This is a genomic window from Rhodanobacter sp. DHG33 (assembly GCF_014843005.1).
Classification (GTDB): domain Bacteria; phylum Pseudomonadota; class Gammaproteobacteria; order Xanthomonadales; family Rhodanobacteraceae; genus Rhodanobacter_A.
This window is the reverse complement of sequence record NZ_JACYXM010000006.1, coordinates 57,672-113,772: the sequence shown is the minus strand read 5'-3', so window position 1 is coordinate 113,772 and position 56,101 is coordinate 57,672. Positions and strand designations below refer to the sequence as shown.

Here is a 56,101-nt window from a genome sequence, read left to right as displayed (position 1 = left end):
ATCGCGCCGAGTCGGCGGATGTAGGCGAGGATGCCGTCCACGCTGCGGTGGTTGCTGATCCACACCTCGACGCCGGCCTTCACCAGCTCGCGGGCGATGTCGGCCTGGATATCGGAGAAGCCGATCGCCAGGTCCGGCTCCAGCTTGAGGATCTCGCCGATCTTCGCGCTGGTGAACGCGGAGACCTTGGGCTTCTCCTTGCGCGCCCGCGGCGGCCGCACGGTGAAACCGGAGATGCCAACGATGCGCTGCTCTTCGCCGAGCGCGTAGAGGACTTCGGTCGGCTCCTCGGTGAGGCAGACGATGCGCTGGGGAAACGGATCGCTCATGCCGGCTCTCAGGGATACAGCAGGCGGTTCGTCCAGGTCTGGCCGTGCCGGCTCCAGCGCACGCGGTCGTGCAGGCGGAACTCGGCGCCGTACCAGAACTCGACCATGTCGGGCTCGACCAGGAAGCCGCCCCAGTGCGGCGGGCGCGGTACGTCACGGCCTTCGAACTCGTGTTCGTAGCGCGCCACGCGCTCGTCGAAACTGTGCCGGTCGGGCAGGGTCTGCGATTGCAGCGACGCCCATGCGCCGATCTGGCTGCCGCGCGGACGCGTCGCGAAGTAGGCATCGGATTCGTCCGCCTGCAGCTTGCGCGCCACGCCTTCCACGCGCACCTGCACGCCGTGGCGCAACTGCTTCCAGTGGAAGCACAGCGCCACCTGCGGGTGCACCGTCAGCTGGCTGCCCTTGTCGCTGTCGTAGTTGGTGTGGAAGCGGAAGCCGCGCTCGTCGGTGCCCTTGAGCAGCACGATGCGCGAAGCCACCCGGCCGTCGGCGTCCACGGTGGACAGGTTCATCGCGGTGGGCTCGGGGTCGCCGGAGGCCTTGGCCTCGTCCAGCAACTGCCGGAAAGTTTGCAGAATCTCGGGATTCAACATGGCTTTGAAACTTTTCCTTGAATCGTGGCGCGACCGCGCCATCATGACGCGGATGAAGCCGGCCCATCTTACCCCAGCCCCACACCCTGCCCCTGTCCGCGGCAGGCTGCGCCCGCCCGAAGCGGAAGCCTGCCGATGACCGCAGCCAAGCCGCACCCGCCCGCGCCGAATGCCTCGCTCGCGGGCCACCTGCTGGACCAGTACGCCGGCCGCATCGCCCGCGCGCGCCGCCCCTACATCATCGGCCTGTCCGGGCTGCAGGGCAGCGGCAAGAGCACGCTGGCGCGCGAGATGAAGGTACAGGCCGAAGCGCGCGGCTGGGCCACCGAGGTCCTGTCGCTGGATGATTTCTACTACTCGCGCGCCGACCGCGAGCTGATGGCCCACCATATCCACCCGCTGCTGCGCACCCGCGGCGTGCCGGGCACGCACGAGATCGAACTGCTGCTCTCGGTACTGGCGGCGTTGCCGCATGCCTCGGAGAAATTGCCGGTGGACTGGCCCCACTTCGACAAGGGCCGCGACACGCGCATGCAGCCTTCGCGCTGGCCACGCGTCACGCGCCCGCCGAAGCTGGTGATCGTGGAAGGCTGGGCGCTGGGCATCCGGCCGCAGCTGCAGTCCGCGCTGGAAGAACCCGTGAACGAACTGGAGCGCGAGGAAGACCCCGACGGCAGCTGGCGCCACTGGGTCAACAAGCAGCTGCGCGGCTACCAGCCGCTGTGGCGCAAGTTCGATGCCTTGATCGTGCTGCAGGCGCCCAGCTGGGACGTGGTGCGCCGCTGGCGCGGCGAGACCGAGGAAGAATTGCTGGCGCGGCATGCACCGCTGGCGATGGATACAGCCGCCATGACGCGCTTTCTGCAGCACTTCGAACGGCTCAGCCGCCACGCGCTGGCCACCCTACCCGCGCTCGCCGACAGTTGCGTGGAATACGACGAAGACCGCCACATGACCGGTCTCACGCACGCCTGATCCACTCTGCAGGAGCGCGGAGTGCGCTCCTGCATGCAGGCCGTGAGCTATGCCGGCTCCACCTGCACCGCCGTGCCGTAGGACAGCACCTCGGTGACACCTTCGGCCACGTCGTTGGCGTCGTAGCGCATGGCGACCACAGCGTTCGCGCCCATGGCCCCGGCGTGCTGCAGCATCAGCTCGAAGGCCTCCTCGCGCGCCTTTTCGCACAGCTCCGTGTAGATCGTGATGTTGCCGCCCACCAGGGTCTGCAATGCTGCGCCCAGGTTGCCCACCACGCTGCGCGAACGCACCGTGATGCCGCGCACGATGCCCAGCGTGCGCGTGACGCGATAGCCGTGCAGGTCGTTGCCGGTGGTGACCATGCCGTGCGGGATGGGAAAACTGGCCATGAGCGGACTCCTGGGATGGGAAGGATCAAGTATCCAGCAACGCCGCGTAGCCGTCGCGTGCATCCGGCCATTGCGGCGCCCAGCCGCTCGCGCGCAGGCGGCCGTTGCGCAGGCGCTTGCTGCCCACGCCGGCGGGCGCCGGTCCCTCGCGTGGCGGCGGCGCATCGACCAGGTGGGCGATGAAATCGCACAGCTCGTCCAGCGGCAGCGGTGTGTCGTCCACGCCCAGATACAGCGGCAACGGCGCGGGCAGGCGCAGCAGATGCACGATGGCCGCCGCCGCATCGTCGACGTGGATGCGGTTGGCCCAATGCGGCGCCTCGCGCGGCACGCGCTGTGCCCCGGAGCGAATGCGCTCGACCAGTTGCGTGCGCCCTGACCCATACAGTCCGGCGAGGCGCAGCACAGTGGACGGCACGGGCTGCTCAGCCAGCCACTGCTCGGCTTCCCGCAGGAGCGCGCCGTTGAAACCCAGCGGCGCGGTGGGAGTGTCCTCATCCACCCAGTCGCCGTCGTGCTCGCCGTACACCGCGCTGGAGGACACCAGCAGCACCTGCCGCAACGTGCGCATGTCCAGGGCTTCCAGCAGGTGGCGCACGCCATCCACGAACAGCGTGCGGTACGCCGCCTTGTCGCGCACATCGGGCGCAGGCAGGTACACCACGCGGGTGATGCCCGCAGGCAGCCCGGCCAGGGAGTGCGGCGCCGCCAGATCGGCACCCAGCCAATGCAGGCCGGGCGCGCCATCGGGCGGCGGCCGCCGGCGCAGCGCCCATGCTTCGTCGCCTGCCGCCAGCAGGCGCGTGGCCACCCGAAGTCCCAGGTCGCCGCACCCCGCGAGCAAAATCCGTTCGGCCATCCAAACACCTGCTGTTAAAGTTGCCGTATGAATCCGTCGCGCAACCTGTTCCTGATTGGCCCGACCGGCGCCGGCAAGACTTCCCTTGCCAGGCACCTCGCTGCGCATTATGGCCTGCGTTTCGTCGATCTCGACCGCGAGATCGAGCGACGCACCGGCACGGACGTGAGCACGGTGTTCGAGATCGAAGGCGAGGTCGGCTTCCGTCAGCGGGAAAGCGCCCTGCTGGACGAATTCAGCGCGGGCGACGGAGTGGCGCTCGCCACCGGTGCCGGCGCGGTGCTCGCCGCGCACAATCGCGCCATGCTGGCCGGACGCGGTTACGTGCTGTGGCTGCAGGCCGATATCGAACAGCAGCTGGAGCGGTTGGCGCACGACACCAAGCGTCCGTTGCTGGCCGGCGCGGACCGCCGCGCACGGCTGGAAGCGATGGCTGCGGTCCGCGAACCGCTGTACCGCGAAACCGCCGACCTCGCGCTCCCCGCCATCCACGGCGTTGCCGCCATCGGCGCGCAAGCCATCGCCCTGATCGACCAACATTGGCAACGCCAAACACTCACCGCATGAACCCGAGCAATCCCACCACCCTCGACGTCACCCTTGGCGAACGCAGCTACCCGGTCTGGATCGGCCGCGGCCTGCTGGCCGACAGCGCGCGATGGCGCGAACGCCTGCGCGGCCGCCACGTGCTGGTGATCAGCAACACCACGGTGGCGCCGCTCTACCTGGAGCGCGTGGCGCGCGGCCTCGACGGCCTGCAATGGTCCAGCTTCCTGATCGAGGACGGCGAGGCGCACAAGAGCTTCGCCAACGTGGAACGCGCGCTGGACGCGCTGGCCGCACTCGGCGCCACCCGCGACGCCTGCGTGATCGCGCTAGGCGGCGGCGTGGTGGGCGACCTCGCCGGCTTCAGCGCGGCGTGCTGGATGCGCGGCATCGACTTCATCCAGATGCCCACCACCCTGCTGGCGATGGTGGATTCCTCGGTGGGCGGCAAGACCGGCGTGAACCTGCCGGCCGGCAAGAACCTTGTCGGCGCCTTCCACCAGCCGCGCGCCGTGGTGGCCGACATCGATACGCTGGCCACCCTGCCCGACCGCGAATACCGCGCCGGGCTGGCCGAAGTCATCAAGGGCGCAGCCATCGGCGACGAGCCGTTCTTCGCCTGGCTGGAAGCGCACGCCGATGCATTGGCCGCGCGCGGCGACGAGGCCGTGATCGAAGCCATCGCGCGCAAGCTGCGCTACAAGGCCGGCGTGGTGGCACGCGACGAAACCGAGCAGGGCGAACGCGCCCTGCTCAACCTCGGCCATACCTTCGGCCACGCGCTGGAAACCGCCGGCCACTACACCACGCTGCTGCACGGCGAAGGCGTCGCCGTCGGCATGCTGCTCGCTGCGCGCCTGTCCGAGCGGCTGGGCATGAGCGCCACCGCCGACACCGCACGCCTGCAGCGACTGCTGGAAACCCTAGGCCTGCCCGTGGCCATCCCGCCCGGCATGGACGCGCAGCAGCTGCTGGCGCTGATGCGGCTGGACAAGAAGAACACCGCGGGCACGCTGCGGTTGATCCTGTGGCGGGGCATCGGCCGTGCCGAAATCGTCTCGGGCGTCGGCGAAGCCGACGTACTTGCCGTGCTGCGTGCGGCCATCGGGGCCTGATCCGCGCCCTCGATGCGGCTGACAACTGTCAGCGCATCTCCGTGATGAGCCCTAGCGGCGCGCGCGGCTTGCACCGCGTACGCTTGCGTCAGACAGCCGCCAGGAGTCCGACCATGCATACGGGAACACCTGCACCGTTGACCGCCACCGCCCTGCGCAGCCGCGCCATGGGCATTCTCGCGGCGGCCAGCTTCGGCGCGCTCTGGGCCGCGGCGGGACTGTCCGCATACCGGGGAAGCTTCACCACCTTCGGTTTCCTTGCCGCCTTCCTGATCCTGGGGGCGCTGTTCGCTGCGGCCGTCCAGCTGATGCGCATGGCGCGGCAACCCGGACTGCCCGTCACGCCCTCGATTGACCGGCGGCGCATGCGTCGCCGCTTCGTCGTCGTCTTCATCGCGGAGATAGTCGCGATCAACATCGCCGCCTGGTGGCTGTCGCCGCAGCACACCGCCTACCTGATGCCGGTGGTCGCCATCATCGTGGGGCTGCATTTCTGTCCGCTCGCGCCGCTGTTCCGGGCGCCGCACTATTACGCCGTCGCCGCCGTGATGAGCCTGGCCGGCGTCATCGGCATCGCGGCCATCGCCCTGGGATCGAACGGCACTGCCTGCAATGCGCTGGTCGACGCCATCTGCGCGCTTGCCCTGTGGGGCGGCTGTTTCGTCTCCTGGCGTTCCGCCCATCGTGCGCTGTCGTCGGCGACGACCTTCGCCTGAAGCGTGCAACCCGGAGGAGCCGGGCTCGCCAGCATGATGCCGTCCCTTCTAGAATGGACGGACGCGGCAATCTGACCGCCCATCGCCGACACCATGCGCCTCTACCTGCAAAACCTGCCCGGCAGCGCCGAGCCGCCACGCTATGTCCAGATCGTGCTGGAGCAGGACCTGCTCGGTGGCTGGACGCTGTACCGCGAAACGGGCCAGCAGGGCGGCAAGGCCACGCTCAAGCGCGAGCAGTACCTGGAGCGCGACGAGGCCATCGCCGCCTTCGAGAAGGCGCGCGACGCCCAGCTCAAGCGCGGCTATCGCCTGATGTTCAGCCAGGGCCTCGACGGCCCCTATGGCCGTTGACCCGATGAATACACCGCTGAAGAACGACCGTTTCCTGCGCGCACTTCGGCGCGAACCCGTCGACACCACGCCGATCTGGGTGATGCGCCAGGCCGGCCGCTACCTGCCCGAGTACCGTGCGACGCGCGAACGCGCCGGCAGCTTCATGGGCCTGGCGCAGAATCCCGAATTCGCCTGCGAGGTGACGCTGCAGCCGCTGGCGCGCTTCGACCTCGACGCCGCGATCCTGTTTTCCGACATCCTCACCATCCCCGACGCGATGGGCCTCGGCCTCAGTTTCGCGCAGGGCGAAGGTCCGCAGTTCGCGCGCACCGTGCGCACCGCCGCCGACGTCGCGCGGCTGGGCGTGCCCGATATGGACGGCGAGCTGCGCTACGTGACGGACGCGGTGCGCCTGATCCGCAGGGAGCTGGCCGGCCGCGTGCCGCTGATCGGCTTCTCCGGCAGCCCGTGGACGCTGGCCTGCTACATGGTGGAAGGCAGCGGCTCGCGCGATTTCGCCACGCTCAAGGCGATGTGCTGGAGCGAGCCCGCGCTCGCCCACCGCCTGCTCGACGTGCTGGCGCGCAGCGTGGCCGCCTATCTCTCGGCACAGGCAGCGGCCGGCGCGCAGGCGCTGATGATCTTCGACACCTGGGGCGGCCTGCTCGGACCTGCGCCGTTCCGCGAGTTCTCGTTGCGCTACATGGCGCAGATCGTCAGCGAACTGAAGGCCGACGCGCACGCACGCGACTTGCCAGTGATCCTGTTCTCCAAGGGCGCCGGCGCGCATCTCGCCGCGATGGCCGACACCGGCTGCGCCGCGTTGGGCGTGGACTGGACGATAGCCCTCGCCGGCGCGCGACGCGCGGTGGGTGGCAAGGTGGCGCTGCAGGGCAACCTCGACCCGGCGATCCTGCGCGCCGGCCCCGAGGTGATCCGCCGCGAAGCGCGCGCCGTGCTCGACAGCTACGGCCCGAATCCCGGCCACGTGTTCAACCTGGGCCACGGCATCACGCCGGAGGTCGATCCCGAACACGTGCACGTCCTGGTCGATGAGGTGCACACTTACGGCCGGGTGCTGCGCGGCGCGCCAGCCTGATCGTCAAGCCGACCGCCGGCGGGGCACCATCGGAGCCTTCATGAAGACGATGGATCTCGTGTTGTCCGGCTGCTGCGCGTTGGTGTGTTCCGCCGCCCTGGCGCAAACCGATCTCCCGGGCGTCAAGGTCACCGCGCCGCCGTTTTCGTCGGAGCACGGCGGCTACCTGGTCTCCGGGGACTTCAAGGTCGATCCGCGCATGCCGGCGGTGGTGTTTCCCGCGCAGGCGCTGACGAAGGGCGACATCCTCAACATCGAGCCGATGTCGCTGCAGGACGACGAATACCTGGTGCTGCAGGAATGCGCCTCGGCCGATTGCCACGAGGCCAGCGTCGTGCGCTTCTGGACCGCGGACAACATCGGCGGCGAGGACACGCGCTACAACCGTGTGCGGATCACGCACGAGAACAAATACTTCATCTGGCTGAAGCGCCTTCCGGAAGTATCCGGGCAGAGCTGCGGCCAGGGCTGGCTCAAGTTCAGCAACGACACCACCCAGTGCGGCAGCCACTTCACCAGCTTCCAGCAGATCAGCCCGCCGCTGATGCTGATTCCCACTGGCGATCTGGTGGCGTTCCATCAGGATGCGGTGCAGAAGGCCATCCGGAGCGCGCCCGTCCAGGTCAGCCAGCAGGCGCACGAGGGGTCCACCTATGTGGTGACGTACCAGGGCGGCAGCGTCGTGCGCGTCCAGCGCATGCGTGCCTCACGCGCGGATCAGCCAATCCAGCGTTGATGGTTCAACGCCGTTCGGGCAGCAGAAGCGACGGCATGTCCAGTGCCGCGCGCGACAGGCGCGCGCAACCCCGCGCGTGGCGGCATGGGCAGCCATCATCGTTATCGTTGCAGCGCCGGTCTTCTCAAGCCGCGTGAAACCTCAGGCCGTGCAGCGGCGGTCGCGAAGGACTCGTCGATCGCAGGTCCCATCGCATGAAGCGGGCATGCACCTCAACGCATATGCACCCAGTGCACATGGAGGCCTTGGGCGCGATCCTCGGCACGGAAACCTTCGCGACCGTCCATGACGATGCCCCAGATCGAACGCATCGCACCACCCTGGGTACGATCCACGCGCACATGTTCGCCCTTGGGGATGGCGAAGTTCGCCTCGACCACCATGACCCCTTCGCGCTCGTAGATCAGGGTGGCGTGCCGGCCCACGCCGGCGCCCCAGCCAACGTGCAGCTCGCAGGGCGCGCACGGGTACACGCCGCGGTTGTCCAGGTTCCAGCCCTCGGTCTTGCTGAGCAGCAACTGGATGTCCGGATGGTTCCAGTCGACGCTGTTGCCCGATGGCGGTTTGTCGTAACGGCTCATTGCATGGGGGACTCTTGATGGGAGATCGGCTCACCCGGCATTCCCTGCACGCGGGGAGACACATCCGCCTTCACTGGCGCCTGCGACAGTACCCCGCTCGGAGACGGAATTCACGCGATATCGTCACAGGTATCGCCAATGGCGGTGCGTTCCTTAAGCCGCGCGACCTCGCGTCGTTCTGTTGCGCTTCGGATTCGCCGCGGAAGCAACGCGCGTGGCACCGTCTAACCGGGCTGCGCCGATGTGCGACCGAGCGATGCGACGCCTTTCAACCGCCCGCGCAGCCACCGTTCGCACGGCACGGACAGCAGGCGCTCCACGGCGTTACCGAGCAGCCAGCACAGCACCAACGCGGGCAGATACCACAGCCAGCCGTGCGCCGGATTGCCGTCCCAGGCGCGGTACGCGCGTATCACGGCGAACACCACGAACATGTGGGTGAGGTAGATCTCGTAGCTCATCCGGCCCCACGAACGCAGCCATGCGAAACCGCGCAGCCGCGGCACTGCGCCTTCGTCGGCGCGCCAGCGGAAACACAGCAGCAGGCACAAGGCGGAACCCGTGAGCACCAGCATGTAGCCGTCGCGCAGCCAGTGCCACAGCGCGCCACCGTCCAGCAGCACCGCGCCCAGGCCCAGCGCGCCCAGCCAGCCCAGCATGACGACCGTGCGCCGCGGCGGCCGGCAGGCGTCGGCCAGCAGCGCGCCGAGCACGCCGGTGGCGATCGCCGCCATGCCAGGCAGGTAGGCCTTCTCCAGCCAGATCTCGTTGCCGTGCAGCGCCGCACGCGCCCATGGCAGCGACAGCGCGAGCAGCACCAAAGGCGGCACCAGCAACACGCGGCGCCGCAGCAGCAGGCAGGCCAGCGGGAAGCCGAGGTAGAAGGCCTCTTCGATGGACAGCGACCACAGCACGTCCCAGTTGCCCGGCAGGTAGCCGGTACGCCCTTCGTACCAGTTGAGATGCAGGCCCAGCGCGGACAGTAGCGCGCCCGGCAGCGACTGGCCGGCGCGATGGATCATGTAATCCTGCACGCCCAGCAGATGCAGCGCGCTCAGCACCGCGAGCAAGGCAAGCAGGCAGGGCACGATGCGCGCGAACCGCCGCGCGTAGAACGCACGCGCGTCGATGGCCGCGAGGCTGCCCCAGCGGCGCAGCACGTTCCCTGCGATCAGGAAACCGGAGATCACGAAGAACACGTACACGGCTTCGTAGCCGTTCCAGTTCAACCGGTTCAGCAGCCAGGTCGGCAGCACGTCGGCCAGCGCGCTCTTCTCCAGCGGAATGCGTATGCCGAGATGGTTGAACACCACCAGCACGATGGCCAGTCCGCGCAGCAGGTCGATACCGGGATTGCGGGACACCGCATCCATCGTTGTCGTGGAACGAACCGTATCGCGCATGCACCCTGCCCCGTCGTGTCGAACCGCGATGGTGGCGGCACAGGGGATGCCGGGCAAGCCACTCGACGCATCAGCCCGGCGGCTCGGCCGTCCAGCGCGCCGCGGCGAAATCGATGAAGGCGCGCGTGCGCGCAGGCAATTGCCTGCCGGGCGGCCAGACGATGTGCAGCGGCAAGCCCGGAGCCTGCCAGTCGTCCAGCACGGTCTCCAGCCGCCCCTGGTCGAGCAGCGGGCGCACCTGCCACAACGCCGCCACCGCAATGCCGAGACCGGCCACTGCCGCGGCATTGCAGGCCGCGGCGTTGTTCGCGCTGAAACGGCCATGTACTTCCACCGATTCGTGGCGGTTGCCGCGTCGAAATTCCCAGCGCTGCCTCGTGCCGTTGCCCTGGCGCGCGATGCAGTCGTGCCGGCCCAGTTCGGATGGCTTGCGCGGGCGGCCGTGCTGCGCGAAGTAGCCGGGAGCGCCCACGGTGAGCATGCGCAGCATGCCGAGCTGTCGCGCGTGCAGCCGGCTGGGCGCCAGCTCGCCCAGGCGCACGGTGGCATCCAGCTTTTCGCGCTGCAGGTCGACGTGCTGGTCGGCCACCACCAGCTCCACGGTCACGTCGGGGTAGCGCTCCATGAAGGCCGCCACCAGCGGCACGAGATACGGTGCGCTGAACTGGGTGGAACCGCCGATGCGCAGGGTGCCGTCGATGCGCGCGCCATGCTCGGCCAGTGCCGAGCGAGCCAGGTCGATATCGGCCAGCGCCGTCCTGATCCGCGCGTGGAAGGCCTGCCCGGCCGCGGTGGGCTGCGCGCGACGCGTGGTGCGCTGGATCAGCTCCACCCCGAGCTCGCGCTCCAGCATCTGCAGCGAGCGGCTCACCGCCTGCAGCGAGCGGCGCAGGTGTCGTGCCGCCGCGGTGAGGTTGCCCTGTTCCACGATGGCGACGAAGACGCGGTAGTCGTCCAGGCTGGCCACGGTATTCTCCTGTTTCCTTGGATAGTCCATCCATCCTACTGCCGATTCTCTCAAATCGTTTTTGGCCGAAGAATGTCGCCGACGCCCCTCCCCGCCTTGGAGACATCCCATGTCCACCCAGCTTCCCGCCGCCATCGACGGCAGCGAAACCGGCTTCGATCCCGCTTCGCCGTTGGCCGCCCTCAACGCCTTCTACCGTGCGTTCAACAGCCGCGACATCGAGGCGATGGCGCGCAACTGGCATGACGACGCCGATGCGGCGATGAGCAACCCGCTGGGCGGCATCGCACGCGGCTGGCCGGCGATCCGCACGGTGTACCAGCGCATCTTCGAGGGCCGGGCGCGCGTGCAGGTGGCCTTCCACGATTACACACTGCACGTCGCCGGCGACATGTTCTATGCCGTAGGCCGCGAGCGCGGTCTGCTGGAACGCGATGGCCTCCGCCTGAAACCGGCGATCCGCACCAGCCGGCTGTTCCGTCGCGTCGATGGCACCTGGCGGCAGGTGCATCACCACGGTTCCTTCGACAACGCCACCTTGCTCGCCGCCTACCAGGAGGCCGTGCGATGAACACGGCAAGTGCCGTCTCTACGCCGGTTGCACAGGCTCCGGTACTGCTGTTCGCGCTGGCCACCGGCGTGATCGTGCAGAGTCTCTACGTGGCGCAACCGCTGGTGGGCGTGATCGCCCAGTCGCTCGGCCTGCCGGCCGCGGTGGTAAGCCTGGTCGCCACGCTGGCCCTGCTCGGCTATGCGCTGGGCCTGTTCCTGCTGGTGCCGCTGTGCGACCTGGTCGAAAACCGCCGGCTGGTGCTGGCGACGCTGGCGGTCAACGCGCTCACCCTGCTGGTCGCCGCGCTGCCGGTATCGGCGCCGGCATTCCTCGCCGCCAGCCTGCTGACGGGCTTCAGCGCCACCGTGATCCAGATGCTGATACCGCTGGCCGCCGCGATGACGGCGGAAGCGGAGCGCGGCCGCGTGATCGGCAACATCACCAGCGGCATGATGCTGGGCATTATGCTGTCGCGCCCGCTGAGCAGCGTGGTCGCCGGCTATCTGGGCTGGCATGCGAGCTACGCCGTGCTGGCGGGCTCCATCGTCGTGCTGCTGATCGCGCTGGCGCGCTCGATGCCCAGCCTGCCGCCGCGGCAACGCATGGCCTATCCGGCGCTGCTGTCTTCGCTGGCCGCGCTGTGGCGCGCGGAGCCGCTGCTGCGCGAGCGAGCGCTGTCGGTGGCGCTGTGCTTCGGCGCGTTCAGCGCTTTCTGGGGGATGGTGGCGCTGCGCCTGGCGGCCGCGCCGTTCGGGCTGCACGCGAACGGCATCGCATTGTTCGCGCTGGCCGGAGTGAGCGGCGCGATCAGCGCGCCCTTGGCCGGACGCCTGGGCGACGCCGGCAAGGCACGCACGGCCACGCTCGCGGCGCACGCCTGCGTGGTGCTGGCAACCTTGCTGGCCTGGCTGGGCGGCAACGCGAAACTGTTTGTATCGCCGACGCTGGCGCTGGCGACGCTGGTGGTCGCGGCGATCCTGCTCGACGCGGGCACCATCGGCGACCTGACCCTGGGCCGGCGCGAAATCAATCTGCTGCGCCCGGAAGCGCGCGGACGCATCAACGGTCTCTATACCGGCGTGTTCTTCGTCGGCGGCGCGGTCGGCTCGGCACTGGCCGGATTCGCCTGGGCCCGGGCCGGCTGGGACGGCACCTGCGTAGCGGCCCTGGGTTTCGGGCTGGCCGCCCTGGTCAGCGGCCTGCGCCGCCGCGTGCCTTCGCCGCGGATTGCCGTCTGCGCGCCGTGATCCCGGCTATTCGTCCGCCACGTCCATGCCGGGAAACAGCACCTCGGTGTAGCCGAACTTGCTGAAGTCGGTGATGCGCGAGGGGTACAGGCGGCCGATCAGGTGGTCGCACTCGTGCTGCACCACGCGGGCATGGAAGCCCTCGGCGTTGCGGTCGATGGGCGCGCCATGCGGATCGATGCCCTGATAGCGGATCAGGCTGTAGCGGTTCACCGCGCCGCGCAGACCGGGCACGGAGAGGCAACCCTCCCAGCCCTCCTCCATGTCCTGCGACAGCGGCGTGATGACGGGATTGAGCAGAATGGTCTGCGGCACGGCGGGCGCATCGGGATAGCGCTCGGAATGTTCGAAGCCGAAGATCACCAGCTGCAGGTCCACGCCGATCTGCGGCGCGGCCAGACCCACGCCGCCGGCGTCGTGCATGGTGTCGAACATGTCGGCGATCAGGGCCTGCAACTCGGCGCTGCCGATCATTTCATCGGGCACCAGCGGCGCCACGCGCAGCAGGCGCGGATCGCCCATCTTCAGGATTTCACGAATCATGCAGGCCTCGTCGAAATGGGCGCCGGCCCGAAACGGCAGGTCAGCGAACGGCCCGACTTATACCAGCTACATCGATACACGCCGGTGAAAGCGGCGTCCGCGGGGTTGCGTCGAGCCCTCCGCCCCGCGATCCTCTCAGCCAGGGAGAATCCAGCGACTGCACCAGGACACCGTTCTGGGGAAAACTCGTGCCTTCTTCCACGCAGCCATCCGTTGTTCCGCGCGCCGATCGATCGATCGCGCAGGCATGGAGCCATTCCATCGGCGAGGATCGCCCGTGTTCGCCGGATTGATATTCCAGCTCGCGTTGGCGACATCCGCGCCAGCCACGCCGACACCGCCGCTGGCGGAACCGAACTTCCGCAATTACGGCATCGCCGAGGGTCTGCCCAGCAGTGTCATCGACGCGATAGCGATGGATCGCGACGACTATCTGTGGATATCCACGGAGTCCGGCCTGGTGCGTTACGGCGGCGGCGGATTCCGGGTGTGGCGGCACGATCCCCGCGATCCGAACTCGATTTCGGCGGCCACGCTGGCCACGCTGTTCGTCGACCGCAACGGCACGCTCTGGGGCGGCAGTCAGGATGGCCTGGTGAGCTATGATCCGGCGCACGAGAATTTCCGCCACTGGCTGCACGATCCGGGCGATCCCGCATCCCCGGTCAGCAACGACGTCACCGCCCTGGCGCAAAGCCCGGGAGGACCGTTGTGGGTGGGCCACTTCAGCGACGGTCTCGACCGCATGCGCAAGGACGGCCGCGGTTTCGATCACGTGCGGCACGACCCGGCCAACCCGGCGAGCCTTGCGTCCAACATCGTCTACTCGCTGCTGGCCGATCCGGATGGCAGCGTGTGGGCGGGCATACACGGCGGCGTCGACCACGTCCTGCCGGACGGACGCATCGTCCATGTAACGTTCGAGCGCCCCGACGATGCCTCGCGCGACAAGCCGCTGCTCGTGTACCACCTGACGCGTTCGGGCGACACCCTGCTGATCGCCACCAACTACGGCCTCTATGGGCTTGGCGCCAGCGGCGCCGCCACCCTGATGGCGCCGGGCGAGATGTCGAACCAGGCCGTGTTCAGCACGGTCACCGACCACAAGGGACGGTTGTGGGTGGGCACCGGCGACGGCCTGTACCTGCGCTACGCCGACGGCCATTTCCAACACGTGTCGCCCCATCCCCTGCTGCGCCATGGCTTGCCCGATGCCAACGCCTACGGACTGGTGCTCGACCGCGAAGGCGGTCTATGGATCGGCACGGGAAATGGCCTGAGCTATCTGCCGCCGGACTGGGACGACATCCGGTTCTTCACGCACACGCCCGATACGGCCGACAGCCTGGTCCCCGGCACGTACACCGCGGTGGCCACCAACGGCAACGACCATGTGTGGGTGGGCGGCAAGAACGGCGCGCTCGACCGACTCGACCTCGCCACCGGCAACGCTGAACACCTTGCGTGGCAGATGCCGCAAGGGCGCGAGATCTACAGCATGGCCGAGGATGCCCGCGGGCGGCTATGGTTCAGTTCGCCCAGCGGCAGTTACGTGCTCGACCACGGCCAGGTCACCGAGCTGAAGACGAAACGGCCCGAGCACATCGAGTTCGGCGACGACGGCACCGCTTATCTCCAGCGACCCGAAGGCGTACTGGTGGCCGACCCGGACAGCCTGGCGATCCGGCCGCTGCAGTTGGCCCCCAAGGCCGTGCATGTCCCCGTCAACGACATGCGCTGGTATGCGCATGCCCTGTGGATCGCCTCCGATGCCGGCCTGCTGCGCTGGGCGCCGGGCGACGCCCAGGCGCAGTTCGTGGCCGGCATGCATCCTGGCGGGATCGGCCAGGTCGACCTGCGCGACCGGCAGCTGTGGGAACTGGACGGGACCAACCTCAGCCATTACCGCCTCGACGACGCAGGGGTAACGTGGCTGGCCACCTATCCGCTGTACCTGCAGCACCCGGTTTCCGACGTCCTCAGCATCCGCGCCGACCGCGCCGACCGGCTCTGGTTCTTTTCGCGCAGCGGCCTGTGGCGCTTCGACAGCCGCAGCGGCAAGGTGCGCGAATTCGGCCTCGATCAGGGCCTGCCGGACGGGCAGTTCACCAACACCGGCCTCGCCGAAACGCCCGACGGCCATGTCTATGCGTCCGCCAAGGACGGCGTCGTCGGCTTTGCCCCCGACGACATCCACGAGCCGACACGCATACCCGACGTCAGGCTGGAATCCGTCACCATAAGGCGCGGCGACCAGACGCAACGGCTCGACGGCACGAACGACCACTGGAACGTCGCCTGGAACGACCGCGACCTTACGGTCACCGTCCGCGCCGTTTCCTACATCGCCCCCGAGCGCAACACTTACCGCTTCCGCCTCTCCGGCATGGACAGCGGTTGGGTCGATACGGGCCACCGTGCCGACCGCGGCTTCTCCCAGCTACCCGGCGGCAACTACAAACTGTACGTGCAAGCCGCGGGTCCGGATGGCGCGTGGGGCAATCTGGGCCAACCATTGCGGCTGCATGTGGACAGCGCGCCATGGCTGCGCTGGTGGTCGTGGCTGATGTACACGCTGCTGCTCGGCGCGATCTTCAGCGCCGTGTTGCTGGCTTCGCGCCGCAGGCAGCACCAGCGCATGCAGCTGGAGCTGGTCACCCAGCAGCACCGCCTCGCGCAGACCGCCAGCGAGGCCAAGACGCAATTCCTGGCCGAGCTCGGCCATGAAATCCGCACGCCGATGACGGGCGTGCTCGGCATGGCCGAGCTGCTGCTGAACCGCCCGCTGGGTTCGACCGAACGCGACTACGTGCGGACCATCCAGCGTTCCGGCGAAGTGCTGCTGACCCTGGTCAACGACGCGCTCGACCTCGCGCGCATCGAGGCCGGACGCCTGCAGCTCACGCCGGCGCCGTTCGATCCGCGCGCCTTGCTGCTCGACGTGGCACAGCTGCAGCTCGGTCGTGCGGCCAGCAAAGGGTTGGCCCTGCACACGCAGATCGCCGACGACACGCCCGCGCAGGTACAGGGCGATGCCGTGCGCATCAAGCAGATCCTGCTCAACCTCAGCGGCAACGCGTTGAAGTTCACCGAGCACGGCGAAGTGCGACTGTCGCTGGCTCCCACCGCGGACGGCCTGTGCTTCATCGTGAGCGATACCGGCCCGGGCATTTCATCGGCCGATCAGGCGCGCCTGTTCCAGCGCTTCGAACAGCTGGACGGCCCGCAGCGCGGTTCCGGCAGCGGCCTCGGCCTGGCCATCTGCCGCGAGCTGACCGCCATGATGGGCGGACGCATCGAATTGGAATCCGCTCCGGGCAAGGGCAGCACGTTCCGGGTGGAACTCCCGTTGCCGACCGTGGAAGAAGCGGCGGATGCGCCGAGCGAAACCGTCCGCACCGACGGCCCCGGCCTGAATCTGCTGTTGCTGGAAGACGACATCACCGTGGCCGCCGTCATCTCCGGGCTGCTGGAAGCCCAGGGCCACCGGGTCGACCACGAGCCGAACGGCCTGCGCGCCATGCAGTCCCTGGAAGACCAGCGCTACGACGCGGCGCTGGTCGATCTCGACCTTCCGGGTGTCGATGGTTTCCAGTGGGCACGCATGGTGCGCCTGCGCAAACCGCACGAACGGCTGCCGATGATCGCCATCACCGCGCGCTCCGGCGGCAACGAAGAAGCGCTGGCGCGCGAGGCCGGCATGGACGGCTTCCTGCGCAAGCCGCTGCATGGCGAACAGCTGGCCAAGGCGCTGGCGGCCGCGGTGCGCGCATCCCGTCCCGGCGGAGCCTCGCATTCGACCAATGGCTAGATCCCGCGGCATTGACCCCCGCCCCGCCCGGCGGGAACCTTGCAGGCAGTTTCCGGGAGAAAACCCATGCACAGCGCAACCGTCAAACCCAGCCCGGCGGCGAAGATCCTCTGGGCCGCCATCGCCATCGTGGGCGCCTGGTGCCTCGGCGTGGTGGCCTTGCGGCGCGGCGAATCGATCAACGCGATCTGGCTCGTCGCGGCATCGCTGTGCGTGTTCCTGATCGGCTACCGCTTCTACGGCAAGTTCATCGAGCACAGCGTGCTACGCATGGACCCCACGCGGGCGCCGCCCTCGGTGCTGCGCAACGACGGCCTCGATTACGTGCCCACCGACAAGTGGGTGGTGTTCGGCCACCACTTCGCCGCCATCGCGGGCGCCGGCCCGCTGGTGGGCCCGGTGCTAGCGGCGCAGATGGGCTACCTGCCAGGCACGATGTGGATACTGTTCGGCGTGGTGTTCGCCGGCGCGGTGCAGGACTTCATGATCCTCGGCCTGTCGCTGCGTCGCGACGGCCGCTCGCTGGGCCACATGCTGCGCGAAGAACTGGGGCCCGTGCCCGGCCTCGTGGCGATGATCGGCGTGCTGGTGCTGATGATGATCGTGCTGGCGGTGCTGGCGCTGGTGGTGGTGAAGGCGCTCACGCACAGCCCATGGGGCACGTTCACCGTGGCGGCGACGATCCCGATCGCGCTGCTGATGGGCGCCTACCTGCGCTGGCTGCGGCCGGGGCGCATCCTCGAAGTGTCGATCATCGGCCTGGTGCTGTTGCTGCTGTCGATCTGGGCCGGCCGCTTCGTGGCCGGTTCGGACACACTGGGACCGATCTTCGACCTCGATGCCAAAGCGCTGGCGTGGTGGCTGATCGGCTACGGCTTCTGTGCCTCGGTGCTGCCGGTGTGGCTGCTGCTGGCGCCGCGCGATTACCTTTCCACCTTCCTCAAGATCGGCACCATCGCACTGCTGGCGCTGGCGATCTTCCTCGCCGCGCCGATGCTGCAGATGCCCGCGGTGACCAAGTTCATCGACGGCACCGGCCCGGTGTTCCAGGGCAACTTGTTCCCGTTCCTGTTCATCACCATCGCCTGCGGCGCGGTGTCGGGCTGGCATTCGATCATCGCCTCGGGCACCACGCCCAAGCTGCTGGCGAACGAGGGCCAGGCGCGCCTGGTCGGCTACGGCGGCATGCTGTGCGAGGCCTTCGTGGCGATCATGGCGATGGTGGCGGCGGTGTCGCTGCACCCGGGCGTGTACTTCGCGATGAACGCGCCGGGCGCGCTCATCGGCACCACTGCGGAACACGCGGCGCAGGTGATCAGCCAGTGGGGCTTCGTGGTGACGCCGGACGCACTGATCCAGACCGCGAAAGACGTGGGCGAACAAAGCATCCTCAGCCGCGCCGGCGGCGCGCCCACGCTGGCGGTGGGCATGGCCCAGCTGCTGCACAACATCCTGCCGGGCGAAGGCATGATGGCGTTCTGGTACCACTACGCCATCCTGTTCGAAGCGCTGTTCATCCTGACCACGGTGGATGCCGGCACGCGCGTGGGCCGCTTCATGATCCAGGAGATCGCCGGCCTGATCCACAAGCCGCTGCAGGCATCCGAATCGTGGGCCGGCAACCTGCTCGCCACGGCGGTCTGCGTGGGCCTGTGGGGCTACTTCCTCTACCAGGGCGCGGTCGATCCGCTGGGCGGCATCAACACGCTGTGGCCGCTGTTCGGCATCGCCAACCAGATGCTCGCCGCCATCGCGCTGATGCTGGCCACCGTGGTGGTGGTGAAGCTGAAGCGCGAACGCTACGTGTGGGTGCCGGGCATCCCGGCGATCTGGCTGATCACCTGCACGCTGGCGGCGGGCTACGAGAAGCTGGCCGGGCCGATCAGCTTCACCGCGGCCGCCGACAAATACGCCACCGCGCTGGCGGGCGGCCAGATGCTGGCGCCGGCCAAGACCGCGGCGGCGATGCAGCAGATCGTCACCAACAACCGCGTGGACATGGCGATGACCGCCATCTTCATGGCCCTGGTGGTGGCGATGACGCTGTTCTGCCTGCGCGCGCTGATGCAGGCATGGAAAGCCAACCATCCCACCGCCCACGAGGAACCCTACGTAGCGCTGGCGGGCGCGACGGCGACCCCGCACTGACGCCATGGACATCGGCGCGCGACTGCGGTCCGTACGCAAGTGGGCGGTGCAAACCGCCCGCCTCTGCTGCGGCGTGCCCGACTACGAGGTCTACGTGAAGCATCTGCGCGAGCATCACCCGGAACGCGCCGTGCCCAGCTATGCCGAGTTCTTCCGCGAGCGCCAGGAGGCGCGCTACAAGGGCGGCGGCGGCCGCTGCTGCTGATCGGCGGCAGGGTGGCAAGCCTGGGTGAATCGTCTACCCTGTCGCCCATGCCCGACATCAAACCCGCCCCGCCGCCGCATCGCACCGGCCTCCGCGTCATTGCGGTCTACGAAGTCATCAAGACCGTCTGCCTGGTACTGGTGGCCATCGCGGCCTTCCATCTCGATCATCAGCAGAACTTCGAGCGGCTGGTGCACTGGCTTGGGCACCTGACGCTCACCGACAACAACGGGCTGCGCTGGCGGTTGGTGGATGCATTGCAGGATTTCGGCCCCAGCCGCTTCGTGGCGGTGGGCGCGGTGGCATTGTTCTACGCCGTGCTGTTCGGCATCGAGGGCGTGGGCCTGCTGATGGGCAAGTACTGGGCGGAGTGGTTCACCGTGATCGCCACCGCCTCGCTGATTCCGCTGGAGCTCTACGAAACCCTGCACCATTTCGGCTGGCTCAAATTCGCCGCCCTGGTCGGCAACGTGGCGATCGTGGTGTATCTGGTGCGCGTGGCGTTACATACGCGCGAGATGCGGAAGGCGGCGAGTGAGCAAGCGCACTAAGAGTCTGCTCCTCATCATTTGATCGCGAGGAACAGAACGGTTTCGGTCGCCTGCCGGCGCCCGAGTTACTTCTCTTTGCTGGCCCACGCCGCCGTAGGAGCGGCGGCGAACAGCGAAGTTGGCCCGAAGGGCGGAGGGCAGGATGCCCGGAGTCAAGAGAAGTAACCCAGACAAACGGCCTGATTCAATCCGCCGAAACTACAAGCGGGCGGTGCCGAGGACATTGGAACCACGCACGGCGACACGTCCTGCATAGCGGCCACGCCGCGCCGTATCTGGAAACTGAGGAAGCTCACGTTTGCCATCTCTGTGCGGCGCTTTGCGATAGCCAAGGGCTGACTAGCTGGGTAAGCGTGTTGCGCGCAAAAACCCCGCACGGCATGTCCCTGCGGGATTCTGATGCTCAGAAGTGGATGATCGCGTCGAGCAGCGCCACGGCTTGATAGTCCTTGCGCCCACTGTCGTAGGCATTGGCGTCATACGAGTGCTCGTAGCGCAGCTCGGGCTGGATCTCCAGGTCCTGCGACACCCAATGCGTGATGCCGATGGTGTGGCTGCTGTAGCGCGTGGCGTAGCCGGTACGCTGGCCCCGCTCGTCATCGTAGAACTCGTTGCGGATGGACAGCATGTTCTTCGCGTCCATCTCGATGTTGAGGTAATTGACCACGCCGAATGCGCCGGCCTCGCCAGGCAGAGGCGATGTGCCCGGCTCGCCAGGGATGCCGCCCGGACCGAAACCGGGCACGTTGCGGCCGAACATGCGATAGGCCTCGGTGAGGATATGCACGCGCTCGCTGAAGCGGTGACCCCAGGTCATCACGTACATCTGCACGTTGTTGTAGTTGTAGTCGGAATGGTTGAGGCTGTTGATGCACGGATACAGCATGTCGTTGTTGTCGGCTGACACCCAGCGTACGCAGGCCTGCAAGGTGGGCCGCGCAGAGTGATTCCAAGGCGCGGTGTCGTTGCTGGCGTTCACGCCGAGCTGCAATGTCCACTGCTGGCTCAAACGCGTGGTCGTCATGATGCCCATCTGCGTGTACGGATCTTCGGTGTACAGGATCGAGTGGGTCATCAGGTAGTTCTGCGGCGAGAACTGCGCTTCGATGTCAGGCAGCGAAAGGTAGCGGCCAACACGCACGACCATGCCTTCGGCCACCCATGGAATGTAGAGGTCGGCGTAGAACAGCATCGGGTCGTCGCCGTAGACCTTGCCGTTCTGCGGTTCGTTGCTCGAAGGATTGTTCAGCAGCTGATTGCTGAATACGCCCTTCATGACCGTGTAGTGGTAGTCGTAGCCATACAGGTTGGAAATGTCGAAACCCCAATCCATGTGGTCGGTCTGCACCGTGTCTTCCACGCGGGTGATGTTGAACACGAACTGGTCGAACTCCAGGCGGTTGGCGCGCGTGTTGTACGACAGCGGCGCGTTGCTCTTGCTGGAGGTGCTGATGTTCCCGGACGGCGTGACCCAGCCGAACATCTCGATGCGATTGCGCTGCATCCACTGGCCCAGCGCGGTGCAGCCCAGCGCCTTTTCCAGCGGATAGGTGGAGTTGGTATCCGGCACGCCGATGGGCGCCGGCACGCCGCCGAGCTGCCATTCCGACGACGGGAACGGCGGCGAGTCCAGCGGCGCATCCATCGCGCGGCGCTTGGCCGCCGGCGCGTTCGGATCGGCCGGCTGCGCATCCTCGCGGTATGCCGCGGCGAAGCGCGAGAGGAAGCCGTGGGAACAGTCGGAGCTTTGCACCTCCATCGCCGGCGCCGGCGTCGAGGCGACGCTCTGCGGATCGGCGAGCGGCGCGGGCGCGGCGGTATCGGCCAACGCGCGGCCAGCCGGCAACATCGCCAGCATCAGGGCCAGCGGAAGTAGTTTCTTGTGTGTCATGTCTGTCCTTGTTTCACGGCCCGCAACGGCCGCTTTCGTGAAGCAATGAATCGATCGGTTTTTTCCTGCCACCCCGGCCTGCGCCGGGATGGCGAGCAAGAACGGAAGCCTCGTCAGATGCCGGCGTAGCCGCCAAGCACGTAGTCGTCCTGTTCGCGCTCGGCTTCGGTGGCCACGTGCGCCGGCGCGCTCTGCCGCACGGGCAAGGCGATCACCACGTCGCAGCTTTCGCCGGTGGAGACGCGCAGCTCGATCTGCTCGTGCTGGTCGTCGGGAAGGTTCACGGAGAGTTTCAGTTGTGCATGCATGGATCAGTCCTCACACGAGTCCACAGGCAACCAGCAGCATGTCGATCAGCTTGATGCCAACGAAGGGCACGATCAGTCCGCCCAGGCCATAAACCAGCAGGTTGCGGTTGAGCAGCGCAGCGGCACCGATGGCGCGGTAGCGCACGCCTTTCAGCGCCAACGGGATCAGCACGATGATGATGAGTGCGTTGAAGATCACCGCCGACAGGATCGCCGAGCCCGGGCTGTGCAGGCGCATCACGTTGAGCGCATTGAGCTGCGGATAAGTGGCGACGAAGATCGCGGGAAGAATCGCGAAGTACTTCGCCACGTCGTTGGCGATGGAGAAGGTGGTGAGCGAACCGCGCGTCATCAGCAGCTGCTTGCCGGTCTCCACGATCTCCAGCAGCTTGGTGGGATTGGAATCCAGGTCCACCATGTTGCCGGCCTCGCGCGCGGCCTGCGTGCCGGAGTTCATCGCCACCGCCACGTCGGCCTGCGCCAGCGCGGGAGCGTCGTTGGTGCCGTCGCCGGTCATCGCCACCAGGCGACCCTGCGACTGGTAGTCGCGGATCAGCTTGAGCTTGGCCTCGGGCGTGGCCTCGGCGAGGAAGTCGTCCACGCCAGCCTCGGCGGCGATGGCCGCCGCGGTGAGCGGATTGTCGCCGGTGACCATCACGGTACGGATGCCCATGCGGCGCAGCTCGGCGAAGCGCTCCTTGATGCCGGGCTTCACCACGTCCTTCAGCTCGATCACGCCCATCGCACGGTTGGCGTCCACCACCAGCAGCGGCGTGGCGCCGCGGCGTGCGATCTCTTCCGCGGTGCGCAGCAGGAGTTCGGGCAGATGGCTGCGGTTTTCGTCGAGGTAGCGGCGCACGGCATCCAGCGCACCCTTGCGGATGGCGCGTGCGCCGAGATCGACTCCGCTCATGCGGGTCTGCGCGCTGAACGCCACGAACTCCGCGTTGCCGGTGTCGTACGACTCGGCCTGCAGGCCGAAGCGCGACTGCGCCAGCGTCACCACGCTGCGGCCTTCCGGCGTTTCGTCGGCCAGTGAAGCCAGCAGCGCGGCTTCGGCGAGATCGCGCTCCGCCACGCCCGGCGCGGCGTGGAAACTCGTCGCCTGGCGGTTGCCGAAAGTGATCGTGCCGGTCTTGTCCAGCAGCAGCACGTCCACGTCGCCGGCTGCTTCCACCGCGCGGCCGGAAGTGGCGACCACGTTGGCCTGCATCATGCGGCTCATGCCCGCCACGCCGATGGCCGAAAGCAGGCCGCCGATGGTGGTAGGCGCCAGGCACACCAGCAACGCCACCAGCGCGGTGAGCGTCACCACCTTGCCCGCGCCGCCCATGGCGACCGCGAAGATCGAGAACGGCAGCAGGGTGACCACCACCAGCAGGAACACGATGGTGAGGCCCACCAGCAGGATGGTGAGCGCCACTTCGTTCGGCGTCTTCTGCCGCTTGGCGCCCTCCACCATCGCGATCATGCGGTCGAGGAAGGATTCGCCGGGATTCACGCCGATGCGCACCACCAGCCAGTCGGACAGCACGCGCGTGCCGCCGGTGACGGAGGAAAAATCGCCGCCGGCCTCGCGGATCACCGGCGCGGATTCGCCGGTGATCGCGCTCTCGTCCACCGAGGCCACGCCTTCGATCACCTCGCCGTCCAATGGCACCCAGTCGCCGGCTTCCACCAGCACCACGGTGCCCTTGCGCAGCTCGCCCGCATCCACCGGAACCCAGCGGCTGGCGTAGTTCGGCTCCACCAGCTTCTTGGCCACGATCTTGCGCTGCATGCCGCGCAGGCTGGCCGCCTGCGCCTTGCTGCGGCCCTCGGCCAGCGCTTCGGCGAAGTTTGCGAACAGCACGGTGAACCACAGCCACAGCGCCACCGCGAGGATGAAGCCGGTGGGAGCCTCGCCATGACCTGCCAGCGCCTGCAGCCACAGCAGGGTGACCAGCAAGCTGCCTAACCACACCACGAACATCACCGGATTGCGCCATTGCGAGCGCGGCGACAGCTTGCGCAGCGCATCGAGGCAGGCCGGCCCCAGCAGGGCCGGGTCGAACAAGGGAAGCTGCTTGCCACTCATGACTTGATTCCGTTGTTGCCCGTGCGCGCAAGCGCATCGAGGGCGAGGTTCAGTTCCAGCACGTTCACCCGCGGCACGCCGAACAGGCCGAACACGCGCGGCGCGATGTGCTCGTCCAACAGGCGCTCCGCATCGGCCCGCGGCAACCCGCGCTGCGCCGCCACCCGCGGCAGCTGCAGCTCGGCGTTGGCCAGCGAGATCTCGGGATCCAGTCCCGACGCGGAAGCCGTGACCGCATCCACCGGGACCAAGGCATTCGCCGCCAGGCCGTTCTCGCTGCGATAGGCACGGGCGCGCTCGGCCACCGCGTCGATCAGCTTGCGGTTGGTCGGACCGTAGTTGCTCGCTGCGCTCAGCTCCGCGTTGTACGGCGCGGCCACGGTCTTGGTCGCATCGGCCGGATCCGCCGCCTGCGTGGCGCTGGGGCGCGGATGGAAATAACGCGGCGAAGTGAAGTTCTGGCCCAGCAGGTCGGAACCGATCACCTGGCCGTCGCGCTGCACGAGGCTGCCCTGCGCATGCCACGGCATCAGCAGGTTCGCGACCGCCGTGGTGGCCAGCGGATAAGCCAGTCCGGTGAGCAGCATGAACAGCACGGCGGACGTGATCGCCGGTCGCAGCAGACTGCGGATGGAAGTATTCGTATCGTTCATGGTCGTCTCTCAGAACAGTTGGCCGTGCAGCATGGCGATGTGCTCGACCAGCGGCCCCAGTGCCAGCGCCGGCAGGAAGGTGAGGCCACCCACCACCACGGTCACCAGCACGGTCAGGCCCATGAACAGCGGCGTGGCCGTGGGGAAAGTGCCCGAGGTTTCCTGCAGCGTCTTCTTGCTCGCCAGCAGGCCCGCCACCGCCAGCATCGGCAGCAAGGTGCCGTAGCGGCCGATCAGCATCGCGAGGCCGATCGTGGTGTTGTAGAAGGGCGTGTTCACGCTCAAGCCGCCGAACGCCGAACCGTTGTTGGCGGTGGCCGAGGTGTAGGCGTAGAGGATCTCGCTGAAACCGTGCGGCCCAGTGTTGCCGAGGCTGTCGGCAATGTGCGGCCACAGCACCGCGAGCGCGGTGAACCCCAGGATGCAGATCGGGTGCGCCAGCACGGCCAGCATCACCAGCTTGATCTCGCGCGCCTCGATCTTCTTGCCGAGGAACTCCGGCGTGCGCCCGATCATCATGCCGATCAGGAACACCGCGAGGATCGCGTACTGCAGAAGGTTGATCAGGCCCACGCCCTTGCCGCCGTACACGCAGTTCAACATCATCTCGCCCAGCGGCACCAGGCCGCCCAGCGGCGTCAGCGAATCGTGCATCGCGTTCACCGAGCCGGTGGTGGCGGCGGTGGTCGTGGTGACGAACAGGCTGGTGCCGGCGATGCCGAAGCGCATCTCCTTGCCTTCCATGTTGCCGCCCGGCTGGGTGGCCGAGATGTGCTGGTCCACACCTAGCGCTGTGAACTGCGGATTGCCCGCCTGCTCCGCCGGATACACGATGGCAAGGAAGCCCACGAACATCACGAAGAACGCGCCGAACAGCACCCAGCCCTGGCGGTCGCGCGCCAGCATGCGGCCGAACGCCACGGTCAGCGCCGCAGGAATCAGCAGCATCGACAGGATGTGCAGCGTGTTGATCAACGGCGTCGGATCCTCGTACGGATGCGCCGCGTTCGCGCCGAAGAAGCCGCCGCCGTTGGTGCCGATGTGCTTGATCGTCTCCAGGCTCGCCACGGCACCGAGGATGATGTGCTGCTTGGCGCCCTCCAGCGTGGTCGCCACGGCATCCGAGGCCAGCGTCTGCGGCACGCCCTGCCACACGCAGACCAGCGCCAGCACGAAGCAGATCGGCAACAGAATGCGCCAGACGATGCGGGTGAAATCCGCCCAGAAATTGCCGAGCTCCGGCTTCTCCGCGTGCCCCAACCCGCGCACGAAAGCCGCGCCTGCAGCCAGGCCCGTGGTGGCGCTCACCGTCATCAGGAAAGTCAGCGCGGCCATCTGGCTGAAGTTGGACAAGGTGTTCTCGCCCGAATACGCCTGCCAGTTGGTGTTGGTGACGAAGGACACCGCGGTGTTGAACGCCAGGTCCGGCGACATCCCCGGAAGGTGCAGCGGGTTCAGCGGCATCCAGGCCTGCACGCGCAGCAGTAGGTAACCCAGCAGCAGCATCGCGGCATTCGCCAGCACCAGCGCCATGCCGTACTGCGACCAGTGCATGCCGCGATCCGGATCGACGCCCAGCAGGCGGTAGGTGAGCCGCTCCGGCAACGTATGCTTCTCGTCGGTGAACACCTTGGCCAGGTAGTGGCCCATGGGTATCGCCAACGCCGTCACGCATGCCAGCGTGATCACGAAGTAAAGGATATTGATCGTCATCGCACGCTCCTCAGATCTTCTTCAGCGCGGCGATGTACAGCGCTATGGCGATGAAGAACGCCACTGCCAGTCCCACGAAAATGAAATCGCTCATGGCGCCCACCTCAGAACCGTTCCGGACGGAACAGCGCGTAGAACAGGTAGACGAACAAACCCGCGGCCATCACGCCGCCCAACACCATTGCCCAGCCCATCGCATGTCTCCGTGGAGCCGCGCCGAAAGGCGGCGCGGCAGGCTGCGCAATCTAGGACTGCGGGCATAACGAGCGGATAGCGGAAAACCGCCGTCGCATATATTTCTCGTAAAGATTCGCGGCCGGTGGCGCTGCGAAGCCGGAGTCGACACCCGGGAGCCTGTTCATGGGCTCAATCCGATCTCGTTGGCTTGCAGAAGGGGTTTTGCGCCATCTCCATGAACAGAGCGGCTTCGGTCACCTGCCTGCACGCGAGCCCCTTCCCCTTACCGGCCCACGGCTACCGAGAACGGTGGCGAACAACCAACGAAGCTGGCCCGAAGGGCAAACGGCGGGATACCCGGAGTCGAGAGTAGGTACCTGGAGATGGCCTGATGCGACACGCCGGAACTACCGGTGATCCGTATCGAGGGTTTTGGAGCCGCCCCCACCTATGCGAATGGGCGGCACAGCCACGCCACGCCGTGCCTTGGCGCTGAGGCAAATACCGTCATCATCCCGGCGCGAGGCGGAATTTAATCGCGCGGGGCTGAAGCCCCTCCCCCTTCATGCGGGAGAGGGGCAACGCATCAGTGCTGCTTGGGTTCCGGCCCCTGCACCACCTGCGCCTGGTTGCCGGGCTGCACGTACTTCTTGAACGCGCCCTGCACCTGCTCGGCAGTGAGCTCGAGGTAGTGGCGCGCAGCCACCATCGGCTCGTCCAGCGGCTGGCCGTCGATGCTCCAGGAGAGCAGCGAACGGGCGATGCCGTCGACACTCGATACTTCCAGCGGGATCGAGCGGATGCGCGCCTGCTTGGCGTTCAACAGTTCCTCCGGCTTCACCGGCGTGTCGCACATCGCGTCGAGGTTCTGCCGCACCAGCTGGTCGACCGGCTTCACCTTGTCCGCGTCGCTGCCGTACTGCACGAAGAACAGCGAGCGCGAGCGACCGAACCGCAGGCCCGAACCCGCCCCGTAGGCATAGCCGTGCTTGACGCGGATATCCACCATCAGGCGCGAGGCGAAGCCGTTGCCGCCCAGCACTTCGTTGCCGAGCTGCAGCGCGTAGTGATCGGGATTGTGGACGTCCAGGGCAAGCGACTGCCCCATGAACACCTGATCCTGCGAGGCATAAGCGTTCGACACCACGGTATAACTGGGCGGATTGACCGGCACCGGCTTCGGCACCACGCCGGGCTTCGGCCCGCTGGCCTGCCAGGCGCCGAAGTATTTTTCCACCACCGACCTGGCCTGCTCCGGCGTCACGTCGCCGACCACCACGATGGTGGTCATGTCGGGGCGGTAGGCCTTGGCGAAATAGTCCCTCGCATCCGCCAGCTTCAAGCTGCCCACGGTTTGCGGCGTGGCCTCGCGCAGGACCGGGTCGCCCGCCGGGTACACGCCCTTGTAAAACGCGCGGATCATCTTGTAGTTCGGCGACTGCAGCTGGCCGGCCAGCGTGCGCGCGAGCGTCTGCTGCTGGACCCCGAACGCTTCCTGCGGCAGCGCCGGATGCAGTTCGTTGTCGGCCAGCAGCTGCACGCCCCGGTCGAAGTTCGCGCTGGGCACGGCGAGGCTGAAGCCGCTGCCGGCCGTCTCGGTGGCGGCGATGCCGTCCAGGGCCTTGTGGAACGCGGCGCGATCCAGCGTGGTGGTGCCGTAGTCGAACAGCGAGCCCAGCAAGCGGCCCACGCCTTCCTGGCCCTGCGGCGCCTGCAGATTCTCGTCGCTGTCGACGCGGCCCTGCACGGTCACGGTCTTGCTGACATGGGTGGGCTGCACGATCAGGGTGATGCCGTTGGCGAGCTTCATCGTCGCCGGCGCCAGCGTCCAGTGCGGCATCTGCAATTGCGCGAGCGGTTCGGCGGCCCATGCGGGCAGCGGCGTATCCAGCTTGTCGTCGCTGGCAAACTTCTCGGTGCCGCCGAAGCCCTGGCTGTCCGGCGGCCGCTTGCCGTTCGGGTCGGGCGTCAGCACCACGGTGAGCCGCTGCTCGGGCTGCAGGTAGGCGCGGGCGACGCGATCGACGTCGGCCGGCGTGACCGCAAGGATCTGGTCCAGCGCCTGCTGCGGCGAGTCCAATCCCTGCCACGCCAGCGCCTGCGACCATGCCGAGGCGAGGTTCATCGGGCTGTTACGGTTGAACTCGAACTGCGCCTGCTCCTGCTTCTTGGCGGCCTCGACCAGGTCGGCCGGCACGCCGTTCTTCAGCAGGTCGCCGATGACGCCGTCGAGATGGGCCTGCGCCTGCTTGCCGTCGCCGCCCTTGGGAAAGCCGACCTCGACGATGCCGATGCCGCCATGCGCGAACGGCTGCACGCCGGCATCCGCGGACAACACCTTGCCCTGCGCGGCGAGGCCGGCCAGCGCGCTGCGCGAGTTGTTCAACACGTCCATCAGCACCTGCATCGCCGCATAGTCCTGCGACTGCTGGCCCGGTGTGCGGAACGCGTATTGCACGGCGCCGGTGGCGTCGGGCGTGGTCTTGGCGATGGTCTGCGGCTTGAACGGCTCCAGCTTGAGCGGCGTGCGCGCAGGCACGTCGCCCTTCGCGATGGAGCCGAACAGCGCCTTCACCTTGGCCAGCGTGGCCTGCGGCTCGACGTCGCCGGCGATCACCAGGATCGCGTTGTTCGGCACGTACCATTTGTCGTAGAAGCCCTGCAGCACCTTGCCCGTGGTCGCGTCGAAGGTGGGGCGCGAACCCAGCGCATCCTCGGCATAGCCGGTACCGGCGTACAGGGTCCGCTCGGCCTGCTGGAAAGCGAGGTAGCCCGGATCGGAAATGTCGCGCGACACCTCCTGCTCGATCGCGCCCTTCTCCAGCCCCCACTCCTTGTCGGTCAGCTGCGCGCCGCGCATGCGGGTGGCTTCGATGTGCAGCAGCACGTCGAGGTATTGCGACGGCGCCAGGAAGAAATACTGGGTCGCGTCATTGGTGGTGAACGCGTTGTTCTCCGCGCCCATCTTGCCGGTCATCTCGTTCAACTGCGCGCCGGTCATGCCGCTGGAGTTGCGGAACATCATGTGTTCCAGCGCATGTGCGGTGCCAGGGAATCCTTGCGGCGTCTCGTAGCTGCCGGCCAGATAGGTGATTTGTGTGGTCACCATCGGCGCCAGCGCATCGCGCACGATCACTACGCGCAGGCCGTTGTCCAGCGTCGCGCGCGTCACGTCGTCCGCCTGCCGCGTCTGAGTTGCCGGTGCGTCGGCGGCGGACGTGGATGGCGCGGCGCCAGCCACGGTGCCGATGCCCAACAGCACGCCCAGGGCGATGGGGGTAAGCCTGCCGCGAAGTTTCATCGAGGGGTTCTCCGTGTTCGGTTCGGGTAGAACGGCGAGTCGTCCTGCGACGGTGCAACCCCCTGGGCACCGGCCGGCCGCCGTCGCCCTGCGGGAAACTCGAACCGCTGCGGCAAACGGCGGCGGATGCAGGGCATCTGCCGCCAGCCACAACCCGGAACGATACGGCCCATGCACCGGCCTCTCCAGCATGACCTTCGGCAGGGTCCAGGCATTCCCCGGGGAGGCACAGGATCGGCGCGGCACAGCGGCCAGCCCGTATAATCCGTCAACCTGTCGATAAGCCGCCCATGAACTCGATACCCGCCGAAGCCCCACGCCCTGCCGACTTCGCCGCCGTGCGCGCGCTCGCCGACGCCGACATGCGCCGCATCGACGCGCTGATCCGCGCGCGGCTGGCCTCCGACGTGGTGCTGATCAACCAGATCGCCGAACACATCATCGCCGGCGGCGGCAAGCGGCTGCGGCCGATGCTGCATGCGCTGGCCGCACGCGCGGCGGGCTACCACGGCGACCAGCACGTGAAGCTGGCCGCGGTGATCGAATTCATCCACACCTCCACCCTGCTGCACGACGACGTGGTGGACGAGTCCGGGCTGCGCCGCGGCCGGCAGACCGCCAACGCGCTGTGGGGCAACGCCGCCAGCGTGCTGGTGGGCGACTTCCTCTATTCGCGCTCGTTCCAGCTGATGGTGGAACTGGACGACATGCGCGTGATGCGCATCCTCGCCGACACCACCAACACCATCGCCGAAGGCGAGGTGCTGCAGCTGCTCAACATCGGCAACGCCGACGTGGGCGAGGCGGCCTACCTCGCGGTGATCGAGCGCAAGACCGCCGTGCTGTTCGCCGCCGCCACCGAGCTCGGCGGCCTGCTGGGCGGCTTGCCCGCGGACCAGGTGGCCGCGCTGCGCCGCTACGGCATGGAACTGGGCTACGCCTTCCAGATCGCCGACGACCTGCTCGACTACACCAGCGACGCCGACACGCTGGGCAAGAACATCGGCGACGACCTCGCCGAAGGCAAACCCACCCTGCCGCTGATCTACGCGCTGCAGAGCGCCACGCCGGAACAGGTGGCCTCGCTGCGCCACGCGATCGAGCACGGCGGGCTGGATTCGCTGGACCGCATCGTCGCCGCGATCCGCGATTCCGGTGCACTGGAACGCACGCGCGCACGCGCCGAGACGCACGCCAACGCCGCGCACGAAGCCCTGTCCGCCCTGCCCGCCTCGCCCTGGCGCGACGCGCTGGCCACGCTGGCGGACTATTCGGTGCAGCGCACGTTCTGATCTCCGCGATGACGACGCCACCCGATTCGCGCCCCGCCGATGCCGACGCGCCGGTGGAAACCCTGTACCAGGGCCGCTGGCTGAGCCTGCGCAAGCGCGGGCGCTGGGAATACGTCGAGCGCAACAATCCCGGCGGTGCGGCCATCGTGATCGCGGTGACGCCCGACGACCGCGTGCTGTTCGTGGAGCAATACCGCGTGGCGATCCAGTCGCGCACCATCGAGATGCCCGCGGGCCTGGTCGGCGATCTCGCCGGCCAGGAGGACGAAGGCATCCTGCTGGCTGCGCAACGCGAGCTGGAAGAGGAAACCGGCTGGCGTTGTTCGCGCGTGGCCCTGCTGCACCAGGGGCCTTCTTCCGCCGGCATGAGCACGGAGATGATCGCCTACGTGCGCGCCTTCGACCTGGTGAAGGTGGGCGCCGGCGGCGGCGATGCCAGCGAGAACATCGTGGTGCACGAGGTGCCGCGGAAAGAAGCTGGCGCGTGGCTGTTCGCGCGCGCCGCCGAGGGGTATTCGATCGACCCCAAGCTGTTCGCGGGTTTGTGGCTGCTGGAACATGGCGGCCGCTGATTGGGGTTACGCAAGGTTTTTTGCGTCTGGGTGCTTTCGCAAGCAACAAAGCGGTTTCGGTCGCCTGCCGGCGCCCGAGTTACTTCTCTTTGCTGGCCCAAAGAGAAGTAACCCAGAGAAATGGCCTTATGTAATCCGCCGGAACTACAAGCGGGCGGTGTCGAGGACGTTGGAACTACGTTCGGCGCCACGTCCTGCACAGCGGCCACACCTCGCCGTATCTGGGAACTGAGGGAAACGAAACATCTGGGAACTGAGGGCAAGACCCTAGGCGCTTCGCTCTGCATGTCTTGCTCGTCATTCCGGCGCAGGCCGGAATCCAGTGGCTGTGATGCTCGAACAGGCGTAGTCGCTACTGGATCCCGGCCTGCGCCGGGATGACGAGCAGAAACGTGGGTACCCCGCCCCGCTTTAGCTTGGCTCGGCTCTCAGCTCTCAGCTTTAGCTTGGCTCTGGTTTGGCTTGGTTTGATTCTGCTCTGACCGTGGCTTCTGCGCGCTGGGAGCGCGCTGCTCTTCGGGGCCCCTATGCGGCGGTGAGGCGGGGACGATCAGGCCGCGCAGCGGGCGAGTCCAGGGATGGACTCGCCTTTTCGACCGGGCAGGAGGCCCGGCCGAAAAGCCCGGCCCCGCCTCACGGACTCGCAGGGCAGGATGCCCGGAGAGCGCCGCATCGGGGTGCCCTTTTCTCTTGGCTACTTCTCTTTTGGGCACGCAAAAGAGAAGTAGCTCGGGCCGCGGCAGCGGCACGAAACCGCCTTGTTACTTGCGAAAGCATCTAGAGCAAAAGCCCCTCCTTCTGCCCCATCCCCACAAGCGAAAGTGGGGAAATCAACACTCGGAGACACCAAGCCAAGCTACCCGCGCGCAGCCGCCACCAGCTCATACGACCGCCGCCTCAACGCATGATCAAACACGTTGCTGGTAATCATCAGCTCATCCGGCTTGTGCCGGGCGATGAACTCGGCGAGTCCCTGCTTCACGGTGGAAGCATCGCCCACCACGGCACAAGCCAGCGCCCGCTCCACCATCAACTTTTCCGTCGCAGTCCAATACGTCTCGATGTCGTCGATCGGCGGCGGAATCAGCCCCGGCTGGCCGCGGCGCAGATTGATGAAACTCTGCTGCTGCGTGGTGAACAGGCGACGCGCCTCGGCATCGCTGCCGGCCACCACCACGTTGATGCCCAGCATGGCGTGGGGCTGCGCCAGCCGCGCCGAAGGCTTGAAGTCGCGCCGGTACAATGCCAGCGCCTCGTCCATCGCGTCGGGCGCGAAGTGCGAAGCGAACGCATACGGCAAGCCGAGCTGCGCGGCCAGCCGCGCACCGAACAGGCTGGAACCGAGTATCCACACCGGCACCTCGCTGCCCGCGCCGGGCACGGCACGCACCGTCTGCCCCGGCGTGGCTGGTGCGAGATAGCCAAGCAACTCCACCACGTCCTGCGGAAATTCGTCGGCGCTTTCGTAATAGCGACGCAGCGCCCGCGCAGTGGCGTGGTCGGTGCCGGGCGCACGCCCCAGGCCGAGGTCGATGCGCCCCGGATGCAGCGCAGCCAGTGTGCCGAACGCCTCGGCCACCTGCAGCGGCGCGTGGTTCGGCAGCATGATGCCGCCCGCACCCACGCGGATGGTCGAGGTGCCGGCGGCCACGTGGCCGATCAGCACCGCCGTCGCCGCACTGGCGATGCCCGGCATGTTGTGATGCTCGGCCAGCCAGTAGCGCGTGTAGCCCAGCCGCTCGGTGAGCTGCGCCAGGTCCAGCGTGTTGCGGAACGCCTGCGTGGCGTCGCTGCCTGCGGTGATCGGCGCGAGATCGAGTACAGAAAAAGGAATCATGGCGGTATCCGGAAACGCGATCACCGCTATCTGGGGGCTGTCATCGCGATTGGCAACGGCGCCTCATGCCGATACGCGTTCCATCGGATGAAATGTCGCAGACCCATCAGCCCCATGGCCTTTGCTCGTCATTGCCACGAAAGCGGGGATGACGGTGCTGACGTGGTTGATCGCCATTCGGTATCAGGCGTCGGGGTGCCGCGCCTGCTACGCTGCCAATGCAGTCCGGTAATACGCCACTTGATCGTTGTACAAGTCGTAGATGCACGGATCGCAGCCGTTGCCGCAGCACTCGCCGGGATCGGGCTCGGGCGGCGGCTGGGGGCGCGGGTCGTCGGGGCTGTCGGTTGGGTTCACGCAGGACACTCGGGCAAATCCGGTTCGCAGTGTAATTCGCACTGGTGGCGCCATCGAAGCGCTGCGATGATCGGGACTCCCCCGTTGCGGAATTCTCCCGATGACGTTGCGCCGCCTTTCCCTGCTCCCCTTGCTGGCGATGTTCGCCTGCCCGCTGCTCGCACATGCCGGCAGCGAACACTATCGCGTGGTCGCCTACGACACCGCGCACCATCCGATTCCCGCAGCCGACGTCGATCGCATCGACACCCTGATCTTCGCATTCGCGCATCCGGCCGACGGCCGTGTGACGCTAGCTCCCGCGGCCCGCGCCCTGCTGCAGCAGCGCATCGCGCTGAAGGCCGCGCATCCCAACCTCAAGGTGATGGTGTCGGTGGGCGGCTGGAGCGTGGGCGGCTTCTCCGAGGCGGCGATGACGGCGGAAAGCCGCCAGCGTTTCGCCGACAGCGCCGCCGCGCTGCTGGTGGACACACATGCGGACGGCCTCGACGTGGACTGGGAATACCCCGGCCATCACGAATCCGGCATCGCCTCCAACCCGCAGGACCGCGAGCACTTCACCGCGCTGATGAAGGCGCTGCGCGCCGCACTGGACCGCGCCGACCACGGCAAGCACTACCTGCTCACCATCGCCGCCGCCGACGGCCCGTTCGTGGACGGCATCGACCTCGCCGCAGTGGCGCCGTCGCTGGACTGGTTCAACATGATGACCTACGACTTCTGCAACGTGATGACGCCGACCACCTGCAACCACACCGGTCTGCACGCGTCCGAGCTGGCGCCGGCCGATGCGCGCACGCTGTCGCGCGCGGTGCGGCAGTTCCTCGCCGCGGGCGTGCCGGCCGCCAAGCTGGTGCCCGGCGTGGCGTTCTACGGCCGCGAGTTCGCCGAAGTCGACCCGGCCCACCACGGCATGTTCCAGAAATTCGGCCACTACCAGGGCGGCCACGACTGGCCCGAGCTCAAGGCCGACTTCATCGGCCACCACGGCTACGTGCGCTACTGGGACGCGAAAGCCCAGGCACCCTACCTGTGGAACGAACAGACGCACCGCTTCGTCACCTACGACGACCCGCAATCCATCGCTGCCAAGGCCGCCTACGTCAAGGCGCAGCACCTCGGCGGCCTGATGTACTGGGAACAGAGCAGCGACCCCAGCGACGAACTGCTGCACGCGGTATGGCAGGGACTGCAGTAACCGCGCGCATCACCTAACAGCATCAGCCAAGGGGAGTTCCACATGACACGCACCAACATCCGCCCCGCCTGCGCGCTGGCCTGCCTGGTGGCGACCTTCGCCACGGCAGCCGCCACGCCCGCCAGCGACCCGGCCGGCAACGCCATGCTCGGTTTCACCGCCAGCGGCGCCACGCAGGAACAGAACCTGGAGCAGCGCTTCGACGCGCTGCTCGATCCGGCCGACCAGCGCGAGTGGCTGAAGCAGATGTCCTCGCAGCCCAACCAGGTCGGTTCGCCGCACGACAAGGCGAATGCCGAGTTCATGCTGGCGAAGTTCCGCGAGTGGGGCTGGGACGCGCACATCGAAACCTTCGACGTGCTCTACCCCACGCCGAAAAAGGAAGCGCTGGAACTGCTGGGGCCGAAACCCTTCACCGCCAAGCTCAGCGAATCGCCGCTGCCCGGCGACGCCACCTCGTCCATCCAGCAAGGCGCGCTGCCGCCGTACAACGTCTACGGCGCCGACGGCGACGTCACCGCGCCGCTGGTGTACGTCAACTACGGCATGCCGGACGACTACAAGGCGCTCGCCCGGCGCGGCATAGCCGTGAAAGGCAAGATCGTGATCGTGCGCTACGGCGGCGGCTGGCGCGGCCTCAAGCCCAAGCTCGCACAGGAGCACGGCGCGGTGGGCTGCCTGATCTATTCCGACCCGCACGAAGACGGCTACTGGCACGGCGACACCTACCCCGAAGGCGGCTGGCGTCCCGCCGACAGCGTGCAGCGTGGCTCGGTGGCGGACATGCAGGTCTATCCCGGCGACCCCACCACGCCCGGCTATGGCTCGGTGCCCGGCGCGAAGCACCTAGCGCTGAAAAACGCCAAGACGCTGATGAAGATCCCGGTGCTGCCGATCTCCTACGCCGACGCCACGCCGCTGCTCCAATCGCTGGGCGGCCCGGTGGCGCCCGCCGACTGGCGTGGCGCGCTGCCGCTCACCTACCACGTCGGCCCCGGCACCGCGAAGGCGCACCTGGTGGTCGAGTCCAACTGGGACCGCCAGCCCGTCTACGACGTGATCGCCACGCTCAAGGGATCCAGCGAACCCGACCAGTGGATCGTGCGCGGCAACCACCACGACGGCTGGGTGTTCGGCGCCTTCGATCCGCTGGCCGGCAACGTGGCACTGCTGGCCGAGGCCAAGGCCATCGGCACCCTGGTCAAGCAAGGCTGGCGGCCGCAGCGCACCCTGGTCTACGCCAGCTGGGACGGCGAGGAGCCGGGCCTGCTCGGCTCCACCGAATGGGCCGAGACCCACGCGCAGGAGCTGCAGGCCAAGGCCGTGCTCTACGTCAACTCCGACACCAACGGCCGCGGCTTCCTCGGCGCGGGCGGCAGCCACTCGCTGCAGCACCTGGTGAACCAGGTCGCCGCCGGCGTCACCGACCCGGAAACCCACGTGAGCGTGCAGCAACGCCTGCGCGCCCGCATGCTGGTGGACGGTGCGGCCAAGGGCGCGGGTGAGCGCGCCAAGGAAGACGCCAAGGCCGCGGCCAGTGGCGGCGACCTGCCGATCGAAGCGCTGGGCTCGGGCTCCGACTACAGTGCCTTCCTCGAACACCTGGGCATCGCCTCGCTCGACCTCGGCTTCGGCGGCGAAGACGAGAACGAAGCCGTGTATCACTCGGCCTACGACTCCTTCGACCACTACGCGCGCTTCGGCGACCCCACCTTCGAGTACGGCGTGGCACTATCCAAGGTCGCCGGCCACATCGTGCTGCGCACCGCCGACGCCAGCGTGCTTCCGCTGCGCTTCGGCGACTTCAGCGACACGCTGGACGGCTATGTGAAGCAGCTGCACGAACTGGTCGACGCCACGCGCAAGGCCACCGACGAACAGCACCGCCTGCTCGCCGCGCATGCCTACGCGCTGGCCGACGATCCCAGCCACCCGGTGGCACCGCCTGCGCGCGACTCCGACGTGCCGGCCATCAACCTCGCGCCGCTGGATCAGGCCGCGCAGAGGCTGAAGCTGAGCGCGCTGGCATACGAAACCGCGTATCACGCGCACGCCGCCAGCGGACTCAACCTCACCGACGCCCAGCGCAACGCCATGAACACGCTGATGGGTCACATGGAACAGTCGCTCACCAGCCCCGACGGCCTGCCCGGCCGCACCTGGTTCAGGCACATGATCTATGCGCCCGGGATGCTCACGGGCTATGGCGTGAAAACCGTGCCGGGTGTGCGCGAGGCATTGGAAGCGCGGCGATGGGATGAGGCGGATCGGTATGCCGCGATCACGGCCAAGGTACTGGATGGCTACCGCACACAGCTTGATCGGCTCACTATGATGCTGAAACAGCCACGCTAAACGCGGTCTTGGAAGGTGCCAGGGATGGCGCCGATCTGCCTGGCTCTTGCTTGACTTGCCGACTCCAACTCCGGGTGAGAGGATCGATGTATAACTGTCTCTCTAGGGAGAGGCTGCAGGAAATAAGCGGCGCGACTGGGGGAAGTCGTTGATTTGTTTGGAAGGCGCGCATTGATCGAGGCTAATATCGCCGCCCTTGGTTGCGATATCAGGTTTTATTTCAACAACCGAATTTAAGCTAACAGTCTATGGAACATAAGGTATTTTTGGAGCGCCTTGATACTTACTTGACCCAGATACGGGAGATATTGTCGCGCTTCCAAAAAAGCCAAAATTCGATCCACATACAGCACGGTGATCAGGCGCGACTCCAGCAACTATCCTTGGAACTGTGCGACTTATTCAATGATGCATTTGGTAAAAATGACTATAGCGCCATGATTATTGATGCCTTCAACAACGGCACAAGCAATTATTTTGGTACTTCTTCATATGCGTCCGTCGAGCAAATCATTAGCATCAGCTCCGCCGCAAAAACACGCATCGTTAACAACCCTGAATTTCTCACAAGACCGACTCGCCCTGCTTCAACAAGCGCATCGCAGATACCATTAGCGGCACCTCAAAAAGTTACGCTTAATTGGCTATTCAACAATGTTCCGTACAAGTTCTGGTTAGCAGCTGGCGGCATCATCGTTGCAAGTTTCGTAGCCGGCGCTTCCGTCACAGCTAAGCTTTCGATCTTTCAACAGTGGTTTGGGCTGGTCTGTGGTAAGTAGGTCGCTAACTATTCGTCCAACCGGACGCTCACCCGCTGCGCGGTCTAGTGCAGGTTAAGCATTAGGCCGTAAACAGGAGATCCGCGTGTCCGCAAAAACAAAACTCCGTAGTGCTCTTCGAGCAATTGACGACGCAGTATCTGCGCTACGTCGAGCGCAACATGACGCAGACCTCCACAGCGTGCACCAAATTCGTCGCGCACTGAGTGAGCTCGATGATGCAGAACGGTACATCAAGCGGGCAATCAGCGAAGTTCCGGATGACTAAGTTGCGGTCTAACATTTCGTTCATGACGCGCGGTTTCGCCGTCGCTTAACCCAGATGCTAGGCCATATGGACATAACATCTCTAGCTTCTGAGTTACTCCTTCGCGCGATCCACAATGTCGAGCACTCCTTCCCAGGGCTCGTACTCATATGGAGGCTCTCTACGTTGGGGATCCTCAGCGCTACCTGGCCGGGCCGCCACCCAAGGACGCTCCATTCACTACAACCGGGGTTCGCGACCCTGCTTTGGGTAATACTAGGCCTCTGCCCTACGCAGAGATTGGAGCTCTTGAGGTGTATGCCATTCCACGCCACAGTTCGCCGCTGGCAGAGTACGACAATAAGTTCACAGCGTTGGCGCGCAGCGTCGTCGCCATCCAAGGTATACGTATTACCAAAAGCGACATCTTTCTGGGCTTCGGGACGGCCTAACAACTCGTTCACGGCTAACGGCTTCGCTGCCGCTTAACTCCAACGTCTGGCTCGCAATGGGGAGATCATTGACATGGAATTGAAGGATTTTGTTGCACAAACCCTCACTCAGATCATTGAAGGTGTTGTTGCTTCTCAGAAAGCTGTCGCAACCCACGGTGCCACTATCAATCCACTCATCAATCCAATGAGTGATTCCTCCAAGCACGGGTTCATAAGCTGCTACGAGGGTTTCGCTCAAGTGGTTAGGTTTGACGTGGCACTTACCGTTACTGAAGGCATGGGCACCAAGGGCGGAATCGGTGTGTTTGCTGGCCCAGTTAGCCTTGGATCATCCGGACAGTCGAACTCTTCCAACTCATCCGTCAGCCACGTTCAGTTCAACGTTCCACTCATCTTACCCAACCCGCCTCCGCGGACCTGACATCTCGTTCAAGTCATATGACCTCGCCACCGCTTAGCTCAAGCATTAGATTGCAATGAACGAGCATACTTTCCAAATCGCCCTCGTGGCCACCGGCGCTCTAATTGGCCTCGCGAGCTCATTATTGGCTGTTTTGCTGACATCGCATCAGGCTAAGGTTCGTCATCGCAAAAGCAGGCTTGCTCACATTCACGAGCTCATTGGGAAACGATGCGCATTACGTGGAAGCGATCCGCAAGAAGAGATGAAAGTTTGGTCGAAGTGGCTGAAAACCAAAGATGCATCGAGGCTCGACCGAATCGCCTTCATGACGGGCTTCGTTGAGACAAATAACATACAGCTGCAGGAAATTATTCAAGCGAACTCTGCACAGCAAGCCATTCTTGCGGAGAGCGAAACTGAAACTGCAAGGCTCCGGCAAAAATTGGACCAACTGATCGAGGAAAGGGCTGCACAGGAATCAATGAAGAGCGCACTAGAGTCGAAGAAGGGAATTCTTGAGGCTAAGGAAAAACAGCTAGAACAAAGTCACAGATCCTCTCAGGATTCCACAACCAGGGGTTTCGACTCAAATGCAACCTAACATTTTATTCGTGGCGAACGGCTACGCCGCCGCCTTACTCGAACGCTAGCTTTCATGCTGATAACGGAGGTTCAATGAAGCACAAGGGAACATTCGAAGACCTTAAGACAATGGTTCGCGCCGTTGGACGGGAAATCACGCAAAGTGGGCCATCCGGCGCAATGCAACAAATCAAGACATCAGACGGAGCGGTTCTCAGTTGGTATGAGTCAACAGGAACCGTTCAATTCCAAGGGGCGAGGGACGCAAAGCAGCGGCTAGAATCGGACCTTTGCAAATACACTGGCGTCGCTCCAGCTTTGCAGACAGAAAATTCTGGTTCTGTCGCTGCAGCGCCGGCCTCCGCTCCTGCGGCAAGCAAGGTCTTTATCGTCCACGGACACGACTCAGTTGCGCGTGAGCAGCTTGAACTTGTCATCCACAAGCTCGGCCTTGATCCATACGTTTTGCAGAATACTGGAGGCGGGGGTTTAACGATCATCGAGGCTCTAGAAGCCGAAATCGGCACACGAGTTAACTCTGCGAAGTTTGGTATTGTCCTGTTGACGCCTGACGATGTTGGATACGCCAAATCCGCAGGCGACAAAGAGGCCCAACCTCGTGCCCGTCAGAATGTCGTGCTCGAAATGGGTATGTTGATTTCGGCGCTTGGTCGTAAAAACGTTGCCATCCTTAAGAAGCAGCATCTCGAAATTCCTTCGGACGCGCAGGGAATTCTTTACATCGCCTTCAATGATCACGTCAAAGAGGTCGTCCCAAAGCTTGTTGACCGGTTGCGCGCCGCAGGTTTTGTTCTCAATCCGGAGGCCATTACCCGTGCATCGAGCTAATTATTCGCTCCACCGGACTGCTTTCGGCAACCGGTAAGCTCGCACGTTAGGCAGAAAGGAGGACTATCGTGAGCATGGCTCCAACTCATACGCAACTCGCCAGCTTGTCAGACGAAGAATTAGTAGTCCGCTACGACCGAGACGCTCAGTGCACTGTTGTTGGCACAGGCTTTTATCGCGAGGAACTAACGCGCCGCGTCCTGGCTCGCGAAAGCGGGCGCGCGTTAGCGCTTACTAAGACCATGGCAAGACTAACTTGGGCCATCTTGGTTCTTACTGTCATCAACGTCTTGGCGGTGCTGTATCCGCTGCTGGTCAAAGCCTAATAATCCATTCAAACCGGGCGGCTTCGTCGCCACTTAACTCAAGTGTTAGGTATGCGAGAAGCCTCAATTCAGACTGGCGAACTCATCGAAGTCGAAGGCGTTGAGTTTCGCTGGCATGTTCATCGCCAGCCGCAGTGGTGTACCGCTGACGGCTGAAAAGGCCTTGCATTGCTGGCATTTCTGCTGCGTTAGCCTACGGCCGGGAGCCAGAATCGCGCGGCAAGCCTTTCGTCTTCGAACTACCCTCACATGCTTAACTATTCGTTCAAGGCGAATGCCTCCAACGCCGCTAATCTCAAGCACTAGGTAGTAAAAGCAAAAGCGCCGCGGGCGTGTATAGCCTTTTGCCCGCGGCTTGTCTGGCTTAGCCTTCGGGCTGAATCACAATGCCTTGATCGGTCACTTGTATTCGCGCCTTCCGGCCAACCATGAAACCAACCTCAGATAGCCAATCACCGCTCAAGCGCAAGAACGGTACTTGCCGTGGTCGGTAGCGGCACCCTATGTCCTTGTGCCGACTTTCGTAAACCTGATAGCCAACAGTCAGTTGGCGAGACTTGGGCGAAGAAGCTTTCTTGGCAGTCATGGTGGACTCCTACGATTCGTTCCATTTCGCCTCCTGTTCAGAGAGGCGGCCGGGTGCTTGAACACGGTCGTAGGGCCGCCCACAGTTTTCCCCTTTCGGGTCTTGTATAGCTGCGCGCCACCCGGCCATAGAAAACGCTAGACACAAAAAAACCACTTGGCTAACGGGAGTGGCTTCCGCCTACGAAGGTGTGTTCAGCACCGCGGTCAAATCTAGCGCTGCCCACAGCTAGGGTCAAATACGGACACGCGTATCGCGCGCCGCTTATCTCAACGCCAAAGGCCGGCTCTCGCCGGCCTTCGTCGCATCTGGTGACCCCGGCGCGATTCGAACGCGCGACCTTCCCCTTAGGAGGGGGATGCTCTATCCAGCTGAGCTACGGGGCCGAGGCGCGGATTCTGGCATGGAACGCCCCCTGCCCGCGAACCGGGCCAGGGGCCGCCCCTGCTAGAATCCCCCTTTTGAAACGGGGCGCACGCACGCGTCCGGCACTGGAGTCCGCATGTCCCACAGCATCCTCTCCGCACTCGGCCTGGCCGAGACCAATTCCGGCACCTACCTCGGCAACGGCGAGTGGTCGAAGACCAGCAACGCCGGCGTGCTGGAGCCGGTGAACCCCACCACCGGCGACGTGCTGGGCCGCGTGAACGCTTCCTCGCAGGCCGACTACGACGCCATCGTCGAGCGCGCCCAGGCCGCCTTCAAGGTGTGGCGCACCACGCCGGCGCCGCGCCGCGGCGAGGCGATCCGCCTGTGCGCCGACGCGCTGCGCGCACACAAGGACGCGCTGGGTTCGCTGGTGGCGCTGGAGATGGGTAAGTCCAAGCCGGAAGGCGACGGCGAAGTGCAGGAGATGATCGACATCGGCGATTTCGCCGTGGGTCTGTCGCGCCAGCTGTACGGCCTGACCATGCACAGCGAGCGCCCCGGCCACCGCATGTACGAGCAGTGGCACCCGATCGGCCTGGTCGGCATCATCAGCGCGTTCAACTTCCCGGTCGCGGTGTGGGCGTGGAACAGCTTCATCGCGGCGATCTGTGGCGACATCAGCATCTGGAAGCCCTCGCCCAAGACCCCGCTGTCCGCCATCGCCTCGATGAAGATCTGCAACGAGGCGCTGAGCAAGGCCGGCTTCCCCGACCTGTTCTTCCTGTTCAACGACGCCGGCAGCGAACTGGCGCAGAAGTTCGTGGACGACAGGCGCGTGGGGCTGATCTCGTTCACCGGCAGCACCAAGGTCGGCCGCCAGGTCGGCGAGCGCGTGGCGAACCGCATGGGTCGTTCGCTGCTGGAACTGGGCGGCAACAACTGCATCATCGTGGACGAGACCGCCGACCTGAAGCTGGCGATCCCGGCCATCGTGTTCGGTGCGGTGGGTACCGCCGGCCAGCGCTGCACCACTACGCGCCGCCTGATCGTGCAGGAAGCGATGTACGACGAGGTGCTGGCCAAGCTGATCACCGCGTACAAGCAGGTGGAGGGCAAGATCGGCGATCCCACCGACCCGGCCAACCTGATGGGCCCGCTCAACAGCAAGGAAGGCGTGGCCGCCTACCTCGACGCCATCGCCAAGGCCAAGGCCGCGGGCGGCAAGGTGGAAACCGGCGGCGCCGCGATCGAGCGCCCCGGCAACTTCGTGCTGCCGGCCATCGTCACCGGCCTCACCAATGACGCCGAGATCGTGCAGCACGAGACCTTCGCGCCGATCCTGTACGTGATGAAGTACCGCGACATCGCGGACGCCATCGACATGCAGAACGCGGTGCCGCAGGGCCTGTCGTCCTCGATCTTCACCACCAACCTCAAGCGCGCGGAAGCCTTCCTGTCCGCCGCCGGCAGCGACTGCGGCATCGCCAACGTCAACATCGGCACCTCGGGCGCGGAGATCGGCGGCGCCTTCGGCGGCGAGAAGGAAACCGGCGGCGGCCGCGAGTCGGGTTCGACGGCGTGGCAGGCCTATATGCGTCGCCAGACCAACACCATCAACTACTCCGATTCGCTGCCGCTGGCGCAGGGCATCAAGTTCGATCTGTAAGCACTCGGTCCGTCATCAGGTTGAATCCGCGCAGGTATTGCTAGTGAACCCCTCTCCCTCCGGGAGAGGGTGGCGGCAGCCGGGAGAGGGTTCGGGCGGAGCGAAACGACGAGGCAAGTCCGAACCCTCACCCCCAGCCCCTCCCCCAGTGGGAGAGGGGAGCAACGAGCCAAAGGATCGCCAGCATGAGCTACCAGCCGCCCCAACGCAGCACCACCAGCTCGATGGCCGTCGTGAGCCTGGTGTTCGGCATCCTTACCTGGTTCATGCTGCCCTTCGTCGGCGCGTTGATCGCGGTGATCTGCGGCCACCTGGCGCGCGCCGAAATCCGCCGCGCACCTATCGACCAGCGTATGGAAGGCGACGGCATGGCCCTTACCGGGCTAGTGCTGGGTTACGTGCAATTGGCGCTCAGCGCGCTGATGCTGGTCTTCGTCATCGCGATGCTGGTCTTCGGCTTCGGCTTCGCGCACTGGCATTGATGTCACCGATGCCTGACGCACCCGCCACCCCACTTTTCGACTTCCGCGGCTGGCGCGTCGCCGTCGCTGGCGGCAGCAAGGGCATCGGCCGCAGCATCGCACTGGCCTTCGCGGAAGCTGGCGCGGCCGTGTCCATCTGCGCACGCGGCACGGAAGCGCTCCAGGCTACGCACGACGAACTCGCCGGCTTCGGCCACGCGACGCACGCGTGCAGTTGCGACCTGGGCGACGCCAACGCCATCGCCACCTGGATCGACTCCGCCGCCGATGCGCTGGGCGGCATCGACGTGCTGGTGAACAACGCCTCGGGCTACGGCTTCAGCGAAGACGACGAAGCGTGGCTGGCGAACTTCAACGTCGATCTGATGGCTGCCGTGCGCGCCTCGCGCTTTGCATTGCCTTATCTGCAGCGCTCGCCGCACCCCAGCATCCTGCACACCAGTTCCATCGCCGCCTTCCATCCGCGCCGCAACGGCTCCGCCTACGCAGCGATGAAGGCCGCGCTCAGTCACTACACCACCTCGCAGGCGATGCAGCTGGCCGGGCAACGCATTCGCGTGAATGCCATCGCACCGGGCTCCATCGAGTTTGCCGATGGCCTGTGGGACAGGCGCAAACACGAAGAACCCGAGCTGTACACCGCCACACTCGCCAAGATCCCCTTCGGCCGCTACGGCAAGCCGGAGGAAATCGCCCACGCTGCCCTGTTCCTCGCTTCACCGTGGGCCGGTTGGATCACCGGCCAGACGCTGTGCGTGGACGGCGGCCAGAACCTTTCAGGTTGATGCCATGAGCAAACTGCAATCCACCGAACGCTTCAGCGATCGCGTCGCCGACTACGTGCGCTATCGCCCCGACTACCCCACCGCGATGCTGGACTGGCTGCATCGCGAACAGGGCGTCACGCCCGCCTGGAAGGTGGCCGACGTGGGCGCGGGCACCGGCATCTCCTGCAAGCTGCTCCTCGACGCCGGCCACGACGTGACCGCGGTGGAGCCGAACGCGGCGATGCGCGACGCGGCGCTCGCTTGGCTGGGCGGCAACCCGCACTTCCGCGCCGTCGACGGTACGTCCGATGCCACCCACCTGCCCGACGGCAGCGTCGATCTGGTGACGGTGGCGCAGGCCTTCCACTGGTTCGATCCTGCTTCCACGCGGCGCGAGTTCGCGCGCATCCTGCGCCCCGGCGGCCTCGCCGCGATCTTCTGGAACTCGCGCCGGCTCACCGGCACGCCCTTCCTCGAAGGCTACGAAGCGCTGCTGCAGCGCTACGGCACCGACTACACCAGCGTGGCCGAACGCTATGCCGACGACGACAGCATGCGCGCGTGGTTCGGCGCCGGCTGGCGCGGCATCGCGCGCTTCGAGCACAAGCAGTCGCTGGATTTCGATGCGCTGCGCGGCCGCCTGATGTCTTCGTCCTACGCGCCGAAAGAAGGCCACCCGCAACACGAGCCGATGATCGCCGCGCTGCGCGAACTGTTCGAGCGCTGCCAGCGGGATGGCCATATCAGCTTCGACTACGACACGCGCATCATCGTCGGCACCCTGGACTGAACATGTACGACCTGCTCCGCCCGCTGCTGTTCGCACTGGACGCCGAAACCGCGCATGGGCTCACCCTCTATGGCCTGGACGTGGCGCATCGCAGCGAGCTGATGCGCTTCGTCGCCAAGCCTGCCGACGAACTGCCGGTGGAAGCCTTCGGCATCCGCTTCCCGAACCCGGTAGGCCTCGCTGCCGGCCTGGACAAGAACGCAGACCATCTCGACGCGCTGGGCGCGCTGGGCTTCGGCTTCGTCGAGGTGGGCACGGTGACGCCGCGACCGCAGGTGGGCAATCCGAAGCCACGGCTGTTCCGGCTGCCGCAGCACGAAGCCATCATCAACCGCATGGGCTTCAACAACGCGGGCGTGGATGCGCTGGTGCGCAACGTGGAGAAGTCCGGCTACCGCGGCGTGCTCGGCATCAACATCGGCAAGAACAAGGACACGCCGAACGAGCAGGCGGTGGACGACTATCTGCTGTGCCTAGACCGCGTCTACGGCCACGCCACCTACATCACGGTGAATATCTCCTCGCCGAACACGCAGGGCCTGCGCGACCTGCAGGAAGAAGCCACGCTGCGCCGCTTCGTCGCCACGCTGCGCGAACGGCAGGAACAGCTCGGCTCGCAAAGCGGCAAGCGCAAGCCGATGCTGCTCAAGATCGCGCCCGACCTGTCCGAACACGAACAGGACGGCATCGCCGAAACCCTGCTCGCCACCGGCATCGACGGCGTGATCTGCACCAACACCACCATCGACCGTGCGCTCGTCGCGAACGATCCGCACGGCAACGAGACCGGCGGCCTGTCCGGCAAGCCGCTGTTCGCGCTCTCCACCGACGTGCTGCGCGGCATGCGCCGGCGCCTGGGCGAGCGCGTGCCCATCGTGGGCGTGGGCGGCATCCTCGATGGCGGCAGCGCCGCGGAGAAACTGGCCGCCGGCGCCAACCTGGTGCAGATCTACTCCGGCCTGATCTACCGCGGACCGCGATTGATCGCCGAATGCGTGGATGAAATCCGCCGCCACCAGGAAAGCGCGCATGCCGCCTGAAAAGACCGACATGGGCGGCTACACGCTCATCGAAAACGCCCCGCTTGCCAACCGCAACACGCTGCGCGTGAACGCGCGCGCGAAGTTGCTGGCCGAGCTGCGCGACGCCAGCAAGCTGCCCGAGCTGCTGGACTTCCCCGCCGTGCGCAACGCGCCGCTGCTGGTGCTGGGCGAAGGCAGCAACCTGCTGCTCGCCGGCGACTTCGACGGCACCGTGCTGGCGATGGAAACCCGCGGCGTGCAGGTGGAACAAGATGGCGATGTCGCGCGCATCGCCGTGGCCGCCGGCGAACGCTGGGACGATTTCGTGCGCTGGTCGCTGGGCCAGGGCTACGCGGGACTGGAAAACCTGATCCTGATCCCCGGCACCGTGGGCGCCGCGCCCATCCAGAACATCGGCGCCTACGGCACCGAGGTCGCCGAGTTCATCGAGAGCGTGGAAGCCTGGGACACGCGCGAACGCCGCGTGGCCCAGCTCGACCGCGCCACCTGCGCCTTCGGCTACCGCGACTCGCTGTTCAAGCGCGAACCCGGCCGCTACATCGTCACCGCCGTGCGCTTCGCGCTGCCCCGCTCGCGCGAACTCAGGCTCGACTACGCCGGCATCCGCGAGGAACTCGCGCGCATGGGCGTGGCCAAGCCCGCAGCGTTCCATGTCGCCGAAGCCGTGGTGCACCTGCGCACGCGCAAGCTGCCCGACCCCGCAGTGATCGGCAACGCCGGCAGCTTCTTCAAGAACCCCGTGGTCGATGCCGTGCAGGCCGAGGCGCTCAAGCGCGAACACCCCGAATTGCCCGCGTGGCCGCAACCCGACGGCCGCAGCAAGCTCTCCGCCGCGTGGCTGATCGAAGCCGCCGGCCTCAAAGGCCAACGCGAAGGCGACGCCGGCATCTCCAACCGCCACGCCCTCGTGCTGGTGAACCATGGCCATGCCAACGGCGGCGAACTATGGGCCTTCGCACAACACGTGATCGCCACCGTGGCGACGAAGTTCGGCGTGCGACTGGAACCGGAACCGGTAGTGGTCGGCGCCCGCTGAGGGCTCGTTCAAGATCTCTGCGTTGCTCGCGCAGCGCAGCGCGCAGCACAGCCTGATGACGAGCCGGAAAGTTTTCGGTTTCCCTCAGCCCCCAGATGTTTCCCTCAGTTTCCAGATACGGCGCGGCGTGGCCGCTGTGCAGGACGTGTCGCCGTGAGTGGTTCCAACGTCCTCGACACCACCCGCTTGTAGTTCCGGCGGATTGAACCAGGCCCTTTCTCTGGGTTACTTCTCTTTGGGCCAGCAAAGAGAAGTAACTCGGGCGCCGGCAGGCGACCGAAACCGCCTTGTTCCTTGCAACAGCACAAAACTCCTCTCCCGCAAAAAAAATGAGGACAGCGCGTCGGGCCACCTCCCGCCCAACCCTTCACGCCACCCGAAGAACCCCCATGCCAGCATGCCCCCTTCGCCACCGAAGGAGCGCCCCATGGCCATCCGCAACGTCGCCGACGTACTGGTCGAAACCCTCGCCAACGCCGGCGTGCGCCGCATCCACGGCGTGGTCGGCGACAGCCTCAACGGCATCACCGAGTCGCTGCGCCAGCGCAAGGAGCTGAGCTGGATCCATTACCGGCACGAGGAAGCCGCCGCCTTCGCCGCGGGCGCCGAAGCGCAGCTCACCGGCCAGTTGGCGGTGTGCGCCGGCTCCTGCGGCCCCGGCAACCTGCACCTGATCAACGGCCTCTACGACGCGCAGCGTTCGCGCACGCCGGTGCTGGCGATCGCCGCGCACATCCCCTCAGTGGAAATCGGCAGCGGCTACTTCCAGGAAACCCATCCGCAGAACCTGTTCCAGGAATGCAGCCACTACTGCGAGCTGGTGAGCAGCCCCAGCCAGATCCACCGCGCCGCCGAGATCGCGGTGCGCACCGCGGTCGCGCAGCGCGGCGTGTCCGTGCTGGTGATCCCCGGCGACGTCGCGCTGGCCGAGTCCTCGGGCCCGGTCGCCGATGCCGCCAGCCTGTTGCCCGTGGCCCCCGTGGTGGTGCCCCCGTCCCGCCAGCTCGACGAGCTGGCCGCCCTGCTGGCCGGCGGCCGCAAGGTCACCCTGTTCTGCGGGCGCGGCTGCGCCGGCGCGCACGACGCGGTGATGCGCCTGGCCGACACGCTGAGGGCGCCGGTGGTGCACGCGCTGGGCGGCAAGGAACACATCGAGTGGGACAACCCCAACGACGTCGGCATGACCGGCCTGATCGGCTTCAGCTCCGGCTACCAGGCGATGATGGATTGCGACACCCTGCTGCTGCTCGGCACCGACTTCCCGTACCGACAGTTCTTCCCGAACGACGCGAAGATCTGCCAGGTCGACCTGCGCGGTGAGAACCTGGGCCGCCGCTGCAAGCTCGACCTGGGCTTGGTCGGCGACGTGGGCGCCACCCTCGAGGCGCTGCTGCCGCGCCTCAAGCCCGCGAGTGACGACGGCCATCTCAAAGCCAGCCTCGCCAACTACCGCAAGGCGCGCGAAGGGCTGGACGAACTCGCCACCGGCAAGCCGGGCCAGAAACCCATCCACCCGCAATACGTGGCGAAGGTGGTGGACCAGATCGCCAGCGAGGATGCGGTGTTCACCTGCGACGTCGGCACGCCCACGATCTGGGCCGCGCGCTACCTGCACATGAACGGCAAGCGCCGCCTGCTCGGCTCCTTCGTGCACGGCTCGATGGCCAACGCGATGCCGCAGGCCATCGGCGCGCAGACCGCGTATCCGTCGCGGCAGATCGTCAGCCTCTCCGGCGACGGCGGCTTCGCGATGCTGATGGGCGACCTGCTCACCCTGATCCAGCACAAGCTGCCGGTGAAGATCGTGGTGTTCAACAACGGCACGCTGGGCTTCGTGGAGCTGGAGATGAAGGCCGCCGGCTTCCTGCCCACCGGCGTATCGCTGGACAACCCCGACTTCGCCGCCATGGCCCGCGCCGTCGGCATCTACGGCGCGCGCGTGGAAGATCCCGGTGACCTGGAAAACGCAGTGCGCCAGGCTTTCGCACACGACGGCCCCGCACTGGTGGACGTACGCACCAACCGGCAGGAACTGTCGATGCCGCCAAAGATCCAGCTCGAACAGGTCAAGGGCTTCAGCCTGTGGGCCCTGCGCACCGTGATGAACGGCCGCGGCGACGAGCTGATAGAACTGGCGCGCAGCAACCTGCGGCTATAAAGAACAGGAGCCCGCCCAATATCCCGCACAGCCACTGATGGCAAACAGGAAACCCCTCAGTTCCCAGATACGGCGAGGCGTGGCCGCGGTGCAGGACGTGTCGCCGAACGTAGTTCCAATCTCCTCGACACCACCTGCTCGTAGTTCCGGCGGATTGAACCAGGCCCTTTCTCTGGGTTACTTCTCTTTGGGCCAGCAAAGAGAAGTAACTCGGGCGCCGGCAGGCGACCGAAACCGCTCTGTCCCTTGCGATAGCGCAAAGCACCCTCCACCTCGTTCGCAGAGAAAACTTTGCCCACACCCTCTCCGCGCTTTCGCCGCAAAAGATGTGGAGTGAAAATCCGCTACGAGAACAATCTCACTTCTTGGCCGGCTTCTCGATATCCGGCAACAGGATCGCGCACACACCGATCAACGGCAGCCACGCACACAGCTGGTAGACATAGCCGATGCCGTCGAGATCGGCCAGCTTGCCCAGCAGCGCCGCACCCAAACCGCCCATGCCGAACGCCAGCCCATAGAACACACCGGAGATCATGCCGAGCTGCCCCGGCACCAGCTCCTGCGCGAACACGATGATGGTGGTGAACGCCGAAGCCAGCACCAAGCCGATCACCACGCTGAGCACGCTGGTCCAGAACAGGTTCGCGTGCGGCAGCATCAAGGCGAACGGCGCCACGCCGAGGATGGAACCGAGGATCACCCACTTGCGCCCCACCTTGTCGCCCAGCGGACCGCCGATCAGCACGCCCGCCGCCACCGCCGCGAGGAACACGAACAGATGCACCTGCGCGTTCTGCACCGACACGCCGAAGGTGTGCATCAGGTAGAACGTGTAATAGCTGCTGATGCTCGCGATGTAGAAATACTTGGAGAAGATCAGCACGGTCAGGATGAACAGCGAGAACAGCACCATGCCCCGCGACAGCTCGCGCACCGGCGCACGGCGCGCGCGCGCCTTCACGCGTCCCGCATGCCGCGCGTACCAGTGGCCGATCTGCACCAGCACCACGATCGCCAGCAACGCCGCCAGCGCGAACCACGCCACGCTGCCACGCCCGTGCGGCACGATGATCCACGCCGCCAGCAGCGGCCCCAGCGACGCGCCGAAGTTGCCGCCCACCACGAACACCGATTGCGCCAGGCCCGGCCGGCCGCCCGAGGCCATGCGCGCCACGCGCGAGGATTCCGGATGGAAGATCGACGAGCCCGTGCCCACCAGCGCCGCCGCGAACAGCAACACCGGGAAGTTCGGCGCATAGGCCAGCAGCAGCAGGCCGCACAGGGTGAAGCCCATGCCCGCGGCCAGCGAATACGGCATCGAGCGGCGGTCGGCCGCCATGCCCACCAGCGGCTGCAGCAGCGAGGCGGTGACCTGGTAGGTCAGCGTGATCAGGCCGACCTGGGCGAAGCTGAGATGGAAGCCGCTCTTCAGCAGCGGATAGATCGCCAGGATCAGCGACTGGATCATGTCGTTGAGCAGGTGCGAGAAGCTGATCGCGCCCAGCACGGTGAACTGGGTGCGCTCCTCGGCAGCCACCGGCATGACCGGCGGAACGGCGGGGTTCAGGGGAATGGCGTCGACGCGGGTCTGCATGGGGGAACCGTCAGGGATCTCGGGGAAAGATCGCGATGGCATGCGTTGCATCCATCGCTGCACGCACGATAATCCCCGCTTGGGCGGCCCGCATGCGCCGCCGGGTCAAAATCTGTCGAATTCGGGCCATCCATGAGACACACCCCCGTCGATGCCTACGAAAACGCGCCGCGCGATGTCGTGGCCGCCGGCAACGACTATGCCGCCGGCTACGTGCTGCCTGCGCACGCGCACCGCCGCGGCCAGCTGCTGTACGCGGCCACCGGCGTGATGAGCGCGGTGACCGACCGCGGCAGCTGGGTGGTACCGCCGCGCCGCGCACTGTGGATACCGCCGGGCGTGCCGCACGAGGTGCGCATGAACGGCGAGGTCTCCACGCGCAGCATCTATGTGCGGCGCGAGGCCGCCGATGCCGCGGGGCTGCCCGCGTACTGCCAGGTGATCGAGGTGTCGCCGCTGCTGCACGCGCTGCTGCTGGAGGCGGTGGAGCTGCCGCTGGAATACGCGCTGGACGGCCGCGACGGCCGCGTGATGGCGCTGCTGCTGGACGAGATCCGCGCGATGCCCGCGCTGCCGCTCAACACGCCGCTGCCCGACGAGCCGCGCCTGCGCCGGCTGTGCCGTGCCCTGCTCGCCGCGCCCGCGCTGGAGATCGACGTGGACGCGATGGCGCACAAGGCCGGCATGAGCCGGCGCCACTTCACCCGGCTGTTCCGCCGGCAGACCGGCATGAGCTTCGCCGCCTGGCGCCAGCAGGCCTGCCTGCTGACCGCGCTGAGCCGGCTCGGCGGCGGCGAACCGGTCACCACCGTCGCAGTCGACCTGGGCTATGCCAGCGCCAGCGCCTTCAGCGCCGCGTTCCGCCGCGCCCTGGGTGCGCCGCCCAGCCGCTACCTGGCAAGGCAAACGCGCCCCGAATGACGGTGAAAGCGCGTCATCCCGGCGTCACAAATCACCGGCACAGTCGCCGTACCATGCACAAAGCGCATGAACCGCCGAGGGTTCTCATGCCCCCAAGGACAACACGCGGCATGCGCCCCACGGATACGACCCCATGAGCTCACGCGCTCCACGCAAGCCCCCGTCCGTCGCCCCAGATGCGACGGCGGCCAACGACGCGACCGCAGTGACCACCATGCCCGACCTCGGCGAGCGCCGGTTGTACATCAACCGCGAGCTGTCGCTGCTGGCCTTCAACACGCGCGTGCTGGACCAGGCGCTGGACGAACGCATGCCGCTGCTGGAGCGGCTGAAGTTCCTGCTGATCTTCTCGCGCAACATGGACGAGTTCTTCGAAATCCGCGTCGCGGGACTGAAGGGCCAGATCGCGCTGGAGCGCGAATTGCCCGGCGCCGACGGCATGGCGCCGCAGCAGGTGCTGGCCGAGATCGCGGTGATCGCGCACCGGCAGATCGAGCGGCAGTACGCGATCCTCAACGAGCGCATCCTGCCGGAGCTGGCCACGCACGGCATCCGCATCGCGCGGCGCGACGAGTGGACGCAGAAACAGAAGCAGTGGGTGCGCCGCTATTTCCGCGCGGAGGTGGCACCGCTGGTGACGCCGATCGGGCTGGATCCCACGCATCCGTTCCCGCTGCTGGTGAACAAGAGCCTCAACTTCATCGTGCAGCTGGAAGGCGTGGACGCGTTCGGCCGCGACTCCGGACTTGCCGTGGTGCCCGCGCCGCGCGTGCTGCCGCGCCTGATCCAGATGCCCGACGACATCGCCGAGCACGGCGACAGCTATGTGCTGCTGTCCTCGATGATCCACGCGCATGCCGAGGAACTGTTCCCCGGCATGAACGTGCTGGGCTGCTACCAGTTCCGTCTCACCCGCAACGCCGACCTCGCGCTCGATCCCGAGGACGTGGAAGACCTGGCGCTGGCGCTGCGCGGCGAGCTGTATTCGCGCCGCTTCGGCAGCGCGGTGCGGCTGGAAGTCGCCGACAACTGCCCGAAGGATCTGACCGCCTACCTGCTCAAACAGTTCGGCCTCGCCGAGTCGGAACTGTACGAGGTGAACGGCCCGGTGAACCTGGCGCGGCTTTTCAGCATCGCCAGCAAGGCGAATTACCCTACGCTGCAGTACAAGCCCTTCGTGCCCGCGCTGCCCAAGCTGCTGAAGCACGCCGAAGACCTGTTCTCGGTGGTCGCGAAACACGACGTGCTGCTGCTGCATCCGTACGAATCCTTCACCCCGGTGGTGGATCTGCTGCGCCAGGCCGCGAAGGACCCGCAGGTGCTGGCGATCAAGCAGACGCTGTACCGCACCGGCGCGGATTCGGAGATCGTCGACGCGCTGGTGGATGCGGCGCGCGCTGGCAAGGAAGTGACCGCGGTGGTGGAACTGCGCGCGCGCTTCGACGAGGAATCCAACCTCTCGCTCGCCTCGCGCCTGCAGCAGGCCGGCGCAATGGTGATCTACGGCGTGGTGGGCATCAAGACGCACGCCAAGCTGATGCTGATCCAGCGCCGCGAAGGCAAGGAACTGGTGCGCTACGCGCACATGGGCACCGGCAACTACCACACCGGCAACGCACGCCTCTACACCGACTATAGCCTGCTCACTTCCGACCAGGCGCTGTGCGAGGACGTGCACAAGCTCTTCAGCCAGCTCACCGGCATGGGCAAGGCGCTGCGCATGAAGAAGTTGCTGCAGGCGCCGTTCACGCTGAAGAAAACCCTGCTGGAGCTGATCGCGCACGAGACCGAGCACGCCGCGGCGGGCAAGCCGGCGCAGATCATCATCAAGGTCAATGCGCTGACCGAACCCAAGGTGATCCGCGCGCTGTACAAGGCCAGCGTCGCCGGCGTGCGCATCGACCTGATCGTGCGCGGCATGTGCTGCCTGCGGCCGGGCGTGCCCGGCGTATCGGAGAACATCCGCGTGCGCTCGGTGATCGGCCGTTTCCTCGAACACAGCCGCTCGTACTGGTTCGCCAACGCGGGCGAGCCGGTGCTCTACCTCTCCAGCGCCGACCTGATGGAGCGCAACCTGGACCGCCGCGTGGAATGCGCCTTCCCCATCGAAGGCCGCAAGCTGCAGCAGCGCATCCACGCCATGCTGCAGCTCTACCTCGACGACAACTGCGGCGCTTCGGACCTGCAGACGGACGGCAGCTATCTTCCGGCTACGCGCGCCAAGGGCGAGGCGCTATGCGACGCGCAGCAGCAACTGCTCGAGAAGTTCTGCGGCGTCTCTGCGTAACCTCGCAGGGATGCGCTTCGTGCGCGACAGTCCGCGCTCCATACGAGGCCGGTCATTCGCTGTGGTCGCGCTCTATGGTCGCGAGGATTCAAGCCATACCGTAGCCGGATGGCCTGCCGCATCCCCATCGGCGTGCCTACGCGCCTTGTGCTTATCCCGAGCCCGCGAAGTGACGCCACAGAAACCGAGAACCGGCTACTCGCCAGCTGCGCGTTGCCGGTGAAGCCGGCTCACACCTGCCGCTTCACCCACGCCACGTAGCGATCCACGAAAGTCTGCAGGAATTTCTGCGTGTTTTCGTTGCCGATGTGGCCCTCGGCATCGATCAGTTCGTCCTTGAAATGCACGAACACCTCGGGCTGGGCCAGCGTCGCCACGTCGAGGTAGGCCAGCGAATTGCGCAGGTGCTGCTGCGCCAGCGCGCTGCCGATGGCGCCGATGGACGCGCCGATCACCGCCCCCGGCTTGCCCGCGAAGGAGTTGGTGCCCCACGGCCGCGAGGCGAGGTCGATGGCGTTCTTCAGCACGCCGGGCACGCCGCGGTTGTATTCGGGCGTGACGAACAGCAGCGCGTCGGCGGATTCGATCTGCTGCTTCAGCTGGCGCGCCACGGCCGGATAGTCGGCGTCGAAATCCTGGTTGTACAGCGGCAGGTCGTCGAGCCGCACGTGATCGAAAACGAACTCCTTCGGCGCCAGCCGTTCCACCGCCTTCGCCAGCCGCCGGTTGATCGACGCCTTGCGCAGGCTGCCCACCAGCACCGCCACCTTGATCGTGCTCATGCTCGAATGCTCCAGGGGAGAAGAAAAGTCCGCAGGCGTCGACTCGCGTCCATGGCGCGAGGCGACGATATCCGCGCGTTGCGCGGGATCAATGCGTGCTCGGCGCTGCAGCTATTTCGTCTGCAGGGTTTGCATGACCTGCTTCGCATCGGCGTGGGCGGCATCCAGCGTGGTCGCCTGCAGGCCGTGCTTGGCCTGGCCCAGCGCCACATTCAGGCGATCCACGGCGGCGACGTCGCCATTGGAATCCGTGATGGCGCCATGCCCCATGCCCTTGCAGGGATCCTCCGCCTTGGCGTCGAAATCCTTGCCCGACGGCCCCACCAGGCAGTTCACCACGTGATGCAGATGCGCGCGCGCCGTCGCCAGGTCCGCCGCACCCATCGCCATGCCGGCATGGGCGGTGGCGATCGCGACCTGCTTCACCGCCGCGCCGTTCGCGTTCGCGTCCGCCTGTGCAGCCATCGGCAGGGCGAGTGCCAGCAGCATGGCCGGCAGAACATGCTTGGAATACTTCGTCATGGCACGACTCCCGAA

Annotated in this window: 51 protein-coding genes and 1 tRNA gene (1 of these 52 running past the window's edge); 30 read left to right on the top strand and 22 right to left on the bottom strand. The window is 66.4% G+C overall.

The genetic code is table 11. From position 1 onward, the window contains the following. Positions 1–329 carry the 5' end (the start) of an ABC transporter substrate-binding protein gene (locus tag IHE46_RS12155; RefSeq protein WP_192164914.1) on the bottom strand. Its footprint begins 475 nt before the window's first position, so the window shows 329 of its 804 coding nt (coding positions 1–329); it begins with the start codon at positions 327–329; its stop codon lies beyond the left edge, outside the window. Between the two features lie 8 nt (positions 330–337). Further along, on the bottom strand, positions 338–925 hold the full coding sequence (pdxH, locus tag IHE46_RS12150) for a pyridoxamine 5'-phosphate oxidase (RefSeq protein WP_255430889.1): 588 nt from the start codon (positions 923–925) through the stop codon (positions 338–340). A gap of 135 nt (positions 926–1,060) precedes the next feature. Here pdxH and IHE46_RS12145 point away from each other — a divergent pair, with 135 nt between their 5' ends. Beyond that, positions 1,061–1,900, top strand: coding sequence for a kinase (locus IHE46_RS12145; protein WP_192164913.1), 840 nt, complete (start codon positions 1,061–1,063; stop codon positions 1,898–1,900). Positions 1,901–1,947: 47 nt separating this feature from the next. Here the strand turns inward: IHE46_RS12145 and IHE46_RS12140 are convergent, their stop codons facing one another. Next, on the bottom strand, positions 1,948–2,292 hold the full coding sequence (locus IHE46_RS12140) for a YbjQ family protein (protein WP_192164912.1): 345 nt from the start codon (positions 2,290–2,292) through the stop codon (positions 1,948–1,950). 25 nt (positions 2,293–2,317) lie between these two features. Beyond that, on the bottom strand, positions 2,318–3,151 hold the full coding sequence (locus tag IHE46_RS12135) for an NAD-dependent epimerase/dehydratase family protein (protein WP_192164911.1): 834 nt from the start codon (positions 3,149–3,151) through the stop codon (positions 2,318–2,320). 27 nt (positions 3,152–3,178) lie between these two features. On the opposite strand from IHE46_RS12135, the gene IHE46_RS12130 reads away from it, so the two are divergent. The 6 genes from IHE46_RS12130 to IHE46_RS12105 all read left to right on the top strand — a co-directional run bounded on the left by IHE46_RS12130 (position 3,179) and on the right by IHE46_RS12105 (position 7,699). Next, positions 3,179–3,718, top strand: coding sequence for a shikimate kinase (locus IHE46_RS12130; protein WP_192164910.1), 540 nt, complete (start codon positions 3,179–3,181; stop codon positions 3,716–3,718). After that, positions 3,715–4,812, top strand: a complete 1,098-nt coding sequence (gene aroB, locus IHE46_RS12125) for a 3-dehydroquinate synthase (protein ID WP_192164909.1) — start codon at positions 3,715–3,717, stop codon at positions 4,810–4,812. The genes IHE46_RS12130 and aroB overlap by 4 nt, the downstream gene beginning before the upstream one ends. Positions 4,813–4,949: 137 nt before the next feature. After that, entirely contained in the window at positions 4,950–5,528 is a 579-nt protein-coding gene (locus IHE46_RS12120; protein WP_192164908.1) for a hypothetical protein, read from the top strand. A 93-nt stretch (positions 5,529–5,621) separates the two neighbouring features. Next, a complete protein-coding gene (locus IHE46_RS12115; protein ID WP_192164907.1) occupies positions 5,622–5,882 on the top strand; it encodes a WGR domain-containing protein in 261 nt (86 codons plus the stop codon). Between the two features lie 4 nt (positions 5,883–5,886). Then, positions 5,887–6,963: a uroporphyrinogen decarboxylase gene (gene hemE / locus IHE46_RS12110; protein WP_192164906.1), complete on the top strand. Its 1,077-nt coding sequence runs from the start codon at positions 5,887–5,889 to the stop codon at positions 6,961–6,963. 40 nt (positions 6,964–7,003) lie between these two features. Continuing rightward, positions 7,004–7,699: a hypothetical protein gene (locus IHE46_RS12105; RefSeq protein WP_192164905.1), complete on the top strand. Its 696-nt coding sequence runs from the start codon at positions 7,004–7,006 to the stop codon at positions 7,697–7,699. A gap of 212 nt (positions 7,700–7,911) precedes the next feature. Here the strand turns inward: IHE46_RS12105 and IHE46_RS12100 are convergent, their stop codons facing one another. The 3 genes from IHE46_RS12100 to IHE46_RS12090 form a co-directional block, all read right to left on the bottom strand. Continuing rightward, on the bottom strand, positions 7,912–8,280 hold the full coding sequence (locus IHE46_RS12100) for a hypothetical protein (RefSeq protein ID WP_192164904.1): 369 nt from the start codon (positions 8,278–8,280) through the stop codon (positions 7,912–7,914). A gap of 224 nt (positions 8,281–8,504) precedes the next feature. Further along, a complete protein-coding gene (locus IHE46_RS12095; protein WP_192164903.1) occupies positions 8,505–9,683 on the bottom strand; it encodes an acyltransferase in 1,179 nt (392 codons plus the stop codon). Positions 9,684–9,753: 70 nt separating this feature from the next. Further along, on the bottom strand, positions 9,754–10,650 hold the full coding sequence (locus IHE46_RS12090; protein WP_343230023.1) for a LysR family transcriptional regulator: 897 nt from the start codon (positions 10,648–10,650) through the stop codon (positions 9,754–9,756). A 109-nt stretch (positions 10,651–10,759) separates the two neighbouring features. On the opposite strand from IHE46_RS12090, the gene IHE46_RS12085 reads away from it, so the two are divergent. Further along, a complete protein-coding gene (locus IHE46_RS12085) occupies positions 10,760–11,221 on the top strand; it encodes a nuclear transport factor 2 family protein (protein ID WP_192164901.1) in 462 nt (153 codons plus the stop codon). Then, positions 11,218–12,450, top strand: coding sequence for an MFS transporter (locus IHE46_RS12080; protein ID WP_192164900.1), 1,233 nt, complete (start codon positions 11,218–11,220; stop codon positions 12,448–12,450). The genes IHE46_RS12085 and IHE46_RS12080 overlap by 4 nt, the downstream gene beginning before the upstream one ends. 6 nt (positions 12,451–12,456) lie before the next feature. Here the strand turns inward: IHE46_RS12080 and def are convergent, their stop codons facing one another. Further along, complete coding sequence (gene def / locus IHE46_RS12075; RefSeq protein WP_192164899.1) at positions 12,457–12,993, bottom strand: peptide deformylase; 537 nt, start codon at positions 12,991–12,993, stop codon at positions 12,457–12,459. A 277-nt stretch (positions 12,994–13,270) separates the two neighbouring features. Between def and IHE46_RS12070 the strand changes: the two genes are divergently transcribed. From IHE46_RS12070 to IHE46_RS12055, 4 genes are all read left to right on the top strand, one after another. After that, entirely contained in the window at positions 13,271–16,804 is a 3,534-nt protein-coding gene (locus tag IHE46_RS12070; protein WP_192164898.1) for a hybrid sensor histidine kinase/response regulator, read from the top strand. A gap of 66 nt (positions 16,805–16,870) precedes the next feature. After that, positions 16,871–18,952, top strand: coding sequence for a carbon starvation CstA family protein (locus tag IHE46_RS12065; RefSeq protein ID WP_192164897.1), 2,082 nt, complete (start codon positions 16,871–16,873; stop codon positions 18,950–18,952). Between the two features lie 10 nt (positions 18,953–18,962). Further along, positions 18,963–19,157, top strand: coding sequence for a YbdD/YjiX family protein (locus tag IHE46_RS12060; RefSeq protein ID WP_192165267.1), 195 nt, complete (start codon positions 18,963–18,965; stop codon positions 19,155–19,157). A 47-nt stretch (positions 19,158–19,204) separates the two neighbouring features. Continuing rightward, a complete protein-coding gene (locus IHE46_RS12055) occupies positions 19,205–19,708 on the top strand; it encodes a DUF2127 domain-containing protein (protein ID WP_192164896.1) in 504 nt (167 codons plus the stop codon). Between the two features lie 403 nt (positions 19,709–20,111). Here the strand turns inward: IHE46_RS12055 and IHE46_RS12050 are convergent, their stop codons facing one another. From IHE46_RS12050 to IHE46_RS12020, 7 genes are all read right to left on the bottom strand, one after another. Then, positions 20,112–21,599 (bottom strand): outer membrane beta-barrel protein, encoded by a 1,488-nt coding sequence (locus IHE46_RS12050; RefSeq protein ID WP_192164895.1) that lies wholly within the window; start codon positions 21,597–21,599, stop codon positions 20,112–20,114. Between the two features lie 113 nt (positions 21,600–21,712). Further along, a complete protein-coding gene (locus IHE46_RS12045; RefSeq protein ID WP_192164894.1) occupies positions 21,713–21,907 on the bottom strand; it encodes a hypothetical protein in 195 nt (64 codons plus the stop codon). A 10-nt stretch (positions 21,908–21,917) separates the two neighbouring features. Next, positions 21,918–23,984, bottom strand: a complete 2,067-nt coding sequence (gene kdpB, locus IHE46_RS12040; protein WP_192164893.1) for a potassium-transporting ATPase subunit KdpB — start codon at positions 23,982–23,984, stop codon at positions 21,918–21,920. Then, positions 23,981–24,637, bottom strand: coding sequence for a potassium-transporting ATPase subunit KdpC (gene kdpC, locus IHE46_RS12035; RefSeq protein ID WP_192164892.1), 657 nt, complete (start codon positions 24,635–24,637; stop codon positions 23,981–23,983). The genes kdpB and kdpC overlap by 4 nt, the downstream gene beginning before the upstream one ends. A 9-nt stretch (positions 24,638–24,646) precedes the next feature. Continuing rightward, positions 24,647–26,350 carry a potassium-transporting ATPase subunit KdpA gene (kdpA, locus tag IHE46_RS12030; RefSeq protein WP_192164891.1) on the bottom strand — a complete coding sequence of 568 codons (1,704 nt, stop codon included), beginning with the start codon at positions 26,348–26,350 and terminating at the stop codon, positions 24,647–24,649. Between the two features lie 104 nt (positions 26,351–26,454). Then, positions 26,455–26,544: a K(+)-transporting ATPase subunit F gene (gene kdpF / locus IHE46_RS12025; protein WP_192103459.1), complete on the bottom strand. Its 90-nt coding sequence runs from the start codon at positions 26,542–26,544 to the stop codon at positions 26,455–26,457. 569 nt (positions 26,545–27,113) lie between these two features. After that, a complete protein-coding gene (locus IHE46_RS12020) occupies positions 27,114–29,828 on the bottom strand; it encodes a pitrilysin family protein (RefSeq protein ID WP_192164890.1) in 2,715 nt (904 codons plus the stop codon). 290 nt (positions 29,829–30,118) lie between these two features. Between IHE46_RS12020 and IHE46_RS12015 the strand changes: the two genes are divergently transcribed. Both IHE46_RS12015 and IHE46_RS12010 read left to right on the top strand, forming a co-directional pair. Further along, positions 30,119–31,120 carry a polyprenyl synthetase family protein gene (locus IHE46_RS12015; RefSeq protein WP_192164889.1) on the top strand — a complete coding sequence of 334 codons (1,002 nt, stop codon included), beginning with the start codon at positions 30,119–30,121 and terminating at the stop codon, positions 31,118–31,120. A gap of 8 nt (positions 31,121–31,128) precedes the next feature. Continuing rightward, positions 31,129–31,692: an NUDIX hydrolase gene (locus tag IHE46_RS12010; RefSeq protein ID WP_192164888.1), complete on the top strand. Its 564-nt coding sequence runs from the start codon at positions 31,129–31,131 to the stop codon at positions 31,690–31,692. 856 nt (positions 31,693–32,548) lie between these two features. On the opposite strand, the gene IHE46_RS12005 is transcribed toward IHE46_RS12010, so the two are convergent. Continuing rightward, complete coding sequence (locus IHE46_RS12005) at positions 32,549–33,529, bottom strand: LLM class flavin-dependent oxidoreductase (protein ID WP_192164887.1); 981 nt, start codon at positions 33,527–33,529, stop codon at positions 32,549–32,551. Between the two features lie 207 nt (positions 33,530–33,736). Beyond that, on the bottom strand, positions 33,737–33,886 hold the full coding sequence (locus IHE46_RS12000) for an oxidoreductase-like domain-containing protein (protein ID WP_343230022.1): 150 nt from the start codon (positions 33,884–33,886) through the stop codon (positions 33,737–33,739). Positions 33,887–33,986: 100 nt separating this feature from the next. On the opposite strand from IHE46_RS12000, the gene IHE46_RS11995 reads away from it, so the two are divergent. The 6 genes from IHE46_RS11995 to IHE46_RS11970 all read left to right on the top strand — a co-directional run bounded on the left by IHE46_RS11995 (position 33,987) and on the right by IHE46_RS11970 (position 40,754). Next, positions 33,987–35,084, top strand: coding sequence for a glycoside hydrolase family 18 protein (locus tag IHE46_RS11995; protein WP_225563024.1), 1,098 nt, complete (start codon positions 33,987–33,989; stop codon positions 35,082–35,084). Positions 35,085–35,126: 42 nt separating this feature from the next. Further along, a complete protein-coding gene (locus IHE46_RS11990) occupies positions 35,127–37,439 on the top strand; it encodes a transferrin receptor-like dimerization domain-containing protein (protein ID WP_192164885.1) in 2,313 nt (770 codons plus the stop codon). 248 nt (positions 37,440–37,687) lie between these two features. Further along, entirely contained in the window at positions 37,688–38,218 is a 531-nt protein-coding gene (locus IHE46_RS11985; protein ID WP_192164884.1) for a hypothetical protein, read from the top strand. Positions 38,219–38,990: 772 nt separating this feature from the next. Continuing rightward, positions 38,991–39,341, top strand: a complete 351-nt coding sequence (locus tag IHE46_RS11980) for a hypothetical protein (RefSeq protein ID WP_192164883.1) — start codon at positions 38,991–38,993, stop codon at positions 39,339–39,341. 55 nt (positions 39,342–39,396) lie between these two features. Continuing rightward, on the top strand, positions 39,397–39,924 hold the full coding sequence (locus IHE46_RS11975; RefSeq protein WP_192164882.1) for a hypothetical protein: 528 nt from the start codon (positions 39,397–39,399) through the stop codon (positions 39,922–39,924). A gap of 74 nt (positions 39,925–39,998) precedes the next feature. Beyond that, positions 39,999–40,754, top strand: a complete 756-nt coding sequence (locus IHE46_RS11970) for a nucleotide-binding protein (protein WP_192164881.1) — start codon at positions 39,999–40,001, stop codon at positions 40,752–40,754. Between the two features lie 690 nt (positions 40,755–41,444). Here IHE46_RS11970 and IHE46_RS11965 read toward each other — a convergent pair. Next, positions 41,445–41,666 (bottom strand): SymE family type I addiction module toxin, encoded by a 222-nt coding sequence (locus IHE46_RS11965; RefSeq protein WP_192164880.1) that lies wholly within the window; start codon positions 41,664–41,666, stop codon positions 41,445–41,447. Between the two features lie 309 nt (positions 41,667–41,975). Next, positions 41,976–42,052 (bottom strand) — tRNA-Arg (locus IHE46_RS11960). A gap of 116 nt (positions 42,053–42,168) precedes the next feature. Here IHE46_RS11960 and IHE46_RS11955 point away from each other — a divergent pair. The 7 genes from IHE46_RS11955 (at position 42,169) to poxB (ending at position 49,977) form a co-directional block, all read left to right on the top strand. Beyond that, positions 42,169–43,701, top strand: a complete 1,533-nt coding sequence (locus tag IHE46_RS11955) for an aldehyde dehydrogenase family protein (protein WP_192164879.1) — start codon at positions 42,169–42,171, stop codon at positions 43,699–43,701. Positions 43,702–43,886: 185 nt separating this feature from the next. Beyond that, the gene (locus IHE46_RS11950; protein ID WP_192164878.1) at positions 43,887–44,183 is read left to right on the top strand and encodes a DUF4190 domain-containing protein; all 297 of its coding nucleotides are present in this window, start codon (positions 43,887–43,889) and stop codon (positions 44,181–44,183) included. Beyond that, entirely contained in the window at positions 44,183–44,968 is a 786-nt protein-coding gene (locus IHE46_RS11945) for an SDR family oxidoreductase (protein ID WP_192164877.1), read from the top strand. Before IHE46_RS11950 ends, IHE46_RS11945 begins: the two co-directional genes overlap by 1 nt. 4 nt (positions 44,969–44,972) lie before the next feature. After that, positions 44,973–45,740, top strand: coding sequence for a class I SAM-dependent methyltransferase (locus IHE46_RS11940; RefSeq protein ID WP_192164876.1), 768 nt, complete (start codon positions 44,973–44,975; stop codon positions 45,738–45,740). Positions 45,741–45,742: 2 nt separating this feature from the next. Next, a complete protein-coding gene (locus IHE46_RS11935; RefSeq protein WP_192164875.1) occupies positions 45,743–46,780 on the top strand; it encodes a quinone-dependent dihydroorotate dehydrogenase in 1,038 nt (345 codons plus the stop codon). 10 nt (positions 46,781–46,790) lie between these two features. Beyond that, a complete protein-coding gene (murB, locus tag IHE46_RS11930) occupies positions 46,791–47,819 on the top strand; it encodes a UDP-N-acetylmuramate dehydrogenase (protein ID WP_192165265.1) in 1,029 nt (342 codons plus the stop codon). A 427-nt stretch (positions 47,820–48,246) separates the two neighbouring features. Beyond that, the gene (poxB, locus tag IHE46_RS11925) at positions 48,247–49,977 is read left to right on the top strand and encodes a ubiquinone-dependent pyruvate dehydrogenase (protein WP_192164874.1); all 1,731 of its coding nucleotides are present in this window, start codon (positions 48,247–48,249) and stop codon (positions 49,975–49,977) included. Between the two features lie 358 nt (positions 49,978–50,335). On the opposite strand, the gene IHE46_RS11920 is transcribed toward poxB, so the two are convergent. After that, a complete protein-coding gene (locus IHE46_RS11920) occupies positions 50,336–51,574 on the bottom strand; it encodes an MFS transporter (RefSeq protein ID WP_192164873.1) in 1,239 nt (412 codons plus the stop codon). Between the two features lie 132 nt (positions 51,575–51,706). On the opposite strand from IHE46_RS11920, the gene IHE46_RS11915 reads away from it, so the two are divergent. Both IHE46_RS11915 and ppk1 read left to right on the top strand, forming a co-directional pair. Continuing rightward, positions 51,707–52,495 (top strand): helix-turn-helix transcriptional regulator, encoded by a 789-nt coding sequence (locus IHE46_RS11915; RefSeq protein WP_192164872.1) that lies wholly within the window; start codon positions 51,707–51,709, stop codon positions 52,493–52,495. Positions 52,496–52,628: 133 nt separating this feature from the next. Next, positions 52,629–54,782 (top strand): polyphosphate kinase 1, encoded by a 2,154-nt coding sequence (ppk1, locus tag IHE46_RS11910; protein WP_192164871.1) that lies wholly within the window; start codon positions 52,629–52,631, stop codon positions 54,780–54,782. Between the two features lie 230 nt (positions 54,783–55,012). On the opposite strand, the gene IHE46_RS11905 is transcribed toward ppk1, so the two are convergent. Together IHE46_RS11905 and IHE46_RS11900 are read right to left on the bottom strand one after the other, a co-directional pair. Next, a complete protein-coding gene (locus IHE46_RS11905) occupies positions 55,013–55,564 on the bottom strand; it encodes an NAD(P)H-dependent oxidoreductase (protein WP_192164870.1) in 552 nt (183 codons plus the stop codon). A gap of 111 nt (positions 55,565–55,675) precedes the next feature. Then, on the bottom strand, positions 55,676–56,086 hold the full coding sequence (locus IHE46_RS11900; protein WP_192164869.1) for a hypothetical protein: 411 nt from the start codon (positions 56,084–56,086) through the stop codon (positions 55,676–55,678). Positions 56,087–56,101: the final 15 nt, after the last annotated feature.

What these genes read in the sequence shown, in the direction of transcription:
- pdxH (WP_255430889.1), bottom strand. Translation starts at nt 925, where the DNA reads ATGTTGAATCCCGAGATTCTGCAAACTTTCCGGCAGTTGCTGGACGAG.
- IHE46_RS12145 (WP_192164913.1), top strand. Translation starts at nt 1,061, where the DNA reads ATGACCGCAGCCAAGCCGCACCCGCCCGCGCCGAATGCCTCGCTCGCG.
- IHE46_RS12140 (WP_192164912.1), bottom strand. Translation starts at nt 2,292, where the DNA reads ATGGCCAGTTTTCCCATCCCGCACGGCATGGTCACCACCGGCAACGAC.
- IHE46_RS12135 (WP_192164911.1), bottom strand. Translation starts at nt 3,151, where the DNA reads ATGGCCGAACGGATTTTGCTCGCGGGGTGCGGCGACCTGGGACTTCGG.
- IHE46_RS12130 (WP_192164910.1), top strand. Translation starts at nt 3,179, where the DNA reads ATGAATCCGTCGCGCAACCTGTTCCTGATTGGCCCGACCGGCGCCGGC.
- aroB (WP_192164909.1), top strand. Translation starts at nt 3,715, where the DNA reads ATGAACCCGAGCAATCCCACCACCCTCGACGTCACCCTTGGCGAACGC.
- IHE46_RS12115 (WP_192164907.1), top strand. Translation starts at nt 5,622, where the DNA reads ATGCGCCTCTACCTGCAAAACCTGCCCGGCAGCGCCGAGCCGCCACGC.
- hemE (WP_192164906.1), top strand. Translation starts at nt 5,887, where the DNA reads ATGAATACACCGCTGAAGAACGACCGTTTCCTGCGCGCACTTCGGCGC.
- IHE46_RS12105 (WP_192164905.1), top strand. Translation starts at nt 7,004, where the DNA reads ATGAAGACGATGGATCTCGTGTTGTCCGGCTGCTGCGCGTTGGTGTGT.
- IHE46_RS12100 (WP_192164904.1), bottom strand. Translation starts at nt 8,280, where the DNA reads ATGAGCCGTTACGACAAACCGCCATCGGGCAACAGCGTCGACTGGAAC.
- IHE46_RS12095 (WP_192164903.1), bottom strand. Translation starts at nt 9,683, where the DNA reads ATGCGCGATACGGTTCGTTCCACGACAACGATGGATGCGGTGTCCCGC.
- IHE46_RS12085 (WP_192164901.1), top strand. Translation starts at nt 10,760, where the DNA reads ATGTCCACCCAGCTTCCCGCCGCCATCGACGGCAGCGAAACCGGCTTC.
- IHE46_RS12080 (WP_192164900.1), top strand. Translation starts at nt 11,218, where the DNA reads ATGAACACGGCAAGTGCCGTCTCTACGCCGGTTGCACAGGCTCCGGTA.
- def (WP_192164899.1), bottom strand. Translation starts at nt 12,993, where the DNA reads ATGATTCGTGAAATCCTGAAGATGGGCGATCCGCGCCTGCTGCGCGTG.
- IHE46_RS12065 (WP_192164897.1), top strand. Translation starts at nt 16,871, where the DNA reads ATGCACAGCGCAACCGTCAAACCCAGCCCGGCGGCGAAGATCCTCTGG.
- IHE46_RS12055 (WP_192164896.1), top strand. Translation starts at nt 19,205, where the DNA reads ATGCCCGACATCAAACCCGCCCCGCCGCCGCATCGCACCGGCCTCCGC.
- IHE46_RS12050 (WP_192164895.1), bottom strand. Translation starts at nt 21,599, where the DNA reads ATGACACACAAGAAACTACTTCCGCTGGCCCTGATGCTGGCGATGTTG.
- IHE46_RS12045 (WP_192164894.1), bottom strand. Translation starts at nt 21,907, where the DNA reads ATGCATGCACAACTGAAACTCTCCGTGAACCTTCCCGACGACCAGCAC.
- kdpB (WP_192164893.1), bottom strand. Translation starts at nt 23,984, where the DNA reads ATGAGTGGCAAGCAGCTTCCCTTGTTCGACCCGGCCCTGCTGGGGCCG.
- kdpC (WP_192164892.1), bottom strand. Translation starts at nt 24,637, where the DNA reads ATGAACGATACGAATACTTCCATCCGCAGTCTGCTGCGACCGGCGATC.
- kdpA (WP_192164891.1), bottom strand. Translation starts at nt 26,350, where the DNA reads ATGACGATCAATATCCTTTACTTCGTGATCACGCTGGCATGCGTGACG.
- kdpF (WP_192103459.1), bottom strand. Translation starts at nt 26,544, where the DNA reads ATGGGCTGGGCAATGGTGTTGGGCGGCGTGATGGCCGCGGGTTTGTTC.
- IHE46_RS12020 (WP_192164890.1), bottom strand. Translation starts at nt 29,828, where the DNA reads ATGAAACTTCGCGGCAGGCTTACCCCCATCGCCCTGGGCGTGCTGTTG.
- IHE46_RS12015 (WP_192164889.1), top strand. Translation starts at nt 30,119, where the DNA reads ATGAACTCGATACCCGCCGAAGCCCCACGCCCTGCCGACTTCGCCGCC.
- IHE46_RS12010 (WP_192164888.1), top strand. Translation starts at nt 31,129, where the DNA reads ATGACGACGCCACCCGATTCGCGCCCCGCCGATGCCGACGCGCCGGTG.
- IHE46_RS12005 (WP_192164887.1), bottom strand. Translation starts at nt 33,529, where the DNA reads ATGATTCCTTTTTCTGTACTCGATCTCGCGCCGATCACCGCAGGCAGC.
- IHE46_RS11995 (WP_225563024.1), top strand. Translation starts at nt 33,987, where the DNA reads ATGACGTTGCGCCGCCTTTCCCTGCTCCCCTTGCTGGCGATGTTCGCC.
- IHE46_RS11990 (WP_192164885.1), top strand. Translation starts at nt 35,127, where the DNA reads ATGACACGCACCAACATCCGCCCCGCCTGCGCGCTGGCCTGCCTGGTG.
- IHE46_RS11985 (WP_192164884.1), top strand. Translation starts at nt 37,688, where the DNA reads ATGGAACATAAGGTATTTTTGGAGCGCCTTGATACTTACTTGACCCAG.
- IHE46_RS11980 (WP_192164883.1), top strand. Translation starts at nt 38,991, where the DNA reads ATGGAATTGAAGGATTTTGTTGCACAAACCCTCACTCAGATCATTGAA.
- IHE46_RS11975 (WP_192164882.1), top strand. Translation starts at nt 39,397, where the DNA reads ATGAACGAGCATACTTTCCAAATCGCCCTCGTGGCCACCGGCGCTCTA.
- IHE46_RS11970 (WP_192164881.1), top strand. Translation starts at nt 39,999, where the DNA reads ATGAAGCACAAGGGAACATTCGAAGACCTTAAGACAATGGTTCGCGCC.
- IHE46_RS11965 (WP_192164880.1), bottom strand. Translation starts at nt 41,666, where the DNA reads ATGACTGCCAAGAAAGCTTCTTCGCCCAAGTCTCGCCAACTGACTGTT.
- IHE46_RS11955 (WP_192164879.1), top strand. Translation starts at nt 42,169, where the DNA reads ATGTCCCACAGCATCCTCTCCGCACTCGGCCTGGCCGAGACCAATTCC.
- IHE46_RS11950 (WP_192164878.1), top strand. Translation starts at nt 43,887, where the DNA reads ATGAGCTACCAGCCGCCCCAACGCAGCACCACCAGCTCGATGGCCGTC.
- IHE46_RS11945 (WP_192164877.1), top strand. Translation starts at nt 44,183, where the DNA reads ATGTCACCGATGCCTGACGCACCCGCCACCCCACTTTTCGACTTCCGC.
- IHE46_RS11940 (WP_192164876.1), top strand. Translation starts at nt 44,973, where the DNA reads ATGAGCAAACTGCAATCCACCGAACGCTTCAGCGATCGCGTCGCCGAC.
- IHE46_RS11935 (WP_192164875.1), top strand. Translation starts at nt 45,743, where the DNA reads ATGTACGACCTGCTCCGCCCGCTGCTGTTCGCACTGGACGCCGAAACC.
- murB (WP_192165265.1), top strand. Translation starts at nt 46,791, where the DNA reads ATGGGCGGCTACACGCTCATCGAAAACGCCCCGCTTGCCAACCGCAAC.
- poxB (WP_192164874.1), top strand. Translation starts at nt 48,247, where the DNA reads ATGGCCATCCGCAACGTCGCCGACGTACTGGTCGAAACCCTCGCCAAC.
- IHE46_RS11920 (WP_192164873.1), bottom strand. Translation starts at nt 51,574, where the DNA reads ATGCAGACCCGCGTCGACGCCATTCCCCTGAACCCCGCCGTTCCGCCG.
- IHE46_RS11915 (WP_192164872.1), top strand. Translation starts at nt 51,707, where the DNA reads ATGAGACACACCCCCGTCGATGCCTACGAAAACGCGCCGCGCGATGTC.
- ppk1 (WP_192164871.1), top strand. Translation starts at nt 52,629, where the DNA reads ATGAGCTCACGCGCTCCACGCAAGCCCCCGTCCGTCGCCCCAGATGCG.
- IHE46_RS11905 (WP_192164870.1), bottom strand. Translation starts at nt 55,564, where the DNA reads ATGAGCACGATCAAGGTGGCGGTGCTGGTGGGCAGCCTGCGCAAGGCG.
- IHE46_RS11900 (WP_192164869.1), bottom strand. Translation starts at nt 56,086, where the DNA reads ATGACGAAGTATTCCAAGCATGTTCTGCCGGCCATGCTGCTGGCACTC.